General features: G+C 64.7%; 57 protein-coding genes and 2 tRNA genes (2 of these 59 cut by a window edge). 31 read left to right on the forward strand and 28 right to left on the reverse strand.

The genetic code is table 11. The features are described 5' to 3' along the window. The 4 genes from FBZ93_RS12320 to pheS form a co-directional block, all read right to left on the reverse strand. Positions 1-804, reverse strand: partial view of an MBL fold metallo-hydrolase gene (locus tag FBZ93_RS12320; RefSeq protein ID WP_146986243.1) — the 5' portion only. The gene continues 141 nt to the left of window position 1, outside the view; 804 of the gene's 945 nt are visible here — the first part of the coding sequence; it begins with the start codon at positions 802-804; its stop codon lies beyond the left edge, outside the window. Between the two features lie 39 nt (positions 805-843). Next, a complete protein-coding gene (locus FBZ93_RS12325) occupies positions 844-1620 on the reverse strand; it encodes a sulfite exporter TauE/SafE family protein (RefSeq protein ID WP_146986244.1) in 777 nt (258 codons plus the stop codon). A 285-nt stretch (positions 1621-1905) separates the two neighbouring features. Beyond that, entirely contained in the window at positions 1906-4314 is a 2409-nt protein-coding gene (pheT, locus tag FBZ93_RS12330) for a phenylalanine--tRNA ligase subunit beta (RefSeq protein ID WP_146986245.1), read from the reverse strand. Between the two features lie 280 nt (positions 4315-4594). After that, entirely contained in the window at positions 4595-5677 is a 1083-nt protein-coding gene (gene pheS, locus FBZ93_RS12335) for a phenylalanine--tRNA ligase subunit alpha (RefSeq protein ID WP_146986246.1), read from the reverse strand. A gap of 195 nt (positions 5678-5872) precedes the next feature. Here pheS and FBZ93_RS12340 point away from each other — a divergent pair, with 195 nt between their 5' ends. Beyond that, positions 5873-6283 (forward strand): hypothetical protein, encoded by a 411-nt coding sequence (locus tag FBZ93_RS12340; protein ID WP_167529012.1) that lies wholly within the window; start codon positions 5873-5875, stop codon positions 6281-6283. Positions 6284-6309: 26 nt separating this feature from the next. On the opposite strand, the gene rplT is transcribed toward FBZ93_RS12340, so the two are convergent. The 3 genes from rplT to infC form a co-directional block, all read right to left on the reverse strand. After that, entirely contained in the window at positions 6310-6669 is a 360-nt protein-coding gene (gene rplT, locus FBZ93_RS12345) for a 50S ribosomal protein L20 (protein WP_018269297.1), read from the reverse strand. A 74-nt stretch (positions 6670-6743) separates the two neighbouring features. Further along, complete coding sequence (rpmI, locus tag FBZ93_RS12350) at positions 6744-6944, reverse strand: 50S ribosomal protein L35 (protein ID WP_008539890.1); 201 nt, start codon at positions 6942-6944, stop codon at positions 6744-6746. 398 nt (positions 6945-7342) lie between these two features. Further along, complete coding sequence (gene infC, locus FBZ93_RS12355; protein ID WP_024584293.1) at positions 7343-7882, reverse strand: translation initiation factor IF-3; 540 nt, start codon at positions 7880-7882, stop codon at positions 7343-7345. A gap of 227 nt (positions 7883-8109) precedes the next feature. On the opposite strand from infC, the gene FBZ93_RS12360 reads away from it, so the two are divergent. Beyond that, a complete protein-coding gene (locus FBZ93_RS12360) occupies positions 8110-8904 on the forward strand; it encodes an alpha/beta hydrolase (protein WP_146986247.1) in 795 nt (264 codons plus the stop codon). A 178-nt stretch (positions 8905-9082) separates the two neighbouring features. Then, positions 9083-9553 carry a nuclear transport factor 2 family protein gene (locus tag FBZ93_RS12365; protein WP_146986248.1) on the forward strand — a complete coding sequence of 157 codons (471 nt, stop codon included), beginning with the start codon at positions 9083-9085 and terminating at the stop codon, positions 9551-9553. 138 nt (positions 9554-9691) lie between these two features. Here FBZ93_RS12365 and FBZ93_RS12370 read toward each other — a convergent pair whose 3' ends face one another. Genes FBZ93_RS12370 through FBZ93_RS12380 form a run of 3 tightly spaced genes read right to left on the reverse strand, consistent with a single transcriptional unit; the run spans position 9692 to position 12355 of the window. Continuing rightward, the gene (locus FBZ93_RS12370) at positions 9692-10489 is read right to left on the reverse strand and encodes an acyl-CoA thioesterase domain-containing protein (protein ID WP_146986249.1); all 798 of its coding nucleotides are present in this window, start codon (positions 10487-10489) and stop codon (positions 9692-9694) included. A gap of 34 nt (positions 10490-10523) precedes the next feature. Continuing rightward, positions 10524-11714 (reverse strand): tRNA epoxyqueuosine(34) reductase QueG, encoded by a 1191-nt coding sequence (queG, locus tag FBZ93_RS12375; protein ID WP_146986250.1) that lies wholly within the window; start codon positions 11712-11714, stop codon positions 10524-10526. Further along, positions 11663-12355, reverse strand: a complete 693-nt coding sequence (locus tag FBZ93_RS12380) for a glutathione S-transferase family protein (protein WP_024584298.1) — start codon at positions 12353-12355, stop codon at positions 11663-11665. Before FBZ93_RS12380 ends, queG begins: the two co-directional genes overlap by 52 nt. 262 nt (positions 12356-12617) lie before the next feature. On the opposite strand from FBZ93_RS12380, the gene FBZ93_RS12385 reads away from it, so the two are divergent. Further along, the gene (locus FBZ93_RS12385) at positions 12618-13424 is read left to right on the forward strand and encodes an undecaprenyl-diphosphate phosphatase (protein WP_146986251.1); all 807 of its coding nucleotides are present in this window, start codon (positions 12618-12620) and stop codon (positions 13422-13424) included. Positions 13425-13598: 174 nt separating this feature from the next. Here the strand turns inward: FBZ93_RS12385 and FBZ93_RS12390 are convergent, their stop codons facing one another. Beyond that, the gene (locus FBZ93_RS12390; protein ID WP_146986252.1) at positions 13599-14567 is read right to left on the reverse strand and encodes a complex I NDUFA9 subunit family protein; all 969 of its coding nucleotides are present in this window, start codon (positions 14565-14567) and stop codon (positions 13599-13601) included. Between the two features lie 145 nt (positions 14568-14712). Between FBZ93_RS12390 and FBZ93_RS12395 the strand changes: the two genes are divergently transcribed. After that, positions 14713-14799, forward strand: a tRNA-Leu gene (locus tag FBZ93_RS12395). A gap of 106 nt (positions 14800-14905) precedes the next feature. Here FBZ93_RS12395 and FBZ93_RS12400 read toward each other — a convergent pair. Next, the gene (locus FBZ93_RS12400) at positions 14906-16171 is read right to left on the reverse strand and encodes an MFS transporter (protein WP_146986253.1); all 1266 of its coding nucleotides are present in this window, start codon (positions 16169-16171) and stop codon (positions 14906-14908) included. A 365-nt stretch (positions 16172-16536) separates the two neighbouring features. Here FBZ93_RS12400 and FBZ93_RS12405 point away from each other — a divergent pair, with 365 nt between their 5' ends. The 8 genes from FBZ93_RS12405 (at position 16537) to ptsN (ending at position 24030) form a co-directional block, all read left to right on the forward strand. Next, positions 16537-17151: a ribonuclease H-like domain-containing protein gene (locus FBZ93_RS12405; RefSeq protein ID WP_146986254.1), complete on the forward strand. Its 615-nt coding sequence runs from the start codon at positions 16537-16539 to the stop codon at positions 17149-17151. Positions 17152-17321: 170 nt separating this feature from the next. Further along, a complete protein-coding gene (lptC, locus tag FBZ93_RS12410; RefSeq protein ID WP_074131722.1) occupies positions 17322-18053 on the forward strand; it encodes an LPS export ABC transporter periplasmic protein LptC in 732 nt (243 codons plus the stop codon). Between the two features lie 5 nt (positions 18054-18058). Beyond that, entirely contained in the window at positions 18059-18790 is a 732-nt protein-coding gene (locus FBZ93_RS12415) for an LptA/OstA family protein (RefSeq protein WP_433995405.1), read from the forward strand. Between the two features lie 24 nt (positions 18791-18814). Continuing rightward, a complete protein-coding gene (locus FBZ93_RS12420; RefSeq protein ID WP_146986256.1) occupies positions 18815-19498 on the forward strand; it encodes an LptA/OstA family protein in 684 nt (227 codons plus the stop codon). 321 nt (positions 19499-19819) lie between these two features. Continuing rightward, positions 19820-20806 carry an LPS export ABC transporter ATP-binding protein gene (gene lptB / locus FBZ93_RS12425; protein ID WP_146986257.1) on the forward strand — a complete coding sequence of 329 codons (987 nt, stop codon included), beginning with the start codon at positions 19820-19822 and terminating at the stop codon, positions 20804-20806. A 90-nt stretch (positions 20807-20896) separates the two neighbouring features. Beyond that, positions 20897-22552 carry an RNA polymerase factor sigma-54 gene (gene rpoN, locus FBZ93_RS12430; RefSeq protein ID WP_146986258.1) on the forward strand — a complete coding sequence of 552 codons (1656 nt, stop codon included), beginning with the start codon at positions 20897-20899 and terminating at the stop codon, positions 22550-22552. Positions 22553-22737: 185 nt separating this feature from the next. Further along, positions 22738-23337 carry a ribosome hibernation-promoting factor, HPF/YfiA family gene (gene hpf, locus FBZ93_RS12435; RefSeq protein WP_050424100.1) on the forward strand — a complete coding sequence of 200 codons (600 nt, stop codon included), beginning with the start codon at positions 22738-22740 and terminating at the stop codon, positions 23335-23337. 231 nt (positions 23338-23568) lie between these two features. Then, complete coding sequence (gene ptsN, locus FBZ93_RS12440) at positions 23569-24030, forward strand: PTS IIA-like nitrogen regulatory protein PtsN (protein WP_016843543.1); 462 nt, start codon at positions 23569-23571, stop codon at positions 24028-24030. Between the two features lie 193 nt (positions 24031-24223). On the opposite strand, the gene FBZ93_RS12445 is transcribed toward ptsN, so the two are convergent. Then, entirely contained in the window at positions 24224-24829 is a 606-nt protein-coding gene (locus FBZ93_RS12445; RefSeq protein ID WP_246667457.1) for a TetR/AcrR family transcriptional regulator, read from the reverse strand. A gap of 466 nt (positions 24830-25295) precedes the next feature. Between FBZ93_RS12445 and FBZ93_RS12450 the strand changes: the two genes are divergently transcribed. The 5 genes from FBZ93_RS12450 to FBZ93_RS12470 all read left to right on the forward strand — a co-directional run bounded on the left by FBZ93_RS12450 (position 25296) and on the right by FBZ93_RS12470 (position 31021). Beyond that, positions 25296-26099: an SDR family NAD(P)-dependent oxidoreductase gene (locus tag FBZ93_RS12450; RefSeq protein ID WP_050424116.1), complete on the forward strand. Its 804-nt coding sequence runs from the start codon at positions 25296-25298 to the stop codon at positions 26097-26099. A gap of 36 nt (positions 26100-26135) precedes the next feature. Further along, positions 26136-27266 carry a DUF5938 domain-containing protein gene (locus FBZ93_RS12455; protein WP_146986260.1) on the forward strand — a complete coding sequence of 377 codons (1131 nt, stop codon included), beginning with the start codon at positions 26136-26138 and terminating at the stop codon, positions 27264-27266. 145 nt (positions 27267-27411) lie between these two features. Further along, positions 27412-28935: an AMP-binding protein gene (locus FBZ93_RS12460; protein WP_146986261.1), complete on the forward strand. Its 1524-nt coding sequence runs from the start codon at positions 27412-27414 to the stop codon at positions 28933-28935. Positions 28936-29234: 299 nt separating this feature from the next. Next, a complete protein-coding gene (locus tag FBZ93_RS12465) occupies positions 29235-30566 on the forward strand; it encodes an MFS transporter (protein WP_146986262.1) in 1332 nt (443 codons plus the stop codon). Between the two features lie 107 nt (positions 30567-30673). Continuing rightward, positions 30674-31021, forward strand: a complete 348-nt coding sequence (locus FBZ93_RS12470; protein WP_146986263.1) for a DUF6665 family protein — start codon at positions 30674-30676, stop codon at positions 31019-31021. Positions 31022-31107: 86 nt separating this feature from the next. Here the strand turns inward: FBZ93_RS12470 and FBZ93_RS12475 are convergent, their stop codons facing one another. From FBZ93_RS12475 to FBZ93_RS12510, 8 genes are all read right to left on the reverse strand, one after another. Then, positions 31108-31377, reverse strand: a complete 270-nt coding sequence (locus FBZ93_RS12475; RefSeq protein ID WP_050404289.1) for a DUF1150 family protein — start codon at positions 31375-31377, stop codon at positions 31108-31110. A gap of 50 nt (positions 31378-31427) precedes the next feature. After that, positions 31428-31853: an Hsp20 family protein gene (locus FBZ93_RS12480; protein WP_021082592.1), complete on the reverse strand. Its 426-nt coding sequence runs from the start codon at positions 31851-31853 to the stop codon at positions 31428-31430. Positions 31854-32023: 170 nt separating this feature from the next. Continuing rightward, entirely contained in the window at positions 32024-33106 is a 1083-nt protein-coding gene (locus FBZ93_RS12485; protein WP_146986264.1) for a sn-glycerol-3-phosphate import ATP-binding protein UgpC, read from the reverse strand. Next, positions 33106-33954 carry a sn-glycerol-3-phosphate ABC transporter permease UgpE gene (ugpE, locus tag FBZ93_RS12490; protein ID WP_146986265.1) on the reverse strand — a complete coding sequence of 283 codons (849 nt, stop codon included), beginning with the start codon at positions 33952-33954 and terminating at the stop codon, positions 33106-33108. The genes FBZ93_RS12485 and ugpE overlap by 1 nt, the downstream gene beginning before the upstream one ends. Continuing rightward, entirely contained in the window at positions 33954-34835 is an 882-nt protein-coding gene (gene ugpA, locus FBZ93_RS12495) for a sn-glycerol-3-phosphate ABC transporter permease UgpA (protein ID WP_146986266.1), read from the reverse strand. Before ugpA ends, ugpE begins: the two co-directional genes overlap by 1 nt. A 65-nt stretch (positions 34836-34900) precedes the next feature. Further along, complete coding sequence (gene ugpB / locus FBZ93_RS12500; protein ID WP_146986267.1) at positions 34901-36217, reverse strand: sn-glycerol-3-phosphate ABC transporter substrate-binding protein UgpB; 1317 nt, start codon at positions 36215-36217, stop codon at positions 34901-34903. A 210-nt stretch (positions 36218-36427) separates the two neighbouring features. Then, entirely contained in the window at positions 36428-37633 is a 1206-nt protein-coding gene (locus FBZ93_RS12505) for a CaiB/BaiF CoA transferase family protein (RefSeq protein WP_146986268.1), read from the reverse strand. Between the two features lie 213 nt (positions 37634-37846). Continuing rightward, positions 37847-38272, reverse strand: a complete 426-nt coding sequence (locus tag FBZ93_RS12510; protein WP_076863571.1) for an organic hydroperoxide resistance protein — start codon at positions 38270-38272, stop codon at positions 37847-37849. Positions 38273-38459: 187 nt separating this feature from the next. On the opposite strand from FBZ93_RS12510, the gene FBZ93_RS12515 reads away from it, so the two are divergent. Beyond that, a complete protein-coding gene (locus tag FBZ93_RS12515) occupies positions 38460-38921 on the forward strand; it encodes a MarR family winged helix-turn-helix transcriptional regulator (protein ID WP_146986269.1) in 462 nt (153 codons plus the stop codon). Between the two features lie 8 nt (positions 38922-38929). Here the strand turns inward: FBZ93_RS12515 and FBZ93_RS12520 are convergent, their stop codons facing one another. The 3 genes from FBZ93_RS12520 to FBZ93_RS12530 all read right to left on the reverse strand — a co-directional run bounded on the left by FBZ93_RS12520 (position 38930) and on the right by FBZ93_RS12530 (position 39898). Further along, positions 38930-39169 (reverse strand): GIY-YIG nuclease family protein, encoded by a 240-nt coding sequence (locus FBZ93_RS12520; protein WP_146986270.1) that lies wholly within the window; start codon positions 39167-39169, stop codon positions 38930-38932. Positions 39170-39305: 136 nt separating this feature from the next. Further along, a tRNA-Ala gene (locus FBZ93_RS12525) sits at positions 39306-39381 on the reverse strand. 109 nt (positions 39382-39490) lie between these two features. Beyond that, on the reverse strand, positions 39491-39898 hold the full coding sequence (locus tag FBZ93_RS12530) for a TIGR02300 family protein (protein ID WP_074131087.1): 408 nt from the start codon (positions 39896-39898) through the stop codon (positions 39491-39493). A 146-nt stretch (positions 39899-40044) separates the two neighbouring features. Between FBZ93_RS12530 and aroA the strand changes: the two genes are divergently transcribed. Further along, a complete protein-coding gene (aroA, locus tag FBZ93_RS12535; RefSeq protein WP_167529013.1) occupies positions 40045-41382 on the forward strand; it encodes a 3-phosphoshikimate 1-carboxyvinyltransferase in 1338 nt (445 codons plus the stop codon). Continuing rightward, positions 41379-42008 carry a (d)CMP kinase gene (cmk, locus tag FBZ93_RS12540; RefSeq protein WP_146986272.1) on the forward strand — a complete coding sequence of 210 codons (630 nt, stop codon included), beginning with the start codon at positions 41379-41381 and terminating at the stop codon, positions 42006-42008. The genes aroA and cmk overlap by 4 nt, the downstream gene beginning before the upstream one ends. A gap of 87 nt (positions 42009-42095) precedes the next feature. Here cmk and FBZ93_RS40580 read toward each other — a convergent pair whose 3' ends face one another. After that, positions 42096-42269, reverse strand: coding sequence for a hypothetical protein (locus tag FBZ93_RS40580; protein WP_167529014.1), 174 nt, complete (start codon positions 42267-42269; stop codon positions 42096-42098). Positions 42270-42774: 505 nt separating this feature from the next. Between FBZ93_RS40580 and rpsA the strand changes: the two genes are divergently transcribed. The 10 genes from rpsA (at position 42775) to FBZ93_RS12590 (ending at position 52757) form a co-directional block, all read left to right on the forward strand. Continuing rightward, positions 42775-44484 carry a 30S ribosomal protein S1 gene (gene rpsA, locus FBZ93_RS12545; protein ID WP_146986273.1) on the forward strand — a complete coding sequence of 570 codons (1710 nt, stop codon included), beginning with the start codon at positions 42775-42777 and terminating at the stop codon, positions 44482-44484. A 285-nt stretch (positions 44485-44769) separates the two neighbouring features. Further along, the gene (sppA, locus tag FBZ93_RS12550; RefSeq protein WP_146986274.1) at positions 44770-45747 is read left to right on the forward strand and encodes a signal peptide peptidase SppA; all 978 of its coding nucleotides are present in this window, start codon (positions 44770-44772) and stop codon (positions 45745-45747) included. A gap of 174 nt (positions 45748-45921) precedes the next feature. After that, complete coding sequence (locus FBZ93_RS12555; RefSeq protein WP_146986275.1) at positions 45922-46251, forward strand: integration host factor subunit beta; 330 nt, start codon at positions 45922-45924, stop codon at positions 46249-46251. Between the two features lie 96 nt (positions 46252-46347). Continuing rightward, the gene (locus FBZ93_RS12560) at positions 46348-46734 is read left to right on the forward strand and encodes a LapA family protein (RefSeq protein WP_167529015.1); all 387 of its coding nucleotides are present in this window, start codon (positions 46348-46350) and stop codon (positions 46732-46734) included. 75 nt (positions 46735-46809) lie between these two features. Beyond that, on the forward strand, positions 46810-47469 hold the full coding sequence (locus FBZ93_RS12565) for a phosphoribosylanthranilate isomerase (RefSeq protein WP_146986277.1): 660 nt from the start codon (positions 46810-46812) through the stop codon (positions 47467-47469). Then, entirely contained in the window at positions 47466-48683 is a 1218-nt protein-coding gene (gene trpB / locus FBZ93_RS12570; protein ID WP_146986278.1) for a tryptophan synthase subunit beta, read from the forward strand. The genes FBZ93_RS12565 and trpB overlap by 4 nt, the downstream gene beginning before the upstream one ends. Next, entirely contained in the window at positions 48680-49516 is an 837-nt protein-coding gene (gene trpA / locus FBZ93_RS12575) for a tryptophan synthase subunit alpha (RefSeq protein ID WP_146986279.1), read from the forward strand. The genes trpB and trpA overlap by 4 nt, the downstream gene beginning before the upstream one ends. A 104-nt stretch (positions 49517-49620) precedes the next feature. Continuing rightward, positions 49621-50562, forward strand: a complete 942-nt coding sequence (gene accD / locus FBZ93_RS12580) for an acetyl-CoA carboxylase, carboxyltransferase subunit beta (protein ID WP_146986280.1) — start codon at positions 49621-49623, stop codon at positions 50560-50562. Between the two features lie 95 nt (positions 50563-50657). Beyond that, entirely contained in the window at positions 50658-51902 is a 1245-nt protein-coding gene (locus FBZ93_RS12585; RefSeq protein ID WP_246667478.1) for a bifunctional folylpolyglutamate synthase/dihydrofolate synthase, read from the forward strand. 114 nt (positions 51903-52016) lie between these two features. Then, positions 52017-52757, forward strand: coding sequence for a metallophosphoesterase family protein (locus tag FBZ93_RS12590; RefSeq protein ID WP_146986282.1), 741 nt, complete (start codon positions 52017-52019; stop codon positions 52755-52757). 46 nt (positions 52758-52803) lie between these two features. On the opposite strand, the gene FBZ93_RS12595 is transcribed toward FBZ93_RS12590, so the two are convergent. The 3 genes from FBZ93_RS12595 to addA all read right to left on the reverse strand — a co-directional run. Then, positions 52804-53262, reverse strand: a complete 459-nt coding sequence (locus FBZ93_RS12595) for a DUF2231 domain-containing protein (protein WP_146986283.1) — start codon at positions 53260-53262, stop codon at positions 52804-52806. 156 nt (positions 53263-53418) lie between these two features. After that, the gene (gene trxA, locus FBZ93_RS12600; RefSeq protein WP_016847387.1) at positions 53419-53739 is read right to left on the reverse strand and encodes a thioredoxin; all 321 of its coding nucleotides are present in this window, start codon (positions 53737-53739) and stop codon (positions 53419-53421) included. 116 nt (positions 53740-53855) lie between these two features. Beyond that, positions 53856-55455 carry the 3' portion of a double-strand break repair helicase AddA gene (gene addA / locus FBZ93_RS12605; RefSeq protein WP_167529016.1) on the reverse strand. It continues 1880 nt past the right edge of the window, so 1600 of the gene's 3480 nt are visible here — the last part of the coding sequence; its start codon lies off the right edge, out of view; its stop codon occupies positions 53856-53858.

Below are 55455 nucleotides of genomic sequence, written 5' to 3' on the forward strand. Positions count from 1 at the left end.
GACGCTGGCGGCGGCGGCGATGCGGCCGACGTCTTCGGTCGAGGTGTGGCTGTCGAGCAGATGCTTCTTCAGTGTCGCGCCGTTCTTGGTCTTGGCGACCAGGCGATCGACCGCCGGAATGTAAAGGCATTCGTGCACCAGCACGTCGGCGCCTTTGGCGAACTCGGCAAGCTTCGGATTGTAGGCGGTGTCGCTGGAGAACACGATCACACCGTCCGGCGTCTCGAACTTGTAGGCGAAGTTGTCGACGATCGGCGGGTGCGGCGTGCGGAACGCGGTCACCGTCACGTCGGGCGTCTTCAGCACCACGCCACCGTCGGTGATGTCCTTCGCGATCAGGAGCTTTCGCGGATCGGGCCGGCCTTCATCCTCGATCCGGGTCTCGACGTCGAACTTGTTCAGCTCCCAATACTCCTTCGTCATCGCCTCGATGCCCTTGGGACCGAACGAATGGATCGGCGTCGAGAGGCCCGCCGCCCAGGCGTTGTAGAACAGATTGCCGTATTCCAGATTGTGATCGGAATGGTGGTGGCTGATGAAGATGTACTTCACAGAAGGGATCGGCACGCCGGCGCTGACCAGCTGACGACTGACGCCCATGCCGCAATCAATGACAATGGGCGTGTCGTTGACGACGACGAGATTGGCGGGGTTGGAGGCGCCGATACCGACGCGCGGGCCGCCCTTGGTGCCGAGGAACACGATCCGGGTGCGTGGTTTGGCATTTTGCGCGCGCACGCTGGGAGCCGCGAGCATGGTGGCGCTGCCGAGCGCCAGTTTCAATGTGGTGCGGCGATCGATCATGGTGTTCCTCCCGCAGTCTTCTTCTGAGCTCTGCCGACCCTACCCGCCGCGCAAAATGCCATCAAGCGCGGGCAGGCCGACGATAACGGCCGCTGCGATCAGCGCGTAGCAGATCGCGCGAAACACCTGCTCGCTCGCCTTGCCGAACAGCGAGGCGCCGAACCAGACGCCGATGCCGTAGATCGGACCTACGATCAGCGAGAATTTTGCCGATTCGATCGTGATCAATCCGGTGAACCAGTAGCTGACCAGCGAGAAGAAATCCGAGGCGCCGAAGAACAGCACGATGTTGGCGCGTGAGACCACTGACGAGATCGGGCGTCCGAGCCAGTAGGCGACGATCGGCGGGCCGCCGGTCTGCGCGAGGCCGCTGCAGAAGCCGGAGAGGCCGCCGACGCCGATCGAGAGCGCGGCGTGATCCTTGCCGTGGTAGCGCCAGCCCGACAGCAGCAGCACCAGCAGCGCCGCGACGAAGCCGGAGATGATCCAGCGCGTCGTCACGGGTTCGAGCACGGTGAGGAAATAGGTGCCGATGGGAACGCCGACCAGCGCGCCGGCCACCATGACAGCGGTCGCCTTGCGGTCGGCGTGGGTCCAGGCATTCGGCAGCATCGGCGTGGCCGCAATGAAGTCGATGATCAGCAGCAGCGCCGCCACCAGCCGCGGCGCCGCGACGCTGCTCGCCAGCGGCATGAAGATCAGCGCCGAGCCGAACCCGGAAAAGCCGCGCGCCGTGCCCGACACGAACGCGATCGCACAGATCGCCAGCGCGATGCTGGTCGAGATGTCGGACGGGATGAGGCTGAGGGAGGTCATGGGAGGCGAGGGGATGAGGCTCGATCTGCGTGCGCGCTCGTATCGAGATTCAAATACGACCGCAAGTCAATCAAACCCGTCATCCCCGCGCGAAGGCTTCGCCTTCGTCGCTGGAGGTGCGCGCCCGGCGGCGCGCTTGCGACGCTGGGCGAGCCTCGAAGGATGAATCGGCCACAGTCGGGCCGTCGACCCTTCGAGACGGCCGCTACGCGGCCTCCTCAGGGTGACGGTCATGGATTGTCCCCCGCATGCGGGAGAGAGAACAGCGCATCGCCTGCGCCAACATCACGCCCGCAGCGTACCGCCGGTCTTCTTCGTCACCTCGGCGACGACCTTGGCCGCAACCGCGTCGATCTCCTGGTCGGTCATCGTCTTCTCGCGCGGCTGGATCGTCACCGCGATCGCGATCGACTTCTTGTCGGGATCGATGCCCTTGCCTTCATAGACGTCGAACACGGTCACGTCTGATATCAGCTTCTTGTCGACATTCTGCGCCGCGCGGACGATGTCGCCGGCCTTGACGCTGCGATCGACGATGAAGGCGAAGTCGCGCGACACCGGCTGGAATGCCGAGAGCTCCAGCACCGGCTTGGCGCGTGTCGCCCGCTGCTTGCCTTGCGGGATGCGTTCGAGGATCACCTCGAACACGATCATCGGGCCGTCGGCGCCGAGCGCCTCGGCCGCACGCGGATGCAACTCGCCGAAATAACCGAGCACGTTCTGCGGACCGATCTGGATGGTGCCGGAGCGCCCCGGATGCAGCCAGGCCGGGCCGCCCGGCACGATCTGCAGCGCCTGCATCGGCGCGCCGGCAGCCGCCAGCACCGCGAAGGCGTCGGCCTTGGCATCCATCGCATCGGCCGCAGCCGAGCCGGTCCAGTGCCGCCCGATCCCGTTCGACGAGGCGTAGCCATGGCGCACGCCCGAAGCAGCGACGAGCTGGTCCTCGGGCTTGTCGCCGCGGAACACCTGGCCGACCTCGAACAGCGCGACATCGGGCGCGCCGCGGTTGATGTTGGCCTGAGCGGCTGCGACGAGGCCGGGCAGCAGGCTCGGCCGCATGTCGGAGAGATCGGCCGCGATCGGGTTGGCGAGCACGAGCTCGCTCTGGCCGCCGCCGAACAGCTTTGCCGCGTCATTGGTGATGAACGACCAGGTGACGGCTTCCACCATGCCGCGAACGCCGAGCGCGCGCTTGGCGCGGCGGGTGCGCAGCTGCATCGGCGTCAGCACCGGCTTGCGCGGCTCCTCGCCGCGCTCGAACGGCGTCATCGGCACCTTGTCGACGCCGACGATGCGCACAATCTCCTCGACGATGTCGGCCTTGCCCTGCACGTCGGTGCGCCAGGACGGGATCGCGATCTTCACGACGGGGCCGGTGCCGGCCAACATGAAGCCGAGCCGGGTCAGGATCAGCTTCACCTCGACCAGCGGCACCTCGATGCCGGCAAGACGTTTGACCTCGGTGAGCGGAAAATCGATGACGCGATCCTCGCCGAACTGTTTGCCGACCACGACGTTCTCGGACGGCGTGCCGCCGCAGAGATCCAGCACCAGTCTGGTGGCGAGCTCGAGCCCGGGCACCATGAACGCCGGATCGACACCGCGCTCGAAGCGATAGCGCGCATCCGAATTGATGCCGAGCTTGCGGCCGGTCTGCGCGATGTTGATCTCGTTCCACAGCGCGGACTCAATCAGCACATCCGTCGTGTTGTCGTCGCAGCCCGAGGCCTCGCCGCCCATGATGCCGGCCAGCGATTCGACGCCGTGCTCATCCGCGATCACGCAGACATTGCTGTCGAGCGTGTAGGTGCGGCCGTCGAGTGCGAGCAGCGTCTCGCCGTCCTTGGCGCGGCGGACCGTGAGGTTGCCCTGCACCTTCTTGGCGTCGAACACGTGCAGCGGACGCGCGCGGTCGTAGGTCATGAAGTTGGTGATGTCGACCAGCGCATTGATCGGGCGCAGGCCGATCGAGGTCAGCCGCTTCTGCAGCCATTCCGGCGATGGGCCGTTCTTCACGCCGCGCACCAGCCGCAGCGCGAAGCCCGGGCACAGCGTGGCGTCTTCCACCTTGACCTGGACCGGGCAGGGGAATTCGCTCTTGATCGGCTTGATGCCGGGATCCTTGAACTTGCCCATGTCGGCGGCGGACAGGTCGCGCGCGATGCCGTGCACGCCGGTGCAGTCCTGCCGGTTCGGCGTCAGATTGATCTCGATGGTGGGATCACCGAGCCCGGCCCAATCGGCATAGCCCTTGCCGAGCGGTGCGTCGGCCGGCAGCTCCATGATACCGTCGTGATCTTCCGAGATCTGCAGTTCGGCCGCCGAGCACAGCATGCCGCGGCTCTCGACACCGCGGATCGTGCCGATGCCGAGCGTGATGTCCTTGCCGGGGATGTAGGTGCCGGGCGGCGAGAACACGCTGACCAGTCCCGCCCGCGCGTTCGGCGCGCCGCACACCACCTGTACCGGCGCCCCACCGTCGCCGGTGTCCACCATGCAGACCCGCAGCCGGTCGGCATTCGGATGCTGCTCGGCCGAGATCACGCGCGCGATGGTGAACGGCGCAAGCTGCTTCGCCTTGTCCTCGATGTTCTCGACCTCGAGTCCGATCATGGTGAGCTTGTCGGCGAGCTTGTCGAGCGGCTCGTCGGTCTCGAGATGTTCCTTCAGCCAGGAGAGGGTGAACTTCACGGCTGCATGCCTCGGTTCTTGTTGGTGTCTATTGTGATACTTGCGCCGGCGGCAGGGCTCCCTCCCCCCTTGCGGGGGAGGGTTGGGGAGAGGGGTACGCCGCTTGCTCGGAAAGTTGTTGTGTCGCGGGTTGCGTCAGCAACATCGAAGCAAAAAGGATTCGCGGCGGTGTGCCTGCTAGTGACAGCGTTCAGCGCCCGCGGCCACCCCTCTCCCTGACCCTCCCCCGCAAGGGGGGAGGGAACGGAGAGAGCGCGCCGCTGGTCAAGGAGAACCAGACTCACGAACTCAATCCCCCCGCGATGGTCGGGATATCGAGCGGCTTGAAGCCGTAGTGGTTGAGCCAGCGGATGTCGTTCTCGAACAGCTGGCGGAGATCGGCGATGCCGTATTTCAGCATCGCAATGCGGTCGATGCCCATGCCCCAGGCGAAGCCCTGGTAGACGTCGGGATCGATGCCGCAGGCGCGCAGCACGTTCGGGTGCACCATGCCGCAGCCGAGAATCTCCATCCAGTCCTCGCCTTCGCCGAAGCGGATCTCGCCCTTGTCGCGGCGGCACTGGATGTCGACCTCGAGCGACGGCTCGGTGAACGGGAAGAACGACGGCCGGAATCGCATGTTGATGTGGTCGACCTCGAAGAACGCCTTGCAGAACTCGTGCAGGATCCATTTGAGGTGGCCGAGATGCGAACCCTTGTCGATCACGAGGCCTTCGACCTGGTGGAATTGCGGCGTATGCGTCGCATCGGAGTCGATGCGATAGGTGCGGCCGGGGCAGATCACGCGGATCGGCGGCTTCTGGGTCAGCATCGTGCGCACCTGCACCGGCGAGGTGTGGGTGCGCAACAGCATGCGCGAGCCGTCTTCCTTCGGGTTGAAGAAGAAGGTGTCGTGCATCTCGCGGGCGGGATGGCCGATCGGGAAATTCAGCTTGGTAAAATTGTAGTCGTCGGTCTCGATGTCCGGACCCTCGGCGACCGCAAAGCCCATGTCGGCGAAGATCGTGGTGAGCTCGTCCCACACCTGGCTCAGCGGATGGATGCGGCCGGTCTCCGCCGGCGCATCGCGCAGCGGCAGCGTGACGTCGATGGTCTCGGCGGCAAGCCGCGCGTCGAGCGCGGCCGCCTTCAGCACGTCGCGCCTGGCCGCGAGCGCCTGCGTCACCGCATCCTTGGCGAGGTTGATCTTTGCGCCCTCGGTCTTGCGCTCGTCCGGCGACATCTTGCCGAGGGTGGCGAGCAGGGCCGAGATCGAGCCCTTCTTGCCGAGGGCCGAGACGCGCACCGCCTCGAGGGCGGCTTCGTCAGCGGCCGAGGTGATCTGGTCGAGGATGGATTGTTCGAGCGTTGCGAGGTCGGACACGGTCAATTCCTGCGCTGAGCATGATCCGGCGGGAAGAGCCCGGTTTCCGAACCATGCGCCAAAATTCGGCTGGGTTGTCGCCGCCCGAAGGCCGTAACGTCAAGCAAAAAGCCGGTCATTTCGGGCTTGTGGCCGGCGCATTGAACCCGATGCGGAGGCCGGGCTACCCAAGGGGAGTTCAAGGAGGCCCACGCGATGTTGCTGCGATCTTGCCTGGCCGTGCCGGCGGTCCTGTTGATGCTCGGAACGGCGCATGCCGCGACCGAGGAATGTCCCGCCAAATCGACCCAGATGGACGACATCATCGCGGAGCTCGAGAAGGCGCCGAGCTGCAACCGCGCCATGAAGATCTTCGAGGCGTGCGAATATGGCGCCAGCGGAGACGTCCAGTTCGGCGAAGTGGTCGAGAAGAAATGCGAGGCGGACTTCCTGTCCGGCCTCGGAGCGTCGCAGAAGAAGGCCTATGCCGGCCAGCTCAAGCGCTGTGACCACAAATACGACAACGAAAGCGGCACCATGTACCGCTCGTTCACAGCGTTCTGCCGGGCGATCGTCGCCCAGCGCTTTTCGCAGAAGGCGCTGAAAGCGGGCCCCAAGACCCGCTGACAAGCCCGCTAGGATCGCCCGCAGGCTTAGGCGGCGAGCGCGGCCTTGGCCTTCTCGGCAATCGCCTGGAACGCCACCGGCTCGTGGATCGCGAGATCCGACAGCACCTTGCGGTCGACCACGACGCCCGATTTGGAGAGGCCGTTGATGAACACGCTGTAGGTCATGCCGAACGGACGGACCGCGGCGTTGATGCGCTGGATCCAGAGCGCGCGGAAGGTGCGCTTCTTGCGCTTGCGGTCGCGGAAGGCGTACTGGCCGGCCTTTTCGACCGCCTGCTTGGCGACGCGGATGGTGTTCTTGCGGCGGCCGTAATAGCCCTTGGCGGCCTTGTAGACTTTCTTGTGCTTGGCGTGAGCGGTCACACCGCGTTTGACGCGAGACATGACGGAAATCCTTGAGATCTAGAAGAGACGGGGCGCCGCGCTAGGAGCGGCAGGGTTCAAGCGAATGAGCGCGATCAGGCGTTCGGCAAGAAATACTTCTTGACGTTGTCGCCGTCGGTCTTGAACAGCACGCGGGTGCCGCGGAGCTGACGGATCTGCTTCTTCGTCCGCTTGATCATGCCGTGGCGCTTGCCGCGCTGGGCGTGCATGACTTTGCCAGTGGCGGTCACCTTGAAGCGCTTTTTAGCGCCCGACTTGGTCTTCAACTTGGGCATTTAGCTCTCCTGTGGCACAGCACGAAAATCGCCCCGAGAGGCGTCCGGCCGGCTAAAATGCTCGTTAGAGCGTTGAAAGTGCTAAGGTTTTTTCCGAATTGAAAGAACCTGCACTAGACGTCGCCACGGCAGCCCTTGATCAGCCGGGCGGCGAAGGCCCGGCTTATGACAGAGGATCGGCGGTTTTGCAACGTTTGAAGCGGGAAATCGGGGGCCGGAACTGGTCCCGTAGCCCGGATGGAGCGGAGCGCAATCCGGGGCAGGTCGGGCCGCGGATGCACTGTCCCGGATTTCGCTGCGCTCCATCCGGGCTACCAAACGAAATCCGGGTTACGAAACGAAACAGCCCGCCAGATCGCCTGACGGGCCGTTCCATTCAACAAAGCGACTAATTCGAATTAGCGCGGCGCCAGGACCATCACGACCTGGCGGCCTTCGAACTTCGCATCCTGCTCGACCTTGGCGAACTCGGCGACGTCGGCCTTCACCTTGTCGAGCAGCTTGGTGCCGATCTCCTGGTGCGCCATCTCACGACCGCGGTAGCGCAAGGTGATCTTGACCTTGTCGCCTTCCTCGAAGAAGCGCTGCATCGCGCGCATCTTCACGTCGTAGTCGTGATCGTCGATCATCGGGCGGAGCTTGATCTCCTTGATCTCGACGACCTTCTGCTTCTTGCGGGCTTCGGCGGCTTTCTTCTGCGCGGAATACTTGTATTTGCCGTAGTCCATGATCTTGCAGACCGGGGGACTGACGTTCGGCGAAATCTCGACGAGGTCCATGCCGGCTTCCATGGCCATCTTGATGGCCACCATGGTCTCGACGGTGCCCTTGTTGACACCATCGGCATCGATCAGCTGGATCTGCGCGTTGCGAATCTCATCATTGGTGCGCGGCCCGTCTTTGGCGACTGTGGGCGGGGCTCTATTGGGACGGCGAATGGGTAACTCTCCAAAGTTGTGAAAGGGAGGCGGATATTTTGAAGCAAGACGCTGCGGCGGGCAAGCGAACTCGCTTCTTTAAGCGGCAAAACCGTCAATTGCGAGGCATTTTAGCCACGCTCGGCAGATATGGCCGGCACATCTGCTCCGCAAGGCGGGCCAGCCGCCGTTGACCGCTGCCGCGCGACGATTGAAAAGCAGATGTCTGACACGCGAGTGACCGAACCATGAGCCAAACCGCCGCATCCGGACAGGAACCCGCCTTCATCGAGGTCGGCGAGGGCCGTGAGGCGCGCCGGATCGCGGTGCGCGCCCGTGCCGGGGCCAGTCCTGGCCTGGTCTGGCTCGGCGGCTTCAAGTCCGACATGACCGGCACCAAGGCGCTCGCGCTCGATGCGTGGGCCGCCGGGCACGGCCGCGGCTGCGTCAGGTTCGACTATTCCGGCCACGGCGAATCCGGCGGCGAGTTCGCCGACGGCACGATCGGCCGCTGGCTCGAGGAGAGCGTTGCCGTGTTCTCGCAGTTCTGCAGCGGGCCGCAGGTCGTGATCGGCTCCTCGATGGGCGGCTGGATGGCGCTGCTGCTCGCGCGCGAGATCGCGCGGCGAGGTGGCGGGAAGGCGCAACTCGCCGGCCTTGTGCTGATCGCACCGGCGCCCGACTTCACCGAAGAATTGATGTGGAAGGGCTTCTCGCCCGAGATCCGCGCCCAGATCGAGACCAAGGGCGTCTGGCTCAGGCCATCCGAATATGGCGACGGCTCGCCCTATCCGATCACCCGCAATCTGATCGAGGAGGGCCGCAATCACCTCTTGCTCGGCAGCAAGATCGATGTCGGCTGTCCAGTGCGCATTCTGCAGGGCGCGCAGGATCCCGACGTGCCGTGGAAGCACGCCTTCGCGCTGGTGCACCGGCTGCCGGCCGAGGACGTGGTGCTGACCATGATCCAGGACGGCGACCACCGCTTGTCGCGGCCACAGGACATCGCGCGGATCATCGCCGCGGTGGCGGAGATCGGCTAAGCTCTTTTCCTTCTCCCCTTGTGGGAGAAGGTGGCGCGGACGAAGTCCGCGCCGGATGAGGGGTTCTCTCCGCGGAGGCAGACCCCTCACCCGTCTCGAATGAGCTCTCGCTCATTCGATCCACCCTCTCCCACAAGGGGAGAGCGAAGGAGAGGCGAGGAGCCGGGAGAGACGCCAAATGGACACGACAACGATGCTGCGCGCGTTCTGCGACGCGGTCGAACGGCGCAACGGCAAGGCCTTCGCTGATCTCTTCACCGAGGACGGCGTCTACCACGACGTGTTCTACGGCGCCTTTGAGGGCCACGCGAAAATCGCAGAGATGATCGACGACTGGTTCTATCGGACCGCGACCGATTTCCGCTGGGTGATGCACGATCCCGTCAGCGACGGCAAAACGCTCTACGCGCGCTACACGTTCAGCTACCGCTCGACCCTGCCGGAAGCCAAGGCAGCCCGTGCGATGTTCGAGGGCGTCGCGATCATGCGGCTGCGCGACGGCAAGATCACGGAGTACCACGAGGTCGCCAACACCGCGCCGGCCTTCGTCGATTTGAACTTCGCGCCGGAGCGGATCGCCAAGATCGTCGGCAAGCAGGGCACAGCGCTGAAGGCGCGGCCGGAGATGCAGCGGCATTTGGCCGACTAATTCTCCGTCATTGCGAGGAACGTAGCGACGAGGCAATCCATAGGTCCGCATTCGCGGAAGCATGGATTGCTTCGCGGAGCCTGTCATCCGGCGGCGCTACGCGCCGACCGGGTGGCTCGCAATGACGGCGGTGAGGTCCTACGGCGGCGGCGGGTTGGTCATCGGCTTGCGCTGGGCGAGCGCCGCGACGGTCGAGGTACCGATCGGGCCTTTCTCGTCATAGAGCCAGCACTCGCCGATCGCGATGCCGTCGGTGGCGTGATGGTTGACGACCTCGAAGCCGATCCAGTTGGTCACCGGCAGACGGTGCAGATAGATCGTGACGTCGCTGTTGATGTAGCCGAGGCCCTGATCGCCGGCATTGGCAAAGGGGCTGGCGAAGTCAGCGCCGGTCGCGACATGGACAAACGGCGTCATCTTCACGCCGTCGACGAGCTCGCGGACTTCGCTCATCCAGAGCCGGCGCTCGCCGAGCGAGCCCATATGGCCTGTGATCGGCCGCGTCTCCCATTTGCCGTTCATGCCGAGCCTCGGATCCGTCGGCTTCGGAATGTCCGCTGGCGCCGGCACCTGCCAGTTCGGCGGCGACCAGACATTGCCGGGCGCATTTTCCGTCCTGCGCAACAGCTGGCAGGAGGCGCGCGCCATGCTGGTGCCGCCGGAGACAAACTCGGCCTCGATCATCTTGATGCGCATGCCGTCACGCACGAGCTTCGTCGTCACCTCGATCGGCGTCGTGATGTTGGGCAGCCGGAACATGTCGACCGTCAGCCGCGCGGGGACGAAATCGTCGGAGCCGTGGCGCTCTTCGATGACGAAGGCGAGCAGGCCGATCACGACGCGGCCGTGCAGGGATTCCGGACTCCACGGTCCGTTCGCAACAGCCGTCGGCATGAAGCCGTCGCCGTGCCTGGTGAAGAAGGGCTGGTTTGTCATGGCGGGCGACCATGACGGGAACGGCGCGATGAAATCAAGAGGCGGCCGCCACGTGCCACTCCCGCTGCACGGTGAGATCAGGCTCGCCGCCGGCCCGTGATGCCAGCGCCGCGAATTCGTCGCGCGCCATCAGTTGCGACAGCGCCCACACCGCGGCGCCGCGCACCAGCGGGCTCGCATCGTCGAGCAGGCGCCGCGCTTCGCCGGCGAGCTTTGCATCGCCGGAATTGCCGATCGCGATCAGCACATTGCGGATGAAGCGGTCGCGGCCGATGCGCTTGACCGGCGATTTCGTGAACAGCGCGCGAAACGCTGGATCGTCGAGCCGTGCGAGATCGGCAAGCGCAGGCGCGCGCAATGCATCGCGTGCTGCAAGCTTCTGCTCGCGGCCTTCCTGCGCGAACTTGTTCCACGGGCACACCGCGAGGCAATCGTCGCAGCCATAGATGCGGTTGCCGATCGCCTTGCGGAATTCGTGCGGGATCGGCCCCTTGTTCTCGATCGTCAGATACGAGATGCAGCGCCGCGCATCGAGTTTGTAGGGTGCGGGAAACGCCGCGGTCGGACAGATGTCCTGGCAGGCGCGGCAGCTGCCGCAATGATCCGTGTCGCTCTCGTCGCGCGGCAGTTCGGTCGCGGAATAGATCGCGCCGAGAAACAGCCACGAGCCGAACTCGCGCGAGACGAGATTGGTGTGCTTGCCCTGCCAGCCGATGCCGGCGGCTTGCGCCAGCGGCTTCTCCATCACGGCCGCGGTGTCGACGAACACCTTCACCTCGTCGCCGGTGATAGTGGCAAGCCAGCGCGCTAGGGTCTTCAGCCGCTTCTTGATCACGTCGTGATAGTCGTCGCCCTGCGCATAGACCGAGATCGCGCCATGCGATCGGCGCCCGAGAATGTCGAGCGGATCGTCCTCAGGCCCGTAATTGACGCCGAGCATGATGATCGAGCGCACACCACCCCACAGCACGCGCGGATCGGCGCGCCGCTCCGGATTGGCCGCGAGCCAGTCCATGTCGCCATGGCCGCCGGAGCCGAGGAATTCGAGGAAATATTTTCCGGCCTCGCTGGTCGCGTCGGGATCGGTGAAGCCGATGGCATCGAAGCCGAGTGCGCGCGCCTCGCGCTGGAGCGCAGCCTTGAGATCGGATGGAGAGAGCCTGACAGCCGGGTTCAGAAGTCGAGGTCCACATAGGTGCGCGACGCCGGCACCCCCGCCAGCCATTCGCTGAGCAGCGGGCGGAACGACGGGCGGGATTTCACCCGCGCGTACCACGACTTTGCCGCGTCGTCCTCGCTCCATGGCACGTCGCCCAGATAGTCGATCGCCGAGAGATGCGCCGCGGCGGCGAGATCCGCGTAGGTCAGGCGGTCGCCGGCGAGATAGTTCCGCGTCTTCGCCAGCCAGCCAATATAGCTCAGATGATAGCGCACATTGACCTTGGCGGCGCGCATGATGTCGGGTGCCGGCGGGCCGCCGCCATTGTCCTCGCTCATGAAGCGCTTGTAGATCCGCTCGGTCACCAGCGGGTTGGAGGCTTCCTCGAAGAATTTTTCGTTGAACCACGCCATCAGCCGGCGAACCTCGACGCGCTCTGCCGACGACGTCGGCAACAGCCGCCGCTCGCCGGCATCGAGGCCATGCGTCTCGTCGACATATTCGGCGATGATGGGCGCGCCCGGAATCGGCGGAAAGCCTTCGGCGATCAGCACCGGCGTGGTCGCCGCCGGATTGAGCGCCAGGAACGCCTCGCGCCGTTCCCAGACCCGTTCCTCCACCAGGCGCAGATCGAGGCCATACTCGCCGAGCACGAGGCGAATGAAGCGCGAATGCGGGCAGAACGGATGGTGATACAGCGTGTACATGTAGCCCTTGGTAATTTCGTGGCGCTTAAGAAACCATCAACCTGTGCGACCGGCCGTGTGATTTGGCCAGGCCAGTTCCGCTCGTCTCTATGTCGCGTCAGCACGCAAACCGGTAGCCACCCCCGCAGATGGTGCGGGTCACAAAAACGCTATAGCTCAGCAAATCGGCCGGGTAACCCATTGTTTGACGATTTTTTGCGATTGCGGCCAATGTGCGAATAGGCGAGAAGAATCCCGTTTTCCACACAGGGCAGGCCACAACATGATGACGGATATGCTGCGGGCGGTGATTCTCGGCATCGTCGAGGGCGTCACCGAGTTCCTGCCGGTCTCTTCGACGGGGCACCTGCTGCTCGCGGAGCGCTTCTTCAATCTCGGCGAAGGCAATTTCTGGAAGAGCTTTGCGATCCTGATCCAGCTCGGCGCGATCCTCGCGATCCTCGTGCTCTACTTTTCCAGATTGTGGCGCGTCGCGCTCGGCATGTTCTCCAATCCGGACGACCGCCGCTTCGTGATCGGCGTGCTGGTGGCGTTCCTGCCGGCCGTCGTGATCGGCCTGATCGCCGGCAAATACATCAAGGAATTCCTGTTCAATCCGTGGGTGGTCTGCTTCACGCTGATCGTCGGCGGCGCCGTGCTGCTCTGGGTCGATCAGCTCGATCTCAAAGTGTACGAGGACGATGCGACGCGCTTTCCGCTGCTGATGTATTTCTGGATCGGCGTCGCGCAGTGCCTGGCGATGATCCCCGGCGTGTCGCGCTCCGGCGCCAGCATCGTGGCTGCGATGCTGCTCGGCGCCGACAAGCGCTCGGCGGCGGAGTTCTCGTTCTTCCTCGCGATCCCGACCATGGTCGGCGCGTTCGTGTATGATTTCTACAAGAACCGCGCCGACTTCAGCTCGGACAATCTCAGCGTGATCGCGGTCGGCTTCGTGGTGTCGTTCATCACCGCGATGATCGTGGTGCGCGCGTTCCTCAACTTCGTCACCCGCCGTGGCTTCACCTTCTTTGCCTGGTGGCGCGTGATCGTCGGCACCCTCGGCCTGATCGCGCTGGCGATGGGAAGGTAAGGCAGTCTCCGCTGTCGTCCCTGCCCCTTCTGTCGTCCCTGCGAAAGCAGGGACCCATAACCACTGGCCTCAAAGGTCAGGCAGGGCTGTGGCCCCAGCGTCGTACATCTCGGACATTCGTGGTTATGGGTCCCGGCTCGCGCTTCGCTTGGCCGGGACGACAGTCTGAGAGCCTTACGCGCTCTTCTTCTGGAACTGCCCCGACGCGCGGAAGCGCCAGAGATATTGCGGGGCGACCGCTTCCATCGAATCCGGCGTGATGCCGAGGCCCGCGAAAGTCAGGCCGGCGACCTTGGCGGCGTCGGACACCACATTGTCCACGCGCAGCATCGCGACCTGGTCCGGGGTCAGCGTGAACGGGCCGGGCGCGAATTGCAGGACATACGACTGCAGCTTGGCGAGGCCGAACGGCAGCGGCGCCAGCATGCGGTCGCGCTGGGTGATCTTGAGGATGATCTGCATCACCTCGCGCATGGTCAGCACTTCCGGGCCGCCGAGCTCGTAGGTGGCGCCCGCCTTGGCCTTGCCGTCGACGGCATCCGCCACCGCGTCGGCCACGTCGGCGACATAGGCCGGCTGCACCGTGTTGACGCCGCCGCCGACCAGCGGCAGCACCGGCGAGATCCGCGCCAGCGCCGCAAAGCGGTTGGTGAACTCGTCCTCCGGCCCGAACAGCAGCGACGGCCGCATGATGGTGGCCGACGGCAGCGCAGCCTGCACCGCCTTCTCGCCTTCCGCCTTGGCGCGGAAATAGCTAGAGGTCGAATTCTCGTCGGCTCCGATCGCCGAGACATGGACCATCCGGGCGCCGCTCGCGGCCGCCGCCTTGGCGATGGTCTCGGCGCCCTTCATCTGCACGGCATCAAAACTCTGGCCGCCGCCCTCGGCCAGGATTCCGACCAGATTGATGGCGATCTGCGAATCACGCATCGCCGCCTCGACCGAGGCCGGGTAGCGCACATTGGCCTGGACCGCATGAATCTGCCCGACCCGGCCGAGCGGCTGCAGATGGCCGGCCAGTTCAGGCCGCCGCACCGCGACGCGGACCCGGTAATCGCGCTTGCAGAGCGCCCGGACCACGTTCCGGCCCAGAAAACCCGATCCGCCGAAGACCGTGACTGTGGTGTCCAGGTTCGATGCCATGGGGTCCATTCCTGCCGGATTCGAGAGTTATTGACGTGGGTTAGCCATCTGGCGATACGCCATCGACCCCACCATGTACAGGGTATTCGATTTTTCGTTTCCTGAATTTGACAAGCGCGTAACCGAACCTTACTAACGCGCCCACGCCCAGGTGGTGGAATTGGTAGACGCGCTGGCTTCAGGTGCCAGTGGCTTAACGGCCGTGAAGGTTCGAGTCCTTTCCTGGGCACCACCCATTTTCATAAGCGATTGAAATCGCTCAGCATCCGCTGGGTGGGTGCGGCGACGCCGTCACCCGCTACCGCTTCCGGCCCCATGCTCGCGAAGTAGCGCGGCTTTCACACGATCCGCCGCCCCGCCCGCCGCGCGATCGGCTTCTGCACGAAGTACATCGCAACCAGCGAGATCAGGGTCGTTGCCACGACGACGTAGCCGATCCGGTCGAAATGCAGCAGCGAGCCGTCCGGATTCTCGGCGACGATCGCGGCGGCGACCACCGAGCCCAAGCCGCCCGATAGCTGCTGCACGGAGGCCGAGACCGCGCTGAACGATCCGCGCTGGCTGGCGTCGGGGATCGCCGACATCAAGGCCTGCGACGGGATCATGCGCGAGAAGATGCCAACGAACATCACGACATTGACCAGAATCGCGGTCAGCAGCGAGACGTGGCCGAGATTGGTGTAGGTCAGCACCATGATCACGGTCACCACGCAGCCGAAGGCAAAGGTCGGATATTTGCCGAACCTGTCGGCGGCGCGGCCGACCAGCGGTCCTATGATGATGCTGAACAGGCCGGAGACCAGATAGATCGTCGGCAGATGCACGATGTCGATGCCTAGATTGTGCACGGTGAAGGCGCTGCCGAACGGCATCAGCATGAAGCCGCCGGTTGCCAGCAGCGTCGTCACCAGGAAGGCCAGCGTGTAGCGCGGCTGGCCCACGGTCGCGATCAGATGGCGGAACGGATTGCTGTCGTGCTGCAGCTTGAGATGTCCGTCGACCGGCTCCATCGCGATCGCAATCGCCGCGATCGCCGCAATCGACAGGCCGACGATGGCCACGAAGCAGATGTGCCAGTTCCAGTGATTGGCCAGGAAAAGTCCGGCCGGCACGCCGAGCACCTGGCTCGCGGCGAACGCGGTTTGCAGCACGCCCATCGCGCGGCCACGCTGTTGCAGCGGAAACAGGTCGGTGACGATCGCGAGCACGACCGACCCGATCACGCCGCCGAACAGGCCGGTGACGATACGGCCGAGCAGCAGCACGTGGAAGTTCTGCGCCAGCGCGCAGAGCACGGTGCCGAGCATGAAGCCGACATAGAAGAACAGCAGCAGCCGCTTGCGATCGAAGCGATCGGCAAAGCCGGCGGCGAGGATGCCGGACATGCCGGCCGCGAAGGCATAGGCCGACACCGCGACGCCGAACTGCCCGGCCGTGATGTTGAGCGAGGGCATCAGGATGGCGCCGAGCGGCGACATGATGATGAAGTCGAGGATCAGGGTGAATTGCGTGAAGGCAAGCAGCGCGATCAGGAACGATTGATAGCGCGTGAAGCCGCGTACCTGCGGCTCGTCGATCGGCGCGGCGACGGTCTGTTCCGACATGAGGCTCATTTCTGAAGATGAGTAGGACGTGCGAGCGGCTGGGCACAGATAGGGCGCCGTTCGTGGATTTCATCGGCGCGGACACGCAAAAAAATGCGCGGAAACGTGATCAAGAACCGCGAAATTCCTGCTCCTTCATATGGGTATTGCGGGGCCTCGGGTCATCCCGTCGCCAATCGTTTGAATTGCAGCGTGATCCAAATGCAACAGAGGTTGCGCGATGCTGGGCAGCCGTGTCGGGATATGGCAAGAGCGGGGCATGACCCCCCGCTCAGCGGCGCGGCGACCGCCTATCCGCTCGCATCCCGGGCGTTTGGGGGCTAGTGTCGCCTGTCGAATCGAACCGAGACCCGAGGCCTTCATACATGACCATCCGCCTGCATCGCGGCGATCTGCCCGATCTCACGCGCTACACCGATTCCGTTGCGATCGACACCGAGACCATGGGGCTGCATCCGCATCGTGACCGGCTCTGCGTGGTGCAGATGTCGAACGGCGACGGCACCGCCGACGTGATCCAGATCCCGAAGGGGCACACCGATTCGCCGAACCTGAAGGCGCTGCTCGCCAATCCGGCGATCACCAAGATCTTCCATTTCGCGCGGTTCGACGTCGCGGTGCTCTACAACACGTTCGGCGTGATGCCGACGCCGGTCTATTGCACCAAGATCGCCTCGCGCCTGTCGCGCACCTACACCGACCGCCACGGCCTGAAGGATCTGGTGCGCGAGGTGCTGAACGTCGAACTGTCGAAGCAGCAGCAGTCGAGCGATTGGGGCGCGCAAAGCCTCAGCGAGGCCCAGCTTGCCTATGCCGCCTCCGACGTGCTGCACCTGCATGCGCTGCGCGACAAGCTGAACGTGATGCTGGCGCGCGAGGGACGTACCGATCTCGCCAAGGCCTGCTTCGATTTCCTCCCGGCCCGCGCCAGGCTCGATCTCGACGGCTGGGAGGCCGAGGACATCTTCGCCCATTCATGATTCCGTCCGTTCATGACGGGCGCGAATTCATCGCTGCGGGGCCATTTCCGCCCCGTTTCGGCCAAACTGTTCACGCGTGGTCTCCCTGCGGGGGCGCGACGCGAGGTCCGGGCTGCATATTTGGGCGGCTCCGGCTAGGATAGGGGCAATTTCGCGCCTCTGGAGCTCAGGTGAATTCGGTTCAGAATCCAGCCTATGTCACTGGCCTCGAGGCGCGCTTTGCCGCTGCCGCGCGGCACAGCCGCATGGTACGGATCCTGCGCGTCGCGGTGCCTGCGGTGGTTGGCCTCGCGATGGCCTCGATCATCTTCGTCTCGGTCTACAATCCATTCCGCGAAATGATCCCCAAGCTGCCGGTCGAGATGGACAACCTCGTGGTGTCGGGCACCAAGATCACGATGGAATCGCCGCACATCGCCGGCTTCTCGGCCGACGGCCGGCCCTACGAGATGTGGGCCAAGGCGGCGATCCAGGACGTCACCGATCCCGACCATGTCGAGCTCAAGACGATCCGCGCCAAGGTGGCGCAGCAGGATCAGTCGACGGTGACGATGGATGCGCGCACCGGCTTCTTCGACAACAAGAAGCAGCTGCTCGATTTGCGCCAGGATATCTTCCTGCAGTCGTCCACCGGCTATGAGGCCAAGCTGACGCAGGCCTTCGTCGACATCAACAAGGGCAACGTCTCGTCGGACGAGCATGTCGACGTCAAGCTGCTCGAGGGCACGCTGACATCGGATCGTCTCAGGATCTACAACAGCGGCGAGCTGGTGCGGTTCGAAGGCAATGTCGTGATGTATCTCGACAAGCTCGGCGACAACAATCCGAGCCCGCCTGCCGAGGCCGCGCCACCGCCACCTCCGCCGCCACCGAAGGCGCGCAAATCCGCCAACACGAAATGAATTTGATGATGAGACGTTTTCCGCACGGCTTCGCAATCGCGGCCTTTCTGCTCACGCTGCTTGCAGCCGGCGCTGCGTCCGCGCAGGGCTCGATGTCGGGCGTTCCCAATGCCATGCAGGGCTTCTCGCAGAACCGCGACCAGCCGATCCAGATCGAGGCCGCCGCGCTCGAGATGCGCGACAAGAAGAAGGAGGCGACCTTCTCCGGCAATGTGAAGGTCGTGCAGGGCGACACCACCATGACCTCGAAGGTGCTGGTGGTGTTCTACGAGGATAAATCGACCCAGACGCCGGCGCCTGCGCCGGCAGCCACCAAGGGTGCCGCCGCCAAGGGCGCCGCGCCGATGCAGTCGGCAACCCCCGGCCCCGGCGGCGCGTCCTCGATCAAGCGGCTGGAGGCGAAGGGCAATGTCGTCGTCACCCAGAAGGACCAGGTGGTCACCGGCGAGACCGCGATCTTCGACACCAAGACCAATCTGATCACCATGCTCGGCGGCGGTGGCGGCCAGGTGGTGCTGACCCAGTGCCAGAACGTGCTGCGCGGCGACCGCCTGCTGGTCGACATGACCACCGGCGTCTCGCGGGTGGAATCCGACAGCGGCAAGGTGCAGGGCCTGTTCATCCAGTCGCAGGGCGGACAGAGCGGCAAGGGTGGCTGCGGCACGCCGGCCGCCCCCGGCACGGCCCCAGCGGCCCCGTCACCGCTTCAACTGCTGCCGGGTAGCAAGTCGAAATAAGCGCCGCTGGGCGCGAGGATCGTCATGCCGATGCTGGTTTCGCGCGCCGCACTCGTCGCTCTCCTTGCGCTGATGGCGTTCGACACCGCGCGCGGACAGGGCACTGCGTCCGTGCCCAACGCCATGCAGGGTTTTGCGCAGAACCGCGACCAGCCGGTCAAGATCGAGGCGGCCGTGCTCGAAATGCGCGACAAGAAGAAGGAGGCGACTTTCTCCGGCAATGTGAAAGTCACGCAGGGCGACACCACCATGACCTCGAAGGTCCTGGTCGTGTTCTACGAGGACAAGTCGACCCAGCCGCCGGCGACTGCGCCGAGCTCCACCGCAGCCAAGGGCCCGCCGCCGCAATCGGCAACGCCCGGCCCCGCCGGCGCTTCCTCGATCAACCGGCTGGAAGCGAAGGGCGATGTCGTCGTGACCCAGAAGGATCAGGTCGTCACCGGCACGACCGCGATCTTCGATACCAAGACCAATTTGATCACCATGCTCGGCGGCAGCGGCAGCCAGGTGGTGCTGACCCAGTGCCAGAACGTGGTGCGCGGCGATCGGCTGCTGGTGGACATGACGACCGGCGTCTCGCGCGTGGAATCCGACACCGGCAGGGTGCAAGCCATGGTCGTTCAGGGACAAGACTGCGGCGGCGCGCCGGCCGCGAGCAGCCCCGTAAGCCCCCCGTCAGCTTCCGCCAAGCCATCAAAATCAAGATGAATCAATGCATTAGATAATATTTTGCGGCCGCGAGGTTGAAGCGCGCGGGGCGAGACTGTATCTACTCCAGCGGCCCGGCCGAACGATATGCCTTTGAGGGGGAGTTGTTGGCCGGGACAGGGGCATCCATTCATTCAAGGCGCGGGTGATCGCGCTTTGCCGTGTTGTTTGAGCATGATCTCCGCGCAGAGGCGTCCGCTTTTGTCGCGAGGGAAGGCCGGTATCCAGGTTTCCGGCGCATGCTTGCGGGGTACGCGTGCGAATCGATTGGTCCGCAGGCAAAGTCGCGGGATCACCGTGAAAGGCTGAAACGAAGCGGGGATGGTGGATTTTCTCGGCATGTTCCGGCGGCGTCCTGCGAAACGCAGCTCCGGATTTGCGCGCTCGCATGACGACATCACAGCGCTCGACGACCAGTTCGGCGAGATGCTGACGTCGCCGGTGCGTGACGCGCCGCCGATGGCGCGCGCCGCCTCGGTTCCCGCCGCCGAACTGCCGCGATCCCAGCCCGCAGCAGCACCCGCTCCGGCGCGGGCAAGGCCAGCCAGGAATAGCGCTCCGGCGGCGCCGCAGCTGATCAAGCGGCCGGGCTACCTGGCTGTGCATAGCGTGGAAAAGAGCTTCGGCAGCCGCCAGGTCGTGCGCGGCGTCAGCATCTATGTGCGCCGCGGCGAGGCGGTCGGCCTGCTCGGGCCGAACGGCGCCGGCAAGACCACGGTGTTCTACATGATCACGGGCCTGATCAAGGCCGATCGCGGCGCGATCGAGCTCGACGGCCACGACGTCACCAAGCTGCCGATGTATCAGCGCGCACGTCTCGGCATCGGCTATCTGCCGCAGGAAGCCTCGATCTTCCGCGGCCTGTCGGTCGAGCAGAACATCCGCGCCGTGCTCGAGGTCGTCGAGCCCTCGAAGAAGAAGCGCGAGCACGAGCTGGATTCGCTGCTCGACGAATTCAACATCACGCGGCTGCGCAAGAGCCCGTCGATCGCGCTGTCCGGCGGCGAGCGCCGCCGCGTCGAAATCGCGCGCGCGCTGGCGACGCGGCCCAATTACATGCTGCTCGACGAGCCGTTCGCCGGCATCGACCCGATCGCGGTCGGCGACATCCAGGACCTCGTCCGCCATCTCACCAACCGCGGCATCGGCGTTCTCATCACCGACCATAACGTCCGTGAAACGCTCGGCCTGACCGACCGTGCCTACATCGTCTATGCCGGTGAGATCTTGACTGAGGGAAGCCCGGAGGAGATCGTTAATGATCCCGATGTACGTCGGCTTTACCTTGGCGAGGAATTCCGCCTCTAACCCAAATTTCGCATCCGTCAAGCCGTGTACAAGCTTCACGGACTAAGATAAGCAAGAATCGAGCCAACTTTTAAGGTCGATCTTGCCTCCATGGCGCTGACGCAAAGACTAGAGTTCCGCCAGTCGCAGTCGCTGGTGATGACGCCGCAGCTGATGCAGGCGATCAAGCTGCTGCAACTGTCGAACCTGGACCTGTCGGCCTTTGTCGAGGAGGAGCTGGAGCGCAACCCGCTGCTGGAGCGGGCAGCAGACGGGCCGGAACCGCCGGTCGCCGGCGAGCTGGCCATGGAGCGGCAGGACTACGGCGATTCCGATGGTTCCTCGAGCTACGGCGACGATGGCGACGGCTCCGACATGGCCGCAGGTTCGGGCGGCGAAGCCGCTTTCGAGCCCGGCCAGGAGGAATGGCTGAACCGCGACCTCGGCACCCGCGCCGAGATCGAGCAGACGCTCGACACCGGTCTCGACAACGTGTTCTCCGAGGAGCCGGCGGAGGCGGCCGCGCGCGCCGCGCAGGATGCGCCACCCTCGGTCTATACCGAATGGGGCGGCGGCGCCTCCAGCGACGACGAATACAATCTCGAAGCCTTCGTGGCCGCCGAGCTGACGCTCGCCGACCATCTCGCCGAGCAGCTCGCGGTGGCGTTCTCGGCGCCGGCGCAGCGCATGATCGGGCAGTATCTGATCGATCTGGTCGACGACGCCGGCTACCTGCCGGCCGATCTCGGCCAGGCCGCCGAACGGCTCGGTGCGTCGCAGCAAGCGGTCGACGAGGTCGTCGCCGTGCTGCAGAAGTTCGATCCGCCGGGTGTCTGCGCGCGAAGCCTGAGCGAGTGCCTCGCGATCCAGCTGCGCGAGCTCGATCGCTACGATCCGGCGATGCAGGCGCTGGTCGAGCATCTCGATCTGCTTGCCAAGCGCGACATCGCCGGCCTGCGCAAGCTGTGCGGCGTCGACGATGAAGACATCACCGACATGATCGCCGAGATCCGCCGGCTCGATCCGAAGCCCGGCCTGAAGTTCGGCACCTCGCGGACGCAGACCATGGTGCCCGACGTCTATGTGCGTCCGGGTCCCGACGGCGGTTGGCACGTCGAGCTCAACAGCGACACTCTGCCGCGCGTGCTGGTCAACCAGACCTATTACTCTGAGCTGTCGAAGACGATCCGCAAGGAAGGCGATAAGTCGTACTTCACCGACTGCCTGCAGAACGCGACCTGGCTGGTGCGCGCGCTCGATCAGCGAGCCCGCACCATCCTGAAGGTCGCGACCGAAATCGTCCGCCAGCAGGACGGATTCTTCACCTATGGCGTCGCGCACTTAAGGCCGCTGAATCTGAAGGCAGTCGCGGACGCGATCCAGATGCATGAATCGACGGTGTCGCGCGTCACCGCCAACAAATACATGGCGACCAATCGCGGCAGTTTTGAATTGAAGTATTTTTTCACCGCGTCGATCGCGTCCGCCGACGGCGGCGAGGCGCATTCGGCCGAAGCGGTGCGTCACCACATCAAGCAGTTGATCGACGGCGAGGCGCCGTCGGCGATCCTGTCCGACGACACGATCGTGGAACGTTTGCGCGCCTCGGGCATTGATATCGCCCGCCGCACCGTCGCGAAGTACCGTGAGGCGATGCGGATACCATCCTCGGTGCAGCGCCGCCGTGACAAACAGAGCATGCTCGGTAATGCCCTTTCGGCTCCTGCCTCCGCGCCCGACCGCTCGCGCGATACAGCCCCCGTTTAGGTTACTTCTTGAGGATGGCCCCGTCCGAGTACGGACCGGTCCATGCGCTCGTTGCGTTCGCGTCAAATCGCGATAGTCTCGACCTTTCCAGGTCGAGCATCGTCCAGAAAGGAAGGTAACCGGAATCCAGCACCCATCATGCTCCTGCAAGACTGACCGAGGCATCCCAGCAATTGAGGCATCAAATGACCCTTCGAATCTCGGGAAAGAGCATCAGCATCGGCGAGGCGCTTCGAGCGCGCGTCAGCGACCGCACCGACGAGGTCCTGCGAAAGTATTTTGATGGCAACTATTCCGGTCACATCACGCTGAGCAAGGATGGATTCGGCTTCCGAACCGACTGCGCGCTGCATCTGGATTCCGGGATCACGCTGGAAGCCGAATCCAACGCCGCCGACGCCTATGCCAGCGCGGATGCCGCGCTGTTGATGATCGAGAAGCGCCTGCGCCGCTACAAGAGCCGGCTCAAGGATCGCTCCGCCCGCAAGACCTATGCCGCCAACGCTGCGCTTGCCGAATTGAACGGCGTCGGGCTCGACGCGCCGAGTTATGTCATCGAGGCGCCCGAGAACGAGGACGAGGTCACCGAATACAGCCCGGTGATCATTGCTGAGGCAACCACCGCGCTGAAGCGGCTGTCGGTCAGCGAGGCCGTGATGGAGCTCGATCTGACCGGCGCCTCCTGCCTGGTGTTCCAGCATGGCGGCAGTGGCCGGTTGAACATCATATACCGCCGTACGGACGGCAATGTCGGCTGGGTCGATCCGCCTGCGGTGAGCCCCTGAGGATAGTTGGCAGATGGCATTGACGTCCGAAGCCAGCCCTGCTTATGGTCCGCCGCCTCCAGGAACAAGGGGGGCGGAACAGGGTTCGCAGGTGTTGGCACCGCCGATACGTTGGAGTAGAAGCCCTGCCAAATGGACCCGGGCTAAGCCCGCATCCCACCTCATCTTCTTGACGCCGCCGCTGTAAAGCCTATTTCGCAACCTGACGGTCATTCACCTCGGAACGTCCCAATGCCGATTACCGATCTGGTCGCACCCGAGGCGATACTTCCGGCTTTGAAAGTCATCAGCAAGAAGCAGGCGCTGCAGGAACTTGCCGCGCGCGCTTCGGCTTTGACCGGGCAGAACGAACGCGCGATCTTCGAAGTGCTGCTGCAGCGCGAGAAGCTCGGCACCACGGCGGTCGGCTACGGCGTCGCCATTCCGCACGGCAAGCTGCCCAAGCTGGAGAAGCTGTTCGGCTTCTTCGCCCGCCTCGAGCGGCCGATCGATTTCGAGGCGATGGACGGCCAGCCGGTCGACCTGATCTTCCTGCTGCTGGCACCCGAAGGCGCCGGCGCCGATCACCTCAAGGCGCTGGCGCGGATCGCCCGCCTGCTGCGCGACCAGGACGTCGCCAAGAAGCTGCGCGCCTCGCGCGACGCGCAGGCGATCTACTCGGTGCTCGCGCTGCCGCCGGCGAGCGCGGCGTAATCATCCGCGTCAGCGAATTCGTTCGCGCAACTGTCATCGAGACATAGTTCGCGCGTCACGCGGTGGCGCATGCCGATGCGTTGCCCCGCTCTCCGTAGCCCGGATGGAGCGAAGCGCAATCCGGGAATCTCACGGCTGGCACGAATCCCGGATTTCGCTGCGCTCCATCCGGGCTACGAAGCATTCGAAAATTTCAGCAGATCGTCGGCAGCAGACGGCGGACTTCGTCGAGCAGATCCGGAACGGCCTTCTCGTCATTGGCGAGATGCCTGAGCAGCGCGCTCTGGAACAGGCCGTCGAACAGCGCATAGAGCGCGGCCGGAGACGATGCCGGCTTCTTGTTGCCGAGCTCGGCATAGCGCGTCGCGATCCGCCAGATCATCGCTTCCAGGCTCTTGTCGATCTCGAGCACGTCCTTGCGGAACGCCGGCTCGAACATCGCCTGTGAGCGCAGATCGTACCAGAGCCGGTGCATGCGGGCTTCGTCCCGCAACGTCGCCGCGAGCTTGGCGAGGAAGCCTTCGGTCAGTTCGTCGCGGCTCTGCGCCGTCGTCACCACCTCGTCATAGCGCGTCACGCATTTCGCCTTGTAGTGACGGACGCAGCAGCAGATCAGGTCGAGCTTGTCGCTGAAGTAGTAGTGAAACACGCCGTGCGTGAATGCGGAGTTCTGCGCGATCTCGCGCAGGCTGGTGCGCGCGAAGCCGAGCTCGCCGAGCGTCTCCAGCGCGGCCTCCGCTAGCTCGACGCGCCGGGCGTTGAACTTCTCGTCGCGCAGCGACTCGGTCGCCACAGCCACGCGTTGGGCCGCTCCTGTCGCTTGCCGCGCCATCCCGTGCCTTTCCTCTGTCTCTTCCGTTCAGAGCCTATTCCGTTCCGATTGAATCGGGACGGGGCTCTGGATTCTTGATCGACGCGTTTTCTTCACGCGAAGTGGAATCCACTTCGCTTGAAAACGCTTTGAGCGACTATACCGCGGCGACCGCGGCGTGCTCCATCCCTTCACATCATCCTATTTGACACTTGTCAAATTCGCCCTTGACAAGTGTCAAGTTCCTGGACGAGGGTTGGTCAAATAATTTGGACAACCGTCAAGACGGCTGACCAATCGACAAAACAGGAGGAAATGCCCCGCCAGGGCGCGCCCATGCTGCGCCCGCCGACGCCGGCCGCGACCACCGATGCGCTCGAATGCGCAAGGCTGCCGGCCCGCACTGCCGATCTCAGCAGCACCAGAAATCAGCAAGCAAAGGGAGGACTACGTCATGAGTGGGAAGAGCCTTGAAGGCAGGAAAGCCCTGGTCACCGGCGGCGCCCGGGGGATTGGCGCGGCAATCGCGCAGGCGCTGGCGCGGTCCGGCGCAGCGGTCATGATCGGCGATATTCTGGACGATGCCGGCAAGGCGACCGCCGCCGAGATCGCCAAGGCCGGCGTCAAGACCGGATTTGCAAAACTCGACGTCACCGACGATGCGCAATGGGAGAGGGCGGCCGCCGCAACGGTTGAAACCCTCGGCGGCTTCGACATCCTGATCAACAATGCCGGCATCGAGATCACCTCGCTGGTCGCCGACATCAAGGCCGAGGATGCGCGCCGGATGTGCGACGTCAACATCGTCGGCACCGTGCTCGGCATGAAGCACGCCTTCCGCGCGATGCGGCCGGGCGGCGCCGCCGGCAAGGGCGGTGCGGTGGTCAACATCGCATCCGTCGCAGCGACGATCGCCTTCCCGAGCATCGCCGTTTATTCCGGCACCAAATCCGCGGTCGACCGTATGACGCGCGTCGGTGCAATGGAAGCCGGCAAGCTCGGCTATGGCGTGCGCGTCAACTGCATCTATCCCGGCCTGATCCCGACCGACATGGGCCTGCAGCTCGCCAATGACATCGTGAAGATCGGCCTTGCGCCCGACGTCAACGCCGCCGTCGGCTCGGTGGTGGAGCAGACGCCGCTCGGCAAGCTCGCGGAGGTCTCCGACATCGCCGACGCCGCGGTGTTCCTGTGCTCGAACGATGCCCGCTTCATCACCGGCATCGGTCTGCCGGTCGACGGCGGCATGGGCATGTAGCAACGAAGCCGACAACAAGCATTTCGGAGGATCGCAATGAGCGAGAAGAAGCCCGTCATCGTCTATGGCGCGTCCGGCTACACCGGCCGGCTGGTCTGCGAATATCTGCGTGAGTACAACATCCCCTTCATCGCCGCCGGCCGCAGCGCCGACAAGCTCAACGCCGCGATGAAGTCGAACGTGGCCGGCATCGAGACCGCCGACTATGAGGTGGTGACGGTGCCGCACACTGCGGCCGCACTGACCGAGCTGTTCAAGGGCGCCTCGGTGGTGCTCAACACCGTGGGCCCGTTCGCGAAGTTCGGCGTCGAGGTGGTGCAGGCTTGCCTTGCTGCCAAGTGCCACTACACCGACACCACCGGCGAGCAGGACTGGCTGATCACCCTCGAGCAGGAGTTCGGCGCGAAGTTCGGCAATGCCGGCCTGCTGCTGGCGCCGGGCATCGCGCAGATGTACACCACCGGCGAGATCGCCGCGCAGCTGTGCCTGGAGACGCCCGGCCTCGACACGCTTGATATCGCGGTGTTCTGGGGCGGCAGCCCGACCATCGCCTCGACGCAGACCATCCTGGTCAACGCCGCGATGGCCAAGGCCTACTACCTCGAGCAGAACAAGTATGTCGAGCATCAGCCCGATGCCGGCCTCTACAACCTCGCGATCCCCGGCCAGCATGAGCTGGCGCTGGCGCTGCCCTGGGGCGGCACCTCGCACCCGGTGTGGTTCAAGCGCGATCCGCGCGTCGCCAACGTGAAGGTGTTGGGCGGCGTGTTCAATCGTGCGCTGATGCTGGGCGTGCCGCAGATCGTCGCCGCCGCGCTGGAGGCGACCAAGGACATGAAGCCCGACGAGCGCTACGCCGCGCTGGCGCAGACCGCGGCCGGCGTGATGAACACCATGCCGCCGCGCGAGAACCCGCGCGTCAACAAGTCGTTGGATTCGGTGTATGCCTCCGGCCCGCTGGGACGCGCGCACTGCGTCATTTACGGCAACAGCAACTACAAGCAGACCGGCATGCTGCAGGCCTTTGCCGCGGCGCACCTGCTGCAGCAGCCGCCCAAGCGCACTGGCTTCGCCTCCGGCTGCCAGGCGTTCGGCCATCACGAGCTGCTCGGGCAGTTGCGCAGCTTCGGCCTGGTCGGCAAGCCGGTCCTGACCGTGCACGACTAAGCTTGAGCCCCGATCGGATCGGGGCTGAGCACTCCGCTCCCTGAAGCGTTTTCGTCAAAGCGGACTGGTATCCGCCTTGCTCGAAGACGCACTATCCGCGGGTGACGCAGTCGCGCGTCACCCGCGCCCGCTCGCGAGGCCCGCCATGCGCTTCATCGATTATCTCGACAAGGGTGCCTCGCTCGGTGCCGACGCGCCGTGCCTCACCATGGATGGAAGCGACCTCAGCTATGGCGAGGTGCAGCGGTTGAGCTACCGGATCGCGCGCGGGCTCGAGCGGTCGGGCATCGCGCCCGGCGACAAGGTCGCGATCCTGTCCGGCAACGATCCGCTCGCCTTCGCCTGCGTGTTCGGCATCTCGCGCGCTGCCGCGGTGTGGTGCCCGATCAATCCGCGCAACGAGGCGGCCGAGAACAAGTTCATCCTCGACCAGTTCGATTGCAGCCTGCTGCTGTTTCATTCCAGTTTCGCGCCGATGGTCGAAGCCGTCAGGCAGGACCTGCCCAAGCTGCGCGCGCTGGTCTGTCTCGATGCCGAATTGCCGTTCGCGCCGTCGTTCGACCGCTGGCTCTCCGGGCTCGCCGACGATCACTATCAACGCGACACGATCGACGACCTTGCGATGATCCCGGGCACCGGAGGCACCACCGGCAAGCCGAAGGGCGTGATGCTGTCGGGTCGCAACATCGAGGCGATGACCGCGCTGACCTTGATGGGCTACCCGTTCAAGGGCCGTCCGATCTACCTTGCGCTGGCGCCGCTGACCCACGCCGCCGGCGTGCTGTGTTTTCCGATCATGACGCTCGGCGGTCGGGTCGTGATCATGCACCACCCTGACATCGGCGAGTTCCTGGCGCTGATCGAGCGCTACCGTGTCACCCACACCTTCCTGCCGCCGACCGTGATCTACATGCTGCTCGATCATCCCGGGCTCGACGCGGCTGATCGCAGCTCATTGCAGTGCTTCTGGTATGGCGCGGCGCCGATCTCGGCGACGCGGCTCGCGGAGGCGTTGCAGCGGATCGGGCCGATGGCGCAGCTGTTCGGCCAGACCGAGGCGCCGATGATGATCTCGATGATGCCGCCGGCCGATCACTACAATCCGGACGGCACCATCGCGACGGAACGACTTGCGTCGGCCGGGCGGATCGGTCCGCTGGTGCAGGCCGGCATCATGGATGGCGACGGCAAGCTGTTGCCTGCGGGATCGCGCGGCGAGATCGTGGTGCGCGGCTCGCTTGTCATGGATGGCTACTACAAGAACCCGGAGGCGACGCGCGAAGCATCCGTGCATGGCTGGCACCACACCGGCGACATCGGCTACATCGATGGCGACGGCTACCTCTATATCGTCGACCGCGCCAAGGACATGATCATCACCGGCGGCTTCAACGTCTACTCGATCGAGGTCGAGAATGCGTTGCGCGCCCATGAGGCGGTGCAGGATTGTGCTGTCATCGGATTGCCCGATGACAAATGGGGTGAGCGCATCGTCGCCGTGGTGCAGCCGCGCGCCGGCCACACCGTCGATGCGATTGCGCTGGCGGCGTTCGTCAAGCAGCAGATCGGCAGCATCAAGACGCCGAAGCAGATCGAGGTCTGGGACGATCTTCCACGCTCCAAGGTCGGCAAGGTGCTGAAGCCGGACATCCGCGCGCGACTGACCTGAGCATTCGAGCAACTGGCGTAAACCACAGACCAAGGTCGAATTTACCGGGCAGGCCGAAGGGCTAGATTTCGGTTTGCAAGACCGTGTCACAAGGGACGTCGTACTCCCGCGATGGCGATCGGTTGGGCCGCTCGCGATCCAGGGACCGGCTTCCCGGGGCCCTGCATGGGCGCGACCCGCGCATTGGCGACGCCGCCCCAACCAAACTGGCAATCGGGCATCGATAGCATCGTCCACCGCGGTGGACGGTGGCGCAACGCATTCCAGAAGGCCGAATATGTCGGCCAGGGAGATGCACAATGACGACATTGGACATTGCAACCACCCCACTGCCGGAAGCCGAGCATCAGGCGCAATTGCGTCGCGCATTGATCGCCAGCACCGTGGGCACCACCATCGAATGGTACGACTTCCTGCTCTACAGCACGGTGACCGGGCTCGTGTTCGGCAAGCTGTTCTTCCCGAAGTCCGATCCCCTTGTCGGCGTGCTGGAGGCGTTCGCGATCTACACGGTGGGCTTCATCGCGCGACCGATCGGTGCCGCGATCTTCGGCCATTATGGCGATCGCATCGGCCGCAAGGGCGCACTGATCGCCACGTTGCTGTTGACCGGGCTTGCCACGGCGGCGGTCGGCCTCGTCCCCACCTATGACCAGATCGGCATCTGGGGTGCGGTGATCCTGACCGTCATCCGTTTCATCCAGGGTGTTGGCGTCGGCGGTGAGTGGGGCGGCTCGGTGCTGCTCTCGATGGAGTGGGCGCGCACCAACCAGCATCGCGGCTTCATCACCTCATGGCCGCAGCTCGGTGGTCCCGCCGGGCTGTTGCTGGCGAACATCGCGGTGCTGGTGTTCAGCCGTCTGTCCGGCGATCAATTCCTGGTCTGGGGCTGGCGGATCCCGTTCCTGCTCAGCCTCGTGATGATCGCCATCGGGCTCTACATCCGGCTCGGCATCATGGAGACGCCGACGTTCCGCCGGATCGTGGCCGAGAACCGTGTCGCACGAGTCCCGGTCCTCGAGGTGATCAAGCGTCAACCGCGATCCATCATTCTCGCGGCGCTGGCGCGGATGGCCGAACAGGCGCCGGCCTATATCTACCTGGCGTTCGTCTTCGCCTACGGCACTCAGGTCATCCATCAAGACCGCGACTTCCTGCTCATCTGCCTGATCTGTGCTGGCGTCCTCTCGCTCGTGACGATTCCGCTGGCCGGGCACCTGTCGGATCGCATCGGGCGCAAGCGCATGTATCTGATCGGCTCCGTCCTGACCGGGTTGTTCGGCTTCGTGTATTTCGGCCTGCTGAACACTGCGGCGCCGGTGCTGATCTTCATCGCCATCGTGCTGTCGTTCGTGCCGCACGACCTGATGTATGGCCCGCAGGCTGCATTGATCGCCGAGTGCTTCACCCCGCGGCTGCGCTACAGCGGCTGCTCGATCGGCTATCAGCTCTCCTCGGTGATATCAGGCGGACCGGCGCCACTGATCGCCACCGCGCTGCTCGCGGCCACCGGATCAGGTTATGCGATCGCGCTCTACATTCTGTTCTGCGCGGTGGTCAGCATTGCCGCGACCGCTATGATGCCCGACTACACCAACAAGGACATTTCCGAGGAGCACGACAGGCCTTGATCGAATGTTCCGTGACCGTCGGATGGAACGCGGCCAGCGCCTATTGACAAGCGGGCACCGGGGAAGACAGTGGGCGCGTGTTGCGCATGCGATCCCAGGAATGACTGATGTCCCGCGACTTTCGTCTTGATCGCGTTCCCGTCGACGTTCTCGCTTACGAGCTGGCTGAAGAGAGAGCGAGTGCGCTCGGCCGCATGGGCCGCGCGCTGGAACAGGCGCTCGCCAGACTGCGCGAGTTCGATGCCGCGCAGCCGCGCGATGATGCATCAGCGCCGGCGCAGCAGGCACGGCGCACCCTGGTGCGGGAAGCCGGCCATGCGCTCTGGATGTTCGTGGTGCAGCGGGAGGCGTGCGGGCTGCGCAACAACCGCATGCTGATGCGCGACTACAACGTTCCCGGCGAGGTGCAGCTCAGCATGGGTCCGATGCTCGCTGCATCGTCCGCATCGCCATAAAAAATGCGCGGGCCGCCTCAGGTCGAGGCCTGCCCGCGCATTGAATTCGCGGGTGCTGAATTCAGCACCCGATCAGGAAATTTGTGTCAGTGGACGCTGACGGCTTGCAGCTCGTTGCTCCAGGCGTTGGCGATCGCGGCTTCGCGGCTGTCGGTCAGCATGATCGGCGTGCCGTCGGCGGCATGCAGTGCGAACAGCTTGAGGCCCGGCGCGATCTTCGGCGCCTGCGGAAAGAGATCGGGCACGTCCTCGGAACGGACCTGCTTCACATAGGCGATGTGGCCCTCGCCCAGATGAGCCAGCGCTTCCGGCGTGACGTTGCTGGATTCGATGGTGGTGGTACTCATGTCACTCATGGTCTCGACTCCTCAGTCAGATAAGCGGTCGAGTCCGCTCCTTGTTTCTATTATTCGTGCTCATTGATAGCGATTGTCTTAATGACCCGTTCAGGTTCCGGCCTGGCCAGATCAATCGACAACAACCCGTTCTTCAGATCCGCGCCCAGCACCTGCATCCCCTCCGCCAGCACGAAGGTGCGCTGGAAGTGGCGCGCGGCAATGCCGCGATGGATGTATTGCCGAGCCTTGTCGTCCTGCTGGCGGCCGCGGATGACGAGCTGATTTTCCTCAATGGTTACATCGAGTTGGTCGCGGGTGAAGCCCGCCACGGCCAGCGTGATGCGGAGCCGCTCAGGCTGCCCGTTGGTACGGTCGCACCGCTCGATGTTGTAGGGAGGATAGCCGTCAGCGCCCTTCACGACGCGGTCGAGCGCACGCTCGATCTCGTCGAATCCCAGAAGGAACGGACTGGACAACGATGGAACACGAGACATTACAAAGTCCTCTCGAAGCGACTTTGAGGGGCCCTTGCGGCGCCCCATGCAACCGGCGGGCCGTCTGGCCTCCGGTCAGTGAGGGATATGGGGGCGATCTGGATAGCGTTCAAGCAGCCCCGAAACCAGCCTAAACGCCCGCAACATGAGGGCAAATTCTTCTCGATCGGTTACCCTGCGACCCGCTTCCGGCCATCAGCGGTAAAAAGATGCAGTTTGTCGCGTGGGGCGACCGCCCGGATCCGCTCGCCGATCGCAGGGCCGGTGGCGCCGGGAACCCGGACGATGACCTCGCCCGGCGGCAGCTCGCCCGGATTGGCGGCAACCCCCTGCTCCTCGCGTTGGCGGCTGCCATAAACAAACGTCTCGGCGCCGACATGCTCGATCGCCTCGACTGTCAGGCCGAGCGCGACACCGCCCGATATGGTCTCGCTGGAGATCACGAAATCCTCCGGCCGGATCCCGACGATCCCTGCGCCATCGGCGCCCGCGATCTGGGACGTCAGCTCGTCCGAGCGCAGCGGCATCAGGTTCATCGGCGGCGCGCCGATGAAGGAGGCCACGAAGGTGGTCGCAGGCCGCTGGTAGATATCCAGCGGATTGCCGATCTGCTCGACCTGGCCGCCATTCATGACGACGAGGATGTCGGCCAGCGTCATCGCCTCGAGCTGGTCGTGGGTGACGTAGATCGACGTGGTGTTGAGCCGGCGCTGCAGCTTGCGGATCTCGACCCGCATCGCGATGCGCAGCTTGGCGTCGAGGTTCGACAACGGCTCGTCGAACAGGAACACCTTCGGCTGGCGCACGATGGCGCGGCCCATCGCGACGCGCTGGCGCTGGCCGCCGGAGAGCTGGCGCGGCTTGCGCTCCAGCATCGGCGACAGCTCGAGCACGCGCGCGGCTTCCTCGACGCGGGTCTTGATCTCGGCTTCGGCCATGCCGCGGTTGCGCAGGCCGTAGGCCATGTTGTTGTAGACGCTCATGTGCGGATAGAGCGCGTAGTTCTGGAACACCATCGCGATGTCGCGATCGGCGGGCTCGACCTGGTTGACGACGCGGCCGCCGATATCGATCTCGCCGCCGGTGATGGTCTCGAGCCCGGCGACCATGCGTAGCAGCGTGGACTTGCCGCAGCCGGAGGGGCCGACCAGCACGCAGAACTGGCCGTCACCGACGTCGACATCGACGCCCTTGATGGCCTCGAAGCCGCCGGGATAGGTTTTGCGGACGCTGCGCAGCGTGACGTTGGCCATTACTTTTCCGTCTCCACCAATCCGCGCACGAACAGTTTCTGCATCACGACGACGACGAACACCGGCGGCAGCATCGCGAGCAGCGCGGTGGCCATCACGACCGGCCATTCGGTCAGCGCGTCGGTCGTGGTGATCATCTTGCGGATGCCGACTTGGATGGTCTGCATGTCGTCGCGCGTGGTGATCAACAGCGGCCAGAGATATTGATTCCAGCCGAGGATGAAGAGGATCACGAACAGCGCGGCCATGTTGGTGCGCGACAGCGGCAATAGCGTATCCCAGAAGAAGCGGAACGGGCCCGCGCCGTCGATGCGCGAGGCTTCCAGCAATTCATCCGGCACGGTCATGAAGAACTGCCGGAACAGCAGCGTCGCGGTGGCGGACGCAATCAGCGGCAGCGACAGGCCGGCGTAACTATCGAGCAGATGCAGATCGGCGACGATCTTGTAGGTCGGATAGATGCGCACCTCGACCGGCAGCATCAGGGTGATGAAGATGATCCAGAAGATCGCCATCCGGAACGGAAACCGGAAATACACGATCGCGTAGGCCGAGATGATCGAGATCGCGATCTTGCCGACCGCGATCAAGAGCGCCATGACCAGCGAGTTCAGCATCATGTTGAGCACCGGCTCGCGGGTCGAGCCGCTCGTGCCGACAAACAGCGTCTGGTAGTAGGTCTCGAGGAAATGGCCGCCGGGCAGCAGCGACATCTGGCCGTTGGCGATGACGGCGTTGTCCTGGGTCGAGGCGACGATCGCGAGATAAACCGGGAAGGCGACGATCGCGATCCCGATCCACAGGATGGCGTGAGCCAGATAGCGCTGGAAGCCTTCTTCCTCGACCATCAGTAGGTCACCTTGCGCTCGACGAAGCGGAACTGGATGCCTGTCAGCACGACCACGATGACCATCAGGATGACCGACTGCGCCGCCGAGGAGCCGAGATTGCCGCCGAGCAGGCCGTCGGTATAGACCTTGTAGACCAGCGTTTCCGTCGCCTTGCCGGGGCCGCCGCGGGTCATCGTGTCGATGATGCCGAACGTGTCGAAGAAGGCGTAGACGATGTTGATGACCAGCAGGAAGAAGATGGTCGGCGACAGCAGCGGGAAGATCACGGTCCAGAACCGCCGCATCGGACGCGCGCCGTCGATCGCGGCGGCTTCGATCACGCTCTTCGGGATGCTCTGCAGCCCGGCGAGGAAGAACAGGAAATTGTAGGAGATCTGCTTCCACGCCGCGGCGAGGATGATCAGGGCCGCGGCCTGGTCGCCGTCGAGCAGCGGATTCCAGTCAACGCCCATGGCGCGCAGATAGCGCGACAGCACGCCGAGCGAGGGGTGCAGCATGAATACCCAGAGCACGCCGACGACCGGCGGGGCCACCGCATACGGCCAGATCAACAGCGTGCGGTAGAGCGTCGAGCCGCGCAGCGGCTTGTCGGCCATGACAGCGAGCAGCAGCGCAAACGACAGCGAGGACACCGCGATCGCGAACGAGAACGCGAAGGTGCGGATGATGGCGGCGAAATAGGCCGGCTCCTTGAACAGCTCGAGATAGTTCTCGAACCACACGAAGCTGGTCGACAGGCCGAAGGCGTCCTGCAGCAGGAAGGACTGGATCACCGCCTGTGCGGCCGGCCAGTAGAAAAAGATCAGCACGATCGCGAGTTGCGGGGCAACCAGCGCGTAAGGCAACAGCTTTGATTGGAAAATCGCTTGCTTTTGCATGATCTCGGAAGAATTGGCAGGCCGCGGGCTCGCGGCCTGCCGGTTGATGGGCTCAAACCATCATGTCAGTGGACGGCGGACTTTTCAAACTGCCGCAGCATCTGGTTGCCGCGCTCGACGGCCGAGTCCAGCGCCTGCTTGGCGGTCTTCTTGCCGGCCAGCGCCTGCTCGATTTCCTCCGACCACATGTCGCGCAGCTGCACCATGTTGCCGAGGCGCAGGCCGCGGGAATTCTCGGTCGGCTCCTTGTTGGTGAGCTCGAGCAGCGGGGTCTCGAGATAGGGCTGGTCCTTGTAGAAGCCCTCTTCCTTGGCCTTTGCATAGGCTGCCTTGGTGATCGGCAGATAGCCCGAGGCCTTGTGGATCCAGACCTGGCGGTCGGTGTCGGAGAGGAAGGTCAGGAATTTGGCCACGCCCTTGTATTCCTCGGCCGACTTGCCGCCCATGATCCAGAGCGAGGCGCCGCCGATGATCGAGTTCTGCGGCGCGCCCTTGACGTCGGGATAATACGGCATCGGGGCTGCGGTGAAGTTGAACTTGGCCTGCGCCTTGACGTTGCCGAAGAACGCCGACGAGGTCAGGTAGATCGGGCACTCGCCCGAGGTGAAGCGGCCTTCGCCGGTGTTGGTGCGGCCGGCATAGTCGTAGGTCTTGTCCTTCTGCAGCTCGACCAGGTTCTCGAGATGCTTGACCTGCAGCGGGCCGTTGAATTCGAGCACGGTGTCGAAGCCGTCGAGGCCGTTGGCCTTGCTGGCGAGCGGCACGTTGTGCCAGGCCGACAGCTGCTCGAGATTGACCCAGGTGACCCACGAGCCGGAGAAGCCGCAAGTATTGTAGCCGGCCGCCTTCAGCTTCTTGGCGTCCTCGAACACCTGCGGCCAGGTCTTCGGAATCTCCGCGATGTTGGCCTTCTTCAGCGCGTCGAGATTGACCCACATCACGGTCGACGACGAGTTGAAGGGGAACGACAGCATCTCGCCCTTCGAGGTCGAGTAGTAGCCGGTGATCGCGGGCAGATAGACGCTCGGATCGAACTTCTCGCCGGCGTCGGCCATCAGCTTGTAGACCGGTTTGACGGCGCCGGTGGCGGCCATCATCGTCGCGGTGCCGACCTCGAACACCTGCATGATGTGCGGTGCGTTGCCGGCACGGAAGGCGGCGATGCCGGCGTTCATGGTGTCGGCGTAGCCGCCCTTGTAGGTCGGGATCACCTTGTAGTCGGACTGCGAGGCGTTGAAGTCGTTGGCCAGCTTGACGATGACGTCATTGTTGGCGCCGGTCATCGCGTGCCACCACTGAATCTCGGTCACCGCAAATGCAGGCGACGCGAATGCAAGCGTAGCGGCGGCGACAGCAGCAGCGCCCAATCGTCGAAAAATCATCAAAGCCCCTCCCGGTTGGAACGTCATGTTTCGTTGCGCGCGTTATCAGCGCCGGATGACGTTCAAATGACCGTATAAACGAAAGCCATGGTAGGGGGGAAGCCGAAGCAAAGGGAAGCGGTAAAAAAGGCGGAGATCGCAGCCGCGCCCGTGCGGTGCAACGCCGGACGCGACGTTGCACCGCAGGGTGTGTGCTTTCTGGCGCTTGGCCTAGCGCTTGCGCTGGGGACCGCAGACCACGCCCTTGTCGAGGAGGCCGTTGATCTCGTCCCTGGAGTAGCCGAACTCGCCGAGCACTTCCGCAGCGTGCTGGCTGAAGTTCGGCGGCGTGCGGCGCAGGCTCGGCTTGGTGCGTTCGAGGCGGATCGGCGAGGCAACGCCCTTGTACCAATCCTTCGCGATGACGTCGCCGCGGTGGATGGTGTGCGGGTTGGTCAGCGCCTGGTCGATCTTCTGCACCGGGCCGGCCGGCAGTCCGGCGGCGAGCAGCCGGTTGCACAACGGCTCGGCCTCATGCTGGCTGAACACCGCGGCCAGCTCGACCCGCAGCGCATCGCGGTTGGCGATGCGGTCCTTGTTGCGGGCAAAGCGCGGATCGGTGCCGAGCTCCGGCTTGCCGATTTCCTTGGCGAGCTTGCGGAAGGTGCCGTCATTGCCGACGCCGATGAAGATGTTGTCGGTCTTGGTCGGGAAGATTGCGTAAGGCACGAGATTGGGATGCTCGTTGCCGGTGAGCGACGGCGGCTTGCCATGCATGAAATAGTTCGCGGTGTGCGGATGCATGATCGCAAGCCCGGTCTCGTACAGCGTGGTCTCGAGGAATTGGCCGAGCCCCGAGCGCTGCCGCTCCGACAGCGCCATCAGGATGCCGATCGCGGCATAAAGACCGGTGGTGATGTCGACCAGCGGCACGCCGATGCGCATCGGGCCGCTCTCCGGCGAGCCGGTGGCGGCGATCATGCCGGTCATCGCCTGGATGATCGCATCATAGCCGGGATTGCCGCCGCGCGGACCGTCGGCGCCGAAGCCGGAGATCCGGCAATGCACGAGGCGCGGGAATTTTTCGCGCAGCACGTCGTTGCCGATGCCCCATTTGTCGAGCGTGCCGGGCTTGAAATTCTCGATCAGCACGTCGGCGGTCTCGAGCATCTTCATCAGCACCACGCGTCCGCCCTCGGAGGCGAGGTCGAGGCCGATCGAGCGCTTGTTGCGGTTGATGCCGACGAAATAGGCCGCGTCTTCGTCGTGGAAGGGAGGACCCCAGTCACGCACCTCGTCGCCGGCGGGCGGCTCGACCTTGATCACGTCGGCGCCGTGGTCGGCGAGGATCTGGGTGCAATACGGGCCGCCGAGCACGCGCGTCAGATCGATCACGCGCAGTCCGGTCATCGCGCCCGTAGCCGCTGGGGTATTCATGGAAGCAACCTTCGCTCAGTTGGGATCAGAAAACGAGGGTCCCAGAGCTAACGGTCTTCAGGCAAGGCAGCAATGCTTCCGTCGGGGCAGGCCCATGCAGCAGGCGGCGCGCGCGTTCGCCAAGTGAACCGGAAGGAGCGAGCTGGCATCGCACATGCAAACAAAATAGTCCGCCACGCGGGAAGGCGTGGCGGACCATTGGCAGGCGAAGAATTAGACGACGCTCAGCTTGACGTCGACATTGCCGCGGGTCGCGTTGGAATAGGGGCACACATGGTGGGCCTTCTCGACCAGCGCTTCGGCGTCAGCGCGTGACAGGCCGGGCAGCGAGACGGCGAGGTCGACGGCGAGGCCGAAGCCGCCTTCCGAGCGCGGGCCGATGCCGACCGTCGAGGTCACCGACGCGTCGGCGGGAACCTTGGGGCCGCCCTGCGAGGCCACGAACTTCATCGCGCCGATGAAGCAGGCGGCATAGCCCGCCGCGAACAGCTGCTCCGGATTGTTGCCGGCGCCACCGCCGCCGCCGAGTTCCTTCGGGGTGGTGAGTTTGACGTCGAGCGCGCCGTCGAGCGTTGCCGCATGGCCGTCGCGGCCGCCGGTTGCCTTGGCACTGGTCTTGTAGAGCACGTTCACAGACATCGTGGTCTCCCTTGGTTTTGGACTTGCAGGTTTCGACTTGGGTTCCGAATTCGACGGCCCATGTATTGCACTCAATTGAATTGTGCGCAATATAAATTATGAAGCCTCACATTTAATTGTTCGCAATTGAATTCGCGGTCCCGTGAGCCCAGAATGTCCCGGAAACGAGATGGATTCGATGGGAATCATGGTCAGGAAACAGACGGCGGCGGATCAGGCGCTGCGGCTCGATAACCAGATCTGCTTTGCGGTCTATTCGACCGCGCACGCCTTCAACCGCGTCTACAAGCCGCTGCTCGACCGGCTCGGGCTGACCTATCCGCAGTATCTCGTGATGCTGGCGCTGTGGGAACGCGACGACGTGCCGGTGAAGGATCTCGGCGAGCGGCTGTTCCTGGATTCCGGCACGTTGACGCCGCTCTTGAAGCGGCTGGAAGCAGCCGAACTGATCAGGCGGACCCGAAGCACCGAAGACGAGCGCGTGGTGCTGATCGCGCTGACGCCGCAGGGCCACGCGCTGCGCGAAAAGGCCAAGGCCGTCCCGCAGTCGATCCTCGCGGCGTCGGACTGCACGGTGGGTGAGCTGCTGGCGATGAAGGACGAGATCGTCGCGTTGCGCGACCGGTTGAATGCGGTGCTGGAGGAGTAGGGCGGCGGCTAGAGGCGCTTCTTGGCGAAGGCGCGGCCGCTATGGGATTTGAGATACTTCTCGAATGCCAGGGCTTTGTATTTGTCCGGAAATGCGCAGTACCAGACGAGTTGCCAAGGTTTGAATTTTGAGGTGTGGGCGGACTTGCCGGCGTTGTGCTCGGGAATCCGTCGCTTCAGATCCTCGGTGGCGCCAACGTATTCTTGATCAGGGAAGTTGATGCTGCGGATGATGTAGACGTACCACATTCGTATCCGCTGAATGTCGTTGGGCCGGAATAGGGCCCTCGGCCGTCCGTCTTCGCCCTTCGGGCTACGCCGGACACCACGCTTCGCCCTTAGGGCAACTCGTGGCTGCGCCACGCGTAGCCCGAAGGGCGAAGCGTGGTGGAGCCAGGCGGGATCGAACCGCCGACCTCTTGCATGCCATGCAAGCGCTCTCCCAGCTGAGCTATGGCCCCTTATCCAGTTGGGACGATCCTGGGGGATCAGTCCCGGCCCGCGCGGCCTGGACGACTCGCGCGGCAGCACCGTTGATCATAGATCGGCGCCGATCTCAAGTCTCTTCTATCAAGTCTCTTCGTCGCCGCCGACGTCACCGATGATGTCGGTCACGTCCTCATCGCCCTCTTCTTCGTCGGCGATGAAGGTCGAATCGTCGTCGTCATCGTCGTCGATCGTCTCATCGACCTCGATATCGTCCTCGGATTCGGGAACCTGGGCCTTGACCTTGCCGGTGTTCTCCTCGGCATCGGCCTCCTCGAGCGAGACCATTTCTTCGGCCTCGGCGGGCTCCGGCATGTCGGCGGCGGTCGCGGGCGAATTGACGGTGGCGCCACGGCCCCGCGCGGGGGCGATGGGCGCAATCGGCACGACCTCACCGGTGTAGGGCGAAATCACCGGATTCTTGTTGAGGTCGTAGAACTTCTTGCCCGTGGTCGGGCAAATGCGCTTGGTTCCGAGCTCGGACTTGGCCAACGTGGTCATCCCAGAATTTTGCTGAAAAACGGTGCTTCACTTGGCTAGTTGAGCAGCCGCTGTCAATAGCGGTTTGCGCGCAAGTGACGGGCGCGTGACGCGGTGTTGCCTATGTGATACCTGCGCCGGCGCGAGAGGACACAATCTTGGCCCATTCTGACACCCCAACCCCGCTGGAATCCCGCGCTTGCGGCCCGCTGGCCGGCAAGGTCCGCGTTCCCGGCGACAAATCGATTTCCCACCGTGCCCTGATCCTGGGGGCGCTTTCGGTCGGCGAAACCCGGATTTCCGGCCTTCTCGAGGGCGAAGACGTCCTCAATACCGCCAAATCCATGCGCGCGCTGGGCGCCAAGGTGGAGCGGACGGCGCCGTTTGCCTGGTCGGTGTTCGGCGTCGGCGTCGGCGGCTTCGCCCAGCCCGCAGCCCCGCTCGATTTCGGCAATTCCGGCACCGGCTGCCGGCTGGTGATGGGTGCGGTCGCCGGCTGCCCGATCGCCGCCATCTTCGACGGCGACGCCTCGCTGCGTTCGCGGCCGATGCGCCGGATTCTCGACCCGCTCGAGCTGATGGGCGCCCGGACCAGCGACATCGGGGACGGCGGCAGGCTGCCGCTGACGCTGCATGGTGCCCGCTATCCGGTGCCGATCGTCTACAAGACCCCGGTCGCCTCGGCCCAGATCAAGTCCGCAGTGCTGCTGGCGGGCCTGTCCGCGCCCGGCATCACCACTGTCATCGAGCAGGAGGCGAGCCGCGACCACACCGAATTGATGCTGAAGCATTTCGGTGCCGAGATCGCCACGGAGAAGGAAGGCAGCCACGGCCGCAGGATCACGCTGAACGGCGAGCCCGAGCTGCACGGCGCCAACGTCGTGGTGCCCGCCGATCCGTCGTCGGCGTCGTTCCCGATCGTCGCGGCGCTGATTGTCGGAGGCTCCGATGTCGTGTTCTCCGATGTGATGACCAATCCGCTGCGAACCGGCCTGTTCACCACGCTGCGCGAAATGGGTGCTTCGATCGAGGAGAGCGATGTGCGCGGCGATGCCGGCGAGCCGATGGCGCAATTGCGCGTGCGTGCCTCGAAGCTCAGGGGCGTCGAGGTGCCGCCGGAACGTGCGCCGTCGATGATCGACGAATATCTGGTGCTGGCGGTTGCGGCGGCGTTTGCCGAGGGCACCACGATTATGCGCGGCTTGCAGGAGCTGCGCGTCAAGGAATCCGATCGCCTCGAAGCCACCGCGGACATGCTGCGCGTCAACGGCGTCAAGGTCGAGGTCTCCGGCGACGATCTGATCGTCGAGGGACGCGGCCATGTTCCCGGCGGCGGTCTTGTCGCCACGCACATGGATCATCGCATCGCGATGTCGGCATTGGTGATGGGCTGTGCTGCGGATCGGCCGGTGAAGATCGACGACACAGCCTTCATCGCCACAAGTTTCCCGGATTTCATTCCGATGATGCGCGCGCTCGGAGCTGACTTCGCATGATCATCGCCATCGACGGACCCGCCGCCTCCGGCAAGGGCACGCTCGGCAAGCGGCTCGCCCACCACTACGGCTATCGCCATCTCGACACCGGCGTGATCTACCGCGCGGTGGCCTATGCGATGATCGCGATGGGCGCCGATCTCAACGATGAGGCGCTGGCGGTGGCGGTCGCACTCGAGCTCGATCCCGAGAAATTCGGCAATCCGATCCTGAAGACCCAGAAGGTCGGCGAAGGCGCTTCGGTCGTCTCGGCCTTTCCCAAGGTGCGCGAGGCGCTGGTCAACTTCCAGCGCCAGTTCGCCGCCGATCCGCCTGGTGCCGTGCTGGATGGGCGCGACATCGGCACCGTGATCTGCCCCGATGCCGACGTGAAGATCTTCGTGGTCGCCGATCCCAGGGTGCGGGCACGGCGGCGCACCCTGGAGGCGCGCGCCCGTGGCGAGGACGCCGACGAGGAAGCGGTGCTCGCCGACATCCTCAAGCGCGACGAGCGGGACAAGAACCGCACCGTTGCGCCGTTGCGGCCGGCCGCGGACGCCCACACGCTGGACAATTCCAATCTCGACATCGAGGCCGGCGTCCGCGCCGCCATCGCCATCGTCGAGGCGGCCCGCGCCCGGCGCTGATCGAGCCAACAGGAGCGGGACAACAAAAAAGCGCGATGACCGAGGTCATCGCGCTTCGGGCCGGCGAGCGGCAGCTCGATCGATCGGTTAGTCCTTCGACCAGTAACGGTCGAACGGCAGTTCCTGTTCGGCCATGGTCAGCAGCGGCTGCGCCGCCCGGGCGGCAGCCGCGGGTCCGGCCGATACGGCACCGGGTATCGCGGCGACGGCATTTCCAAACGTCAGGACGGCAAAAGCCGCCAGCACCATAAAGCTTTTCATTGGTAATCCCCCTGTTTCTAACGGTGCCATCGTAAGGGGCGGACCGCTTAAGGGCGGGTTCCAGCCATGCCCACTCGCGCCGCATTTCGCGCGATGCGGTCAACAAGGCGTTGCAGCGCTGGGCGGGCGCGATCAGCCTTAAGCACCCGTAAATCGGGCGTTTCCGGCTTGCCCAAAATGGCCGCCGGGGCTATATCAGCGCCGTTCGGAGCACCATCGACCCTGTCGAGGCCGTGTCCGGGCGGGCCGGCGCCGGGTTTGAGCCATCCTCAAGCAAAACTGACGCCGCATCTGGAGGAACGCCCGCTCCCAGGCCTTGCAGTCGATATTTTTCTTAAAATCACGCTCCGGAAACTTCAAACGTACCGAACGTGCAGTCTTGCTGCCGGCCCGCTGTTGCACCTCCTGCAATGAGCGGTCGTCAGGGTTTGCGGAACCCTGTCACTTCACGCGCGGTGCGCCCATCAACCCGAATGGCCGGCGAGATCCCGCATCTGGAGAACAAATGGTTTCGAATTCTGCGTCTTCTTATACCCCGACCCGCGACGATTTCGCGGCGATGCTTGATGAGTCCTTTGCCGGCGGCAACCTGCAGGAAAGCTCGGTCATCAAGGGCAAGGTGGTTGCAATTGAGAAGGACATGGCCGTCATCGACGTCGGCCTGAAGACCGAAGGCCGCGTCGCGCTGCGCGAATTCGCTGGCCCCGGCCGCGAAAGCGACCTCAAGGTCGGCGACGAAGTCGAGGTGTTCCTCGACCGTATCGAGAATGCGCTCGGTGAAGCCGTGCTGTCGCGCGACAAGGCGCGCCGCGAGGAGAGCTGGGGCAAGCTCGAGAAGGCGTTCCAGAACAACGAAAAGGTCAACGGCGTCATCTTCAACCAGGTCAAGGGCGGCTTCACGGTCGACCTCGACGGTGCGGTGGCCTTCCTGCCGCGCTCGCAGGTCGACATTCGTCCGATCCGCGACGTTGCGCCGCTGATGAACAACTCGCAGCCGTTCCAGATCCTCAAGATGGACCGCCGCCGCGGCAACATCGTGGTGTCGCGCCGCACGGTTCTCGAAGAGACCCGCGCCGAGCAGCGCCAGGAGCTGGTGCAGAACCTCGAAGAGGGTCAGGTGATCGACGGCGTGGTCAAGAACATCACCGATTACGGTGCGTTCGTTGATCTCGGCGGCATCGACGGCCTGCTGCATGTGACCGATATCGCCTGGCGCCGCGTCAACCACCCGACCGAGGTGCTGACCATCGGCCAGACCGTGAAGGTCAAGATCATCAAGATCAACCACGAGACGCACCGCATCTCGCTCGGCATGAAGCAGCTGCTGGATGATCCGTGGCAGGGCATCGAAGCCAAGTACCCGCTGGGTGCCCGCTTCACCGGCCGCGTCACCAACATCACCGACTACGGCGCGTTCGTCGAGCTCGAGCCGGGCATCGAAGGCCTGATCCACGTCTCCGAGATGTCGTGGACCAAGAAGAACATGCACCCCGGCAAGATCGTTTCGACCTCGCAGGAAGTCGAAGTGCAGGTGCTCGAAGTCGATTCGGTCAAGCGCCGCATCTCGCTCGGTCTCAAGCAGACCATGCGCAATCCCTGGGAAGTCTTCGTCGAGAAGTTCCCGGTCGGTTCGGTGGTCGAGGGCGAGGTCAAGAACAAGACCGAGTTCGGTCTGTTCCTCGGTCTCGAGGGCGATGTCGACGGCATGGTCCACCTCTCCGACCTCGACTGGAAGCTTCCGGGCGAGCAGGTCATCGACAACTTCAAGAAGGGCGACATGGTCAAGGCCGTGGTGCTCGATGTCGATGTCGAGAAGGAGCGAATCTCGCTCGGCGTCAAGCAGCTCGAAGGCGACCCCTTCGCAGAGCCGGGCGACGTCAAGAAGGGCGCGGTCGTGACCTGCGAAGTGCTCGAAGTGAAGGAAAGCGGCATCGAGGTCCGGATTTCGGGCACCGAGTTCACCACCTTCATCAAGCGGTCCGAGCTGGCCCGTGATCGCAACGACCAGCGCGCCGAGCGCTTCGCCGTCGGCGAGAAGGTCGATGCCCGCGTCATCCAGTTCGACAAGAAGGCCCGCAAGGTGCAGGTCTCGATCAAGGCGCTGGAAGTTGCCGAAGAGAAGGAAGCCATCGCGCAGTACGGCTCCTCCGATTCGGGAGCGACGCTTGGCGACATCCTCGGCACCGCGCTGAAGAACCGCGCCACCGACAAGTAAGCGTTCGCGCGATTTGAGCGAACCATGGGGCCCCGGCGCAAGCCGGGGCCCTTTTTGTTGGAGGCAAGTTGCCGTAGCCCGGATGCAGCGGAGCGAAATCCGGGGTTCTTCGCCACGGTGAGGCTTTCCCGGATTACGCTTCGCTTCATCCGGGCTACGGATGCGTCAATGGGCGGGCGTTGTTTTCTTCATATTGCGTCGCAATTGATGTATTTGGCTAAGCTGATAGTGACGCTGCGACTGCAAAACGCGCGGACTTCGCGCTGACCATTTCTGGAGAGACCGATGTCGCTGGATTCGGACGTGATCGTCGACCGTCGTCGTATCAGGCGCAAGCTGACGTTCTGGCGCGTTGCCGCTGCGGTCATCGCAATCGCTGCCATCGTCGGCGTGGGCGTGGTGGCCGCCGGCGGACGCGGCAGCTTGTCGACGTCGAGCACGATCGCGCGGATCAACATCGACGGATTGATCCGCAGCGACCAGCAGCGCGTCGAGGCGCTGGAGCGGCTCGGCAAGTCGAGCTATGCGGCGGTTGTCGTGCATATCAATTCGCCCGGCGGCACCACTGCGGGCTCCGAGCAGCTGTACGACTCGCTGATGCAGTTGAAGGCGAAGAAGCCGCTCGTCGTCGTGGTCGAGGGATTGGCGGCCTCTGGCGGCTACATCACCGCGATCGCCTCCGATCATATCGTTGCCCAGCAGACCTCGCTGGTTGGTTCGATCGGCGTGCTCTTCCAGTTTCCCAACGTTTCGGAATTGCTCAAGACCGTCGGCGTGAAGATGGAGGAAATCAAATCCTCACCGCTGAAAGCGGCGCCCAACGGCATGGAGCCGACCAGCCCCGAGGCCCGGGCCGCGATCGAGGGGCTGGTCAAGGATTCCTATGCCTGGTTCCGTGGATTGGTGAAGGAGCGGCGTGGCATGGACGACGCCCTGCTGGAGAAGGTCGCTGACGGACGCGTCTTCACCGGCCGGCAGGCGGTCGATCTCAAGCTGATCGATCAGCTCGGGGACGAAAAGACCGCGATTGCCTGGCTGGTTGCGGAGAAGAAGGTCAAAAGCGACCTGCCGGTGCGCAATTACACGCTTAATCCGCGCTTCAGCGACCTCACCTTCCTGCGCACCGCGGCGTCAATGACGCTCGACGCGTTCGGCCTTGGCGCCATCGCGCGGCGGATCGAGCAGGGTGGCGCAGCCCAGGCGGTGGATCGGTTCGGGCTCGACGGCATGCTGGCGCTGTGGACCCCCGGAGGAACCGACTAGTCGGGTGCGAAACGCGTGGTGATCAGGGTATTCCCGCTCTGCGGGAATCGCCGCATGCCCCAATTGGGCTATTTGTCACGCGATTTCACGGCGTTCTAAATCGATTTAGCGTCTTGACAGTGCACGGCATTTTCACGGAAATGGGTTTCCGCAAGAGCCCGGATCCCATTTTCGATGATCAAATCCGAACTTGTTCAGCGTATCGCCGAGCACAACCCGCACCTCTACCAGCGGGACGTCGAGAACATTGTGAATGCGATTCTCGATGAAATCGTCGCGGCGCTGGCGCGTGGCGACCGCGTCGAGCTGCGCGGTTTCGGCGCATTCTCGGTGAAGCATCGCCCGGCGCGTGCCGGCCGCAATCCGCGAACCGGCGAGCATGTGCCGGTCGACCAGAAGAGCGTGCCGTTCTTCAAGACCGGCAAGGAAATGCGCGAGCGCCTCAATCGCGACGAGGCCGAGGCGGGAGCCTCGAGGATCGACGCGCCCAAGGCCGATGCTTGAGCCTGATGCTTAAGGCTGACGCCTGAGCGCCGCCTCCGGCGTTGCCGTGCTGCGGGCGATGCGCCCGCACTTTCTCCATCGCTGCGAGAGATGGTCATGCGAAAGTTCTTCACGGCAGTGGTCGTCGTTCCGCTCGGACTGATCTTCATCATCTTTGCCGTCGCCAACCGTCACTGGGTGACGGTGTCGTTTGATCCCTTCAATTCCGTGACGCCGACGATTGCGGTCACACTGCCGCTGTTCGTGGTCATCATCGCTTCCGCGATCCTGGGCGTGATCGCGGGCGGCATGGCGACCTGGTTCAAGCAGGGGCGCTGGCGCCGCGCCGCCCGGCAGCACGAGGCCGACGCCCGCCATATCCGCGCCGAGCTCGCCGACCTCAGGGCGGCGGGCTCCCGGGACGACGCGCAGCGCCGCCCGACCGCGGCCCAGCTCGGGTTTTACGGGCCCAATGGGCGAGACAAGCAGGGCGCGACGTTGTAGAACCCGCCCCGTCGGACCAGGGTTCACCCCGGTTCCGGCCGCCCGAAAACCTGTTTTGAGACCCGTTTCGAGACCATGCCCCTGCTCGTCAAAATCTGCGGCCTGTCCACGCGCGAGACGCTCGACGTCGCGCTGGAGGGTGGCGCCGATATGGTGGGGTTCGTGTTCTTTCCCCCGTCGCCGCGCCATATCAGCCTCGAGACCGCGCGCGAGCTCGGCAAACAGGCCAAGGGCCGCGCTGTGAAGGTCGCGCTGACCGTCGATGCCGATGATGCGACCATCGAGAACATCATCGAGACGCTGCGGCCGGATATCCTGCAACTGCACGGCAAGGAAACCACCGCGCGGCTGCGTGATCTCAAGCAGAAATTCGGCCTGCCGCTGATGAAGGCGCTGCCGGTCGAGACCGCAGCCGATCTCGCGCCGCTGCCGGGCTATGCCGGCGTCGCCGACCGCATCCTGTTCGATGCCCGCGCGCCGAAGGATGCCACGCGCCCGGGCGGTCTCGGTGCGCCGTTCGATTGGCACGTGCTGGAAAATCTCGACCTCGCGCTGCCCTACATGGTCTCCGGCGGCCTCAACGCCGAGAACGTCACTGAAGCCGTCCGCGTCACCCGCGCCGGCGGCGTCGACGTCTCGTCGGGCGTCGAGCGCACGCCCGGCGTCAAGGATCCCGAGCTGATCCGCGCCTTCATCCGCGCCGCACGCGCAACCCAAGAACTGATGGTTCGATGAATCAAAATCTGCCCAATTCCTTCCGCAGCGGTCCCGACGAGCGCGGGCATTTCGGCATTTTCGGCGGACGCTTCGTCGCGGAAACGCTGATGCCGCTGATCCTCGATCTCGAAAAGGCCTATGCCGACGCCAAGGCCGATCCGGCGTTCCAGGCCGAGATGAATGTCTATCTGAAGGACTATGTCGGCCGGCCCTCGCCGCTGTACTTCGCTGAACGGCTCACCGAGCATCTCGGCGGCGCCAAGATCTATCTGAAGCGCGAGGAGCTCAATCACACCGGTTCGCACAAGGTCAACAACGTACTCGGCCAGATCATGGTCGCGCGCCGCATGGGCAAGAAGCGCATCATCGCCGAGACCGGCGCCGGCCAGCATGGCGTGGCGACGGCGACGCTGTGCGCGCGGTTCGGGCTCGAATGCGTGGTCTATATGGGCGCGGTCGACGTCGAGCGGCAGCAGCCGAACGTGATCCGGATGGAGATGCTCGGCGCCAAGGTCGTGCCGGTGCAGTCGGGCGCGCGCACGCTGAAGGATGCGATGAACGACGCGCTGCGCGATTGGGTCACCAACGTGCACAACACCTTCTATTGCATCGGCACGGTGGCCGGACCGCATCCCTATCCGATGATGGTGCGCGATTTCCAGTCGATCATCGGCCACGAGACCCGCAAGCAGATGCAGGAGGCCGAGGGCCGCCTGCCGGACTCGCTGATCGCGTGCATCGGCGGCGGCTCCAATGCGATGGGCCTGTTCCATCCGTTCCTCGACGATCCCTCGGTCGAGATTTTTGGCGTCGAGGCGGCCGGTCACGGGCTGACGCAGCTGCATGCCGCTTCACTCGCCGGCGGCCGCCCCGGCGTGCTGCACGGCAACCGCACCTATCTGCTGATGGATGCCGACGGCCAGATCGAGGAAGCGCATTCGATCTCGGCCGGCCTCGACTATCCCGGCATCGGCCCGGAGCACGCCTGGCTGCACGAGATCGGCCGCGTGAAGTATCTCTCGGCCACCGACGAGGAGGCGCTGGCCGCATTCCAGCTGCTGTCGCGGCTCGAAGGCATCATCCCGGCGCTGGAATCCGCGCATGCGATCGCGAAATTGTCCGAGCTCGCGCCGCAGCGGCCCAGAGATCACCTGATGGTGGTCAACCTCTCGGGCCGCGGCGACAAGGACGTGCCGCAGGTCGGCGACATCTTGAAGGCGAGGCAGAAGTGAGCACCCGTATCGACGCACGTTTCGCCGAGCTGAAGCAGCAGGGCCGCTCCGCTTTCGTCACCTTCGTGATGGCCGGCGACCCCGACCCGAAAACTTCGCTCGACATCCTCAAGGCCCTGCCGAAGGCCGGCGCTGACGTCATCGAGATCGGCATGCCCTTCACCGATCCGATGGCCGACGGCCCGTCGATCCAGGCGGCGGGGCTGCGCGCGCTCAAGGGCGGAATGACCTTGCGCAAGACGCTGGCGATGGTCCGCGACTTCCGCAAGGAGGACAACGCCACGCCGATCGTGCTGATGGGCTACTACAATCCGATCTACATCTACGGCGTCGACAGCTTCCTGGCCGATGCCAAGACCGCCGGCGTCGACGGACTGATCATCGTCGACCTGCCGCCGGAGGAAGACACCGAGCTCTGCATCCCCGCGATCAAGGCCGGGCTGAACTTCATCCGCCTGGCGACGCCGACCACCGACGACAAGCGCCTGCCGGCGGTGCTCGCCAATACCTCGGGCTTTGTCTACTACGTCGCGGTCACCGGAATCACCGGCAGTGCTGCGGCCGATTCCAAGGTCGTTGGAGCAGCCGTAGCGCGCATCAAGCGGCACACCGCGCTCCCGGTCTGTGTCGGCTTCGGCATCCGAACTCCGGAAGCGGCGCGTGCGATCGCCGAGAACGCCGATGGTTCCGTGGTCGGCACCGCGCTGGTCGATGTCCTGAAGGGCAGCCTCGATGTCGATGGCCGTGCCACGCCGAAGACCGTGAGCGCGGTGGCGGACCTGGTGTCGGCGCTGGCGCAGGGGGTCCGGGGCGCCAAGCAGGCCGCTGAATAAGCCACATTTTGCGGCAACAAGGCCGCAAACGGCGGCTTGCCGGGTTCGCCCGGCCCGCCATATATCCAGCTGGTGCGGGACCGACCCGCATTTCGGAGCGAACCATGAACTGGCTCACCAACGTCGTCCGGCCGAAGATCCGCAACATCCTGCGGCGCGAGACGCCGGAGAATCTCTGGATCAAGTGTCCGGATTCCGGGCAGCTCGTGTTCTACAAGGACGTCGAGGCCAACCAGTTCGTGATCCCCGGCTCGAATTACCACATGCGCATGGGCGCAGTGGCGCGGCTGAAGTCGATCTTCGACAACGAGACCTGGTTCGACGTCGCGCTGCCCGATGTCGCAGCTGATCCGCTGAAATTCCGCGACGAGCGCAAATATGTCGACCGCATCAAGGACGCGCGCACCAAGACCGGGCTGAACGACGCGGTCAAGGTCGGCTACGGCAAGCTCGAGGGCGCCGGCGTCGTGGTCGCGGTGCAGGATTTCGACTTCATGGGCGGCTCGCTCGGCATGGCCGCCGGTGAAGCGATGGTGCGCGGGCTCGAGCTCGCGGTCGAGAAGAAGTCGCCCTTCATCGTGTTCGCCGCGTCCGGCGGCGCGCGGATGCAGGAAGGCATCCTGTCGCTGATGCAGATGCCGCGCACCACCGTCGGCGTGCAGATGCTGCGCGAGGCGCGGCAGCCCTACATCGTCGTGCTGACCAATCCGACCACCGGCGGCGTTACCGCCTCCTATGCGATGCTCGGCGACGTCCAGATCGCCGAGCCCGGTGCGCTGATCGGCTTTGCCGGCGCGCGCGTGATCGAGCAGACCATCCGCGAGAAGCTGCCGGAAGGTTTCCAGCGTGCCGAATATCTCCGCGAGCATGGCATGGTCGACATGGTCGTGCACCGCCATGACATGAAGGCGACGCTGGCGCGGCTGTGCCGCCTGTTCACCAAATCGCCGGCGCTCGAAACCGCATCGAAGCCCGCAACGCCGGTCACCGAGCCGGCCCAGATCGTCACGGCCCCGGAGACGGTGCCGGCCGCGCCGCACGCGTGACCGCAGGCGCCGCCCCATCACAGGCCTCGTTCGAGGCGCTGATCGCGCGGATATCGGCGCTGCATCCGAAGCGCATCGATCTCAGCCTCGATCGCATGCGCGGCCTGATGGAGCGGCTCGATCATCCCGAGCGCAAGCTGCCGCCGGTGATCCATGTCGCCGGCACCAACGGCAAGGGCTCGACCGTTGCCTATCTGCGCGCGATCCTCGAAGCATCGGGTCTGCGCGTGCATGTCTTCACCTCGCCTTACCTCGTGCGGATCAACGAATGCTACCGGCTCGGCGCGGTCGGCGGCGGCAAGCTGGTCGGCGACGATGAGCTGCGCGCGACGTTCGAGGATTGCGAGCGCGTCAACGCCGACAATCCCATCACCATCTTCGAGATGGAAACCGCGGTCGCGTTCTGCCTGTTCGCAAAGCATCCGGCCGACGTCGCGCTGCTCGAGGTCGGCCTCGGCGGCCGGCTCGATTCCACCAATGTGGTCGAGACGCCGCTGGCCTCGGTGATTACGCCGGTCAGCATGGATCACATGGAATTCCTCGGCGACAATCTGACGGCGATCGCCGGCGAGAAGGCCGCGATCATCAAGCGCAAGGTGCCGGTGGTCTCAGCCGAGCAGGCGCCGGACGCGATGGCGGTGATCGAGGCGGAGGCGCATCGCATGCGCGCACCGCTGCATGCGGCAGGCCAGCAATGGCATGTCGGCGTCGAGCGCGGCCGGCTGGTCTACCAGGACGAGCGCGGCCTGCTCGATCTCGCCGCGCCAAAACTGTTCGGCCGGCACCAGTTCGACAATGCGGGCCTGGCGATCGCAACGCTGCGCGCGATCGACACCTTCAAGCTCAATATCGCGGCCTTCGAGGCCGGCATCGTCAGTGCGGAATGGCCGGCGCGGATGCAGCGGCTGGTCTCCGGCACGCTCGTCTGCCAGGGGCCGCAGGGCTCCGAGGTCTGGCTCGATGGCGGCCACAATGCCGAGGGTGGCCGCGTCGCGGCGGCGGCGCTCGGCGATCTCGAGGAGCGGGTGTCGCGGCCGCTGGTCGTGATCGCAGGCATGATGGCCAACAAGGATGCCAATGCCTTCCTCGCCAATTTCGCCGGGCTGACGCGCCACATCATCGCGGTGCCCGTACCCGGCCGCGACAACGGCATGGCGCCGGACAAACTCGCCGATGCCGCGCGGGCGCTCGGCATGCGTGTCGAGATCGCGACCGGCGTCGATGCCGCGTTGCAGCGGCTCGCCACGCTCGCCTACGAGGTGCCGCCGCGCATCCTGATCACCGGCTCGCTTTATCTCGCCGGCCCGGTGCTTGCGGCCAACGGCACGCCTCCTGCATGATGTTGGTGTCGTAGCCCGGATGCAGCGAAGCGAAATCCGGGGCCTTTCATTCCGTCACGGCAGCCATCCCGGATTACGCTTCGCTGCATCCGGGCTACGGGAGGACAACACATCATGCGATTTGCTGCGATCGCCGACATCCACGGCAATCATCTCGCGCTTGAAGCCGTGCTGTCGGACATCCGCGCGCAGGGGATTTCCGACGTCGTCGATCTCGGCGACATGGTGAGCGGACCGCTCGACGCGCAGCCGACCATCGATATGCTGATGAAGCTCGATGCGGTCCATCTGCTCGGCAATCACGACCGCTATCTGATCGACCGCGCGCACGAGAAAATGGGCTCATGGGAGCGGCGGACCTACACCCAGCTCGAGCCGCGGCATCTCGACTGGCTGCGCACGCTGCCGGCGAATGCGGTCTATCGCGACGAGGTCTTCCTCTGCCACGCGACGCCGCAAGATGACGAGACCTATTGGCTCGACACCGTGCTGCCGGGCGGCGAGGTCGTGATGTCCGCGCTGGAAGGGATCGAGGCGAGGGCGGCGGACGTAACGCAATCGCTGATCCTGTGCGCGCACACCCACATCGCCCGCGCGGTGCGGTTGCGCGACGGAAGGCTGATCGTCAATCCCGGCAGCGTCGGCTCACCCGGTTATCGCGCCGGCAAGCCGCACCCGCATGTCGTGGAGGCCGGCTCACCCGACGCGCGCTACGCCATCCTCGAGCAGCTCGATGGTCGCTGGGACGTCACCTTCCGCCACATCCCGTACGATCACGCGGCGATGGCGGCGCTGGCGCGGCACAATGGCGAGGCCGAGCTCGCCTCGGCGTTGGCGACGGGATGGATCCGCTGAAGTCGCGCCCGGGACGAAGCTCGCGCGCTGGTGCATAGCGGCGGCACTAGTGGATATGCGCCTCGTCGGAGACGCCGACGTGCTCGCGATAAACCATCTCCCAGCCCTTCCATCCCGTGAACAGCAGGATCAGGACCACGATGAGCGAGAGGGCGAGGCCGGTCGGCACGATGGCTGATGAGCCGTGCTCGAAGCGCGAATACCAGTTGAACAGCGCGACCAGCACCGCGATGACATTGCCGCCGGCATGCTGCCATGCGTCGGACAGGTTGCGGACCTGATCGTCTCCAAGGAGATCGATCACGCCGGCGACGGCGGCGAGCGCGGCCATGATCAAGCCGATACCAAGCAGCCAGAGCGAGGCGCTGGCCCAGAAGTCAGTGCCCGTCTTCCAGAATGCGAGGTCGGCAACGAAGGTCAAAACAAAGCACACGACCGGAAACGGAATCAGCATCGGATGAATAGGATGTCCCGCGACCTGCGCGGTTGATCTGGGGTTTGACATAGGTCCCTCCTGAGGGCCGTTAGTCACCTCAACCTGGGCTCACTGCGCAAAGTTCCTATTTGGACAAGGCAGCGCGCATCGTTGCAGCGCAACGCGCACAAAACAAAACGGCCGGCTTGCGCCGGCCGTGTCGCAAATCAGCTAATTCAAAGCGGATCAGACCGCAGCGGTGATCCACTGCTGCAGCTTCGCCTTCGGCGCGGCGCCGACCTGACGCGACGCCATCTCGCCGCCCTTGAAGATCATCAGGGTCGGGATCGACATCACGCCATACTTCGACGCGGTCTTCGGGCTCTCGTCGACGTTGAGCTTCACGATCTTGACCTTGTCGCCCATCGCGCCGGAAATCTCATCGAGAGCGGGCGCGATCATGCGGCAGGGACCGCACCATTCGGCCCAGAAGTCGACGACCACCGGCCCGGTCGCCTTGAGCACTTCGGCTTCGAAATCGGCGTCAGAAACCTTGCCAACGGCCATGTGAGTACCTCGTTCGGTTGAGACAAAAGGGCGCGGTGGAGAATCGCGCCCGGGAGCATGGGGCAAACGTATGAACGCCCCCTTGCCGGGTCAAGCTTGCTCACGCCGACATGAACTTATGCCAGCCCGGCGTCCAGCGCGGAGGCGGAAATCTCCATCATTTCAGCGGTTTCGGTCCAGAGCAGGGCGGCGTGGATGATCCTCTGGGGATAAAGTTTTGCCAGCACCGCACGGTACAGCGCGAGCTGCCGGATATAGCCCCTGGGGGCCTCGGCGGCGGTCTTTGGCGGAGCGTGGTTGGTCTTGAAATCAACGATCAGGACCTCGTTCGGCGTCACCACCAGCCGGTCGATCTGGCCCGAGACCAGCGCCTTCGGCTGGCCCGGCCGCTCCAGCCGGCCGACGATCGAAACCTCGGCACGGCTGCCGGGGGCAAACACCGGCGCGAAGCGCAGATCGACGGTCAGGGCGACCACTTGCCGGGCCAGCGCCGCGCGCTCTTCCTCGCTCCAGCCATCGGCGTTACGCGTGAGATAGCCGAGCGCCGCGCCGAGCCGTCGTTCCAGCGCGATTTCGGGCAGCGATTGCAGCAGGCGGTGCACCAGCGTGCCGCGTTGCAGGGCGCGGGCGCGCAACTGCACTGATTCGCCTGATCGTATCGGGTGGCTGTCGCCGTCAGCCGGATCGGACGGGCGCAGCACGCCCGTGGCAGCGGCTTCAGGGGCGGCCGCGGTACGCAGCCAGGACGGCAGCGCGACCGGTGCCGCGGCCGTTGACGCGGCCGCGCCGGTGAGATCGGCGACGTCATCCGGCCGCGAATAGCGCATCACCTTGCCGGCCGGCGTCTCCAGCTCCTCGAGCTCGAGCCCGGCATTGGCGAGCCCCTTGGTGATCAGATCGTACCAGGAGGATTTCCGCACCGTGCTCATGTTGCCGGGCATGCAGCCGCCGACGATCAGCCGGTCCGCGGCGCGGGTCATCGCGACATAGAGCAGGCGGCGATATTCGTCCTCGGTGTCGCCGAGCATCGCCTTGCGCGCGTCGGCGACGGCGGGCGGATCCTCGGCCTTCTTGCCGGCCCACACCACGACGCCGGGCGCGTTCGGCGCGGCGTTGCCTTGCGGCAGATGGATCAGCCGCAGCCGCTGGGTGTCTGACGGCGAGGTCGTGGTGTCCACCAGGAACACCACCGATGCCTCGAGGCCCTTGGCGCCGTGCACGGTCATCACGCGAACCTCGTCGCGCGAGATCTCCATGTCGCGCTTCACTTCGGTGTCGGCGGCGCGCAGCCAGGCGACGAAGCCTTGCAGCGAGGCCGGCGCCTTGCGCTCATAGCCGAGCGCGAGCTCGAGGAATTCGTCGAGCGCGTCGTTGGCCTCATGGCCGAGCCGGCGCAGGATGCGCGCCCGCCCGTCGTCGCCGCCGAGCAGCCAGGCGTAGAACGCGAACGGCGTCTCCTGGGTGAAGCGGCGCTCGCAGTCTTCGAGGCGGCGCAGCGCGGCCGAAAAGCGCTCGTCGGTCGACGCCTGCGCGGAGAGTGCCTCGCGCAGCGAACCGCGGCGCTGGTACGCGAGCTTGAACAGATCGTCATCGTCGAGCCCGAACAGCGGGCTCTTCAGCGCCACCGCGAGCGCGAGATCGTCCTGCGGCAGCAGCAGCGCGTCGGCGAGGTTCATCAGGTCGATGATCGCGATGTGCTCGGTCAGCTTCAGCCGG

Origin of the sequence: Bradyrhizobium macuxiense (genome assembly GCF_007993935.1) — a bacterium.
GTDB classification, from domain to species: domain Bacteria; phylum Pseudomonadota; class Alphaproteobacteria; order Rhizobiales; family Xanthobacteraceae; genus Bradyrhizobium; species Bradyrhizobium macuxiense_A.

What these genes read in the sequence shown, in the direction of transcription:
- ugpE (WP_146986265.1), bottom strand. Translation starts at nt 33,954, where the DNA reads ATGGTCGAGGAAGAAGGCTTCCAGCGCTATCTGGCTCACGCCATCCTG.
- ugpA (WP_146986266.1), bottom strand. Translation starts at nt 34,835, where the DNA reads ATGCAAAAGCAAGCGATTTTCCAATCAAAGCTGTTGCCTTACGCGCTG.
- FBZ93_RS12390 (WP_146986252.1), bottom strand. Translation starts at nt 14,567, where the DNA reads ATGGCATCGAACCTGGACACCACAGTCACGGTCTTCGGCGGATCGGGT.
- FBZ93_RS12555 (WP_146986275.1), top strand. Translation starts at nt 45,922, where the DNA reads ATGATCAAATCCGAACTTGTTCAGCGTATCGCCGAGCACAACCCGCAC.
- FBZ93_RS12405 (WP_146986254.1), top strand. Translation starts at nt 16,537, where the DNA reads ATGACCATCCGCCTGCATCGCGGCGATCTGCCCGATCTCACGCGCTAC.
- rplT (WP_018269297.1), bottom strand. Translation starts at nt 6,669, where the DNA reads ATGTCTCGCGTCAAACGCGGTGTGACCGCTCACGCCAAGCACAAGAAA.
- FBZ93_RS12510 (WP_076863571.1), bottom strand. Translation starts at nt 38,272, where the DNA reads ATGTCTGTGAACGTGCTCTACAAGACCAGTGCCAAGGCAACCGGCGGC.
- rpoN (WP_146986258.1), top strand. Translation starts at nt 20,897, where the DNA reads ATGGCGCTGACGCAAAGACTAGAGTTCCGCCAGTCGCAGTCGCTGGTG.
- FBZ93_RS12415 (WP_433995405.1), top strand. Translation starts at nt 18,059, where the DNA reads ATGATGAGACGTTTTCCGCACGGCTTCGCAATCGCGGCCTTTCTGCTC.
- FBZ93_RS12340 (WP_167529012.1), top strand. Translation starts at nt 5,873, where the DNA reads ATGTTGCTGCGATCTTGCCTGGCCGTGCCGGCGGTCCTGTTGATGCTC.
- FBZ93_RS40580 (WP_167529014.1), bottom strand. Translation starts at nt 42,269, where the DNA reads ATGAAAAGCTTTATGGTGCTGGCGGCTTTTGCCGTCCTGACGTTTGGA.
- ptsN (WP_016843543.1), top strand. Translation starts at nt 23,569, where the DNA reads ATGCCGATTACCGATCTGGTCGCACCCGAGGCGATACTTCCGGCTTTG.
- FBZ93_RS12365 (WP_146986248.1), top strand. Translation starts at nt 9,083, where the DNA reads ATGGACACGACAACGATGCTGCGCGCGTTCTGCGACGCGGTCGAACGG.
- rpsA (WP_146986273.1), top strand. Translation starts at nt 42,775, where the DNA reads ATGGTTTCGAATTCTGCGTCTTCTTATACCCCGACCCGCGACGATTTC.
- FBZ93_RS12360 (WP_146986247.1), top strand. Translation starts at nt 8,110, where the DNA reads ATGAGCCAAACCGCCGCATCCGGACAGGAACCCGCCTTCATCGAGGTC.
- FBZ93_RS12560 (WP_167529015.1), top strand. Translation starts at nt 46,348, where the DNA reads ATGCGAAAGTTCTTCACGGCAGTGGTCGTCGTTCCGCTCGGACTGATC.
- accD (WP_146986280.1), top strand. Translation starts at nt 49,621, where the DNA reads ATGAACTGGCTCACCAACGTCGTCCGGCCGAAGATCCGCAACATCCTG.
- FBZ93_RS12385 (WP_146986251.1), top strand. Translation starts at nt 12,618, where the DNA reads ATGATGACGGATATGCTGCGGGCGGTGATTCTCGGCATCGTCGAGGGC.
- FBZ93_RS12450 (WP_050424116.1), top strand. Translation starts at nt 25,296, where the DNA reads ATGAGTGGGAAGAGCCTTGAAGGCAGGAAAGCCCTGGTCACCGGCGGC.
- FBZ93_RS12420 (WP_146986256.1), top strand. Translation starts at nt 18,815, where the DNA reads ATGCCGATGCTGGTTTCGCGCGCCGCACTCGTCGCTCTCCTTGCGCTG.
- FBZ93_RS12520 (WP_146986270.1), bottom strand. Translation starts at nt 39,169, where the DNA reads ATGTGGTACGTCTACATCATCCGCAGCATCAACTTCCCTGATCAAGAA.
- rpmI (WP_008539890.1), bottom strand. Translation starts at nt 6,944, where the DNA reads ATGCCCAAGTTGAAGACCAAGTCGGGCGCTAAAAAGCGCTTCAAGGTG.
- lptB (WP_146986257.1), top strand. Translation starts at nt 19,820, where the DNA reads ATGGTGGATTTTCTCGGCATGTTCCGGCGGCGTCCTGCGAAACGCAGC.
- FBZ93_RS12325 (WP_146986244.1), bottom strand. Translation starts at nt 1,620, where the DNA reads ATGACCTCCCTCAGCCTCATCCCGTCCGACATCTCGACCAGCATCGCG.
- FBZ93_RS12455 (WP_146986260.1), top strand. Translation starts at nt 26,136, where the DNA reads ATGAGCGAGAAGAAGCCCGTCATCGTCTATGGCGCGTCCGGCTACACC.
- FBZ93_RS12470 (WP_146986263.1), top strand. Translation starts at nt 30,674, where the DNA reads ATGTCCCGCGACTTTCGTCTTGATCGCGTTCCCGTCGACGTTCTCGCT.
- trxA (WP_016847387.1), bottom strand. Translation starts at nt 53,739, where the DNA reads ATGGCCGTTGGCAAGGTTTCTGACGCCGATTTCGAAGCCGAAGTGCTC.
- FBZ93_RS12595 (WP_146986283.1), bottom strand. Translation starts at nt 53,262, where the DNA reads ATGTCAAACCCCAGATCAACCGCGCAGGTCGCGGGACATCCTATTCAT.
- ugpB (WP_146986267.1), bottom strand. Translation starts at nt 36,217, where the DNA reads ATGATTTTTCGACGATTGGGCGCTGCTGCTGTCGCCGCCGCTACGCTT.
- FBZ93_RS12460 (WP_146986261.1), top strand. Translation starts at nt 27,412, where the DNA reads ATGCGCTTCATCGATTATCTCGACAAGGGTGCCTCGCTCGGTGCCGAC.
- FBZ93_RS12585 (WP_246667478.1), top strand. Translation starts at nt 50,658, where the DNA reads ATGCGCGGCCTGATGGAGCGGCTCGATCATCCCGAGCGCAAGCTGCCG.
- trpB (WP_146986278.1), top strand. Translation starts at nt 47,466, where the DNA reads ATGAATCAAAATCTGCCCAATTCCTTCCGCAGCGGTCCCGACGAGCGC.
- queG (WP_146986250.1), bottom strand. Translation starts at nt 11,714, where the DNA reads ATGGCTGGCGGGGGTGCCGGCGTCGCGCACCTATGTGGACCTCGACTT.
- FBZ93_RS12505 (WP_146986268.1), bottom strand. Translation starts at nt 37,633, where the DNA reads ATGAATACCCCAGCGGCTACGGGCGCGATGACCGGACTGCGCGTGATC.
- FBZ93_RS12380 (WP_024584298.1), bottom strand. Translation starts at nt 12,355, where the DNA reads ATGTACACGCTGTATCACCATCCGTTCTGCCCGCATTCGCGCTTCATT.
- FBZ93_RS12485 (WP_146986264.1), bottom strand. Translation starts at nt 33,106, where the DNA reads ATGGCCAACGTCACGCTGCGCAGCGTCCGCAAAACCTATCCCGGCGGC.
- FBZ93_RS12475 (WP_050404289.1), bottom strand. Translation starts at nt 31,377, where the DNA reads ATGAGTGACATGAGTACCACCACCATCGAATCCAGCAACGTCACGCCG.
- FBZ93_RS12590 (WP_146986282.1), top strand. Translation starts at nt 52,017, where the DNA reads ATGCGATTTGCTGCGATCGCCGACATCCACGGCAATCATCTCGCGCTT.
- FBZ93_RS12565 (WP_146986277.1), top strand. Translation starts at nt 46,810, where the DNA reads ATGCCCCTGCTCGTCAAAATCTGCGGCCTGTCCACGCGCGAGACGCTC.
- FBZ93_RS12370 (WP_146986249.1), bottom strand. Translation starts at nt 10,489, where the DNA reads ATGACAAACCAGCCCTTCTTCACCAGGCACGGCGACGGCTTCATGCCG.
- FBZ93_RS12465 (WP_146986262.1), top strand. Translation starts at nt 29,235, where the DNA reads ATGACGACATTGGACATTGCAACCACCCCACTGCCGGAAGCCGAGCAT.
- FBZ93_RS12515 (WP_146986269.1), top strand. Translation starts at nt 38,460, where the DNA reads ATGGTCAGGAAACAGACGGCGGCGGATCAGGCGCTGCGGCTCGATAAC.
- FBZ93_RS12400 (WP_146986253.1), bottom strand. Translation starts at nt 16,171, where the DNA reads ATGTCGGAACAGACCGTCGCCGCGCCGATCGACGAGCCGCAGGTACGC.
- sppA (WP_146986274.1), top strand. Translation starts at nt 44,770, where the DNA reads ATGTCGCTGGATTCGGACGTGATCGTCGACCGTCGTCGTATCAGGCGC.
- FBZ93_RS12480 (WP_021082592.1), bottom strand. Translation starts at nt 31,853, where the DNA reads ATGTCTCGTGTTCCATCGTTGTCCAGTCCGTTCCTTCTGGGATTCGAC.
- cmk (WP_146986272.1), top strand. Translation starts at nt 41,379, where the DNA reads ATGATCATCGCCATCGACGGACCCGCCGCCTCCGGCAAGGGCACGCTC.
- hpf (WP_050424100.1), top strand. Translation starts at nt 22,738, where the DNA reads ATGACCCTTCGAATCTCGGGAAAGAGCATCAGCATCGGCGAGGCGCTT.